This window comes from Edaphovirga cremea (genome assembly GCF_003332275.1).
Taxonomy (GTDB): domain Bacteria; phylum Pseudomonadota; class Gammaproteobacteria; order Enterobacterales; family Enterobacteriaceae; genus Edaphovirga; species Edaphovirga cremea.
Genome location: NZ_QOVA01000002.1, coordinates 346,029 through 403,699, shown reverse-complemented (window position 1 = coordinate 403,699; position 57,671 = coordinate 346,029). Strand labels below are relative to the sequence as shown.

Annotated in this window: 44 protein-coding genes and 2 pseudogenes (1 of these 46 only partly in view); 15 read left to right on the top strand and 31 right to left on the bottom strand. The window is 49.7% G+C overall.

All coding sequences use genetic code 11. The features are described from left to right. The 14 genes from DRI82_RS04730 to DRI82_RS04660 all read right to left on the bottom strand — a co-directional run. Positions 1 to 433: the 5' portion of a tetratricopeptide repeat protein gene (locus DRI82_RS04730; RefSeq protein ID WP_114192331.1), read on the bottom strand. It extends 944 nt beyond the left edge of the window; the window shows 433 of its 1,377 coding nt (coding positions 1-433); the start codon lies at positions 431 to 433; its stop codon lies off the left edge, out of view. Beyond that, positions 424 to 1,266 (bottom strand): type II secretion system F family protein, encoded by an 843-nt coding sequence (locus DRI82_RS04725; protein WP_114192330.1) that lies wholly within the window; start codon positions 1,264 to 1,266, stop codon positions 424 to 426. The genes DRI82_RS04730 and DRI82_RS04725 overlap by 10 nt, the downstream gene beginning before the upstream one ends. A gap of 15 nt (positions 1,267 to 1,281) precedes the next feature. Then, positions 1,282 to 2,190, bottom strand: a complete 909-nt coding sequence (locus tag DRI82_RS04720) for a type II secretion system F family protein (protein ID WP_114192329.1) — start codon at positions 2,188 to 2,190, stop codon at positions 1,282 to 1,284. Continuing rightward, complete coding sequence (locus tag DRI82_RS04715) at positions 2,187 to 3,476, bottom strand: TadA family conjugal transfer-associated ATPase (protein ID WP_114192328.1); 1,290 nt, start codon at positions 3,474 to 3,476, stop codon at positions 2,187 to 2,189. Before DRI82_RS04715 ends, DRI82_RS04720 begins: the two co-directional genes overlap by 4 nt. A 138-nt stretch (positions 3,477 to 3,614) precedes the next feature. Next, a complete protein-coding gene (locus DRI82_RS04710; protein ID WP_114192327.1) occupies positions 3,615 to 4,757 on the bottom strand; it encodes a P-loop NTPase family protein in 1,143 nt (380 codons plus the stop codon). A gap of 96 nt (positions 4,758 to 4,853) precedes the next feature. Beyond that, the gene (locus DRI82_RS04705) at positions 4,854 to 6,260 is read right to left on the bottom strand and encodes a type II and III secretion system protein family protein (RefSeq protein WP_114192326.1); all 1,407 of its coding nucleotides are present in this window, start codon (positions 6,258 to 6,260) and stop codon (positions 4,854 to 4,856) included. An 84-nt stretch (positions 6,261 to 6,344) separates the two neighbouring features. Next, positions 6,345 to 7,199, bottom strand: a complete 855-nt coding sequence (locus tag DRI82_RS04700; RefSeq protein ID WP_114192325.1) for an RcpC/CpaB family pilus assembly protein — start codon at positions 7,197 to 7,199, stop codon at positions 6,345 to 6,347. A 272-nt stretch (positions 7,200 to 7,471) separates the two neighbouring features. Next, on the bottom strand, positions 7,472 to 7,711 hold the full coding sequence (locus tag DRI82_RS04695; RefSeq protein WP_114192324.1) for a Flp family type IVb pilin: 240 nt from the start codon (positions 7,709 to 7,711) through the stop codon (positions 7,472 to 7,474). A gap of 1,188 nt (positions 7,712 to 8,899) precedes the next feature. Beyond that, positions 8,900 to 9,433, bottom strand: a complete 534-nt coding sequence (locus DRI82_RS04690; RefSeq protein WP_157968013.1) for a hypothetical protein — start codon at positions 9,431 to 9,433, stop codon at positions 8,900 to 8,902. 463 nt (positions 9,434 to 9,896) lie between these two features. Continuing rightward, positions 9,897 to 12,047 (bottom strand): carbon starvation CstA family protein, encoded by a 2,151-nt coding sequence (locus DRI82_RS04680; protein WP_411706012.1) that lies wholly within the window; start codon positions 12,045 to 12,047, stop codon positions 9,897 to 9,899. 208 nt (positions 12,048 to 12,255) lie between these two features. Then, complete coding sequence (locus DRI82_RS04675) at positions 12,256 to 15,333, bottom strand: efflux RND transporter permease subunit (RefSeq protein ID WP_114192321.1); 3,078 nt, start codon at positions 15,331 to 15,333, stop codon at positions 12,256 to 12,258. Beyond that, a complete protein-coding gene (locus DRI82_RS04670) occupies positions 15,333 to 16,421 on the bottom strand; it encodes an efflux RND transporter periplasmic adaptor subunit (RefSeq protein ID WP_114192320.1) in 1,089 nt (362 codons plus the stop codon). Before DRI82_RS04670 ends, DRI82_RS04675 begins: the two co-directional genes overlap by 1 nt. 205 nt (positions 16,422 to 16,626) lie before the next feature. After that, positions 16,627 to 17,898 carry an arginine deiminase gene (gene arcA, locus DRI82_RS04665; RefSeq protein ID WP_114192319.1) on the bottom strand — a complete coding sequence of 424 codons (1,272 nt, stop codon included), beginning with the start codon at positions 17,896 to 17,898 and terminating at the stop codon, positions 16,627 to 16,629. 16 nt (positions 17,899 to 17,914) lie between these two features. Next, complete coding sequence (locus DRI82_RS04660) at positions 17,915 to 19,432, bottom strand: amino acid permease (RefSeq protein WP_114192318.1); 1,518 nt, start codon at positions 19,430 to 19,432, stop codon at positions 17,915 to 17,917. A gap of 548 nt (positions 19,433 to 19,980) precedes the next feature. Here DRI82_RS04660 and DRI82_RS04655 point away from each other — a divergent pair. Beyond that, complete coding sequence (locus DRI82_RS04655; RefSeq protein WP_342768533.1) at positions 19,981 to 20,949, top strand: acyltransferase family protein; 969 nt, start codon at positions 19,981 to 19,983, stop codon at positions 20,947 to 20,949. 33 nt (positions 20,950 to 20,982) lie between these two features. On the opposite strand, the pseudogene DRI82_RS04650 reads toward DRI82_RS04655, so the two are convergent. Beyond that, a pseudogene (locus DRI82_RS04650) lies at positions 20,983 to 21,354 on the bottom strand (LysR substrate-binding domain-containing protein); the annotation flags it as partial. 73 nt (positions 21,355 to 21,427) lie between these two features. After that, positions 21,428 to 21,565: a diguanylate cyclase domain-containing protein gene (locus tag DRI82_RS24695; protein WP_114192315.1), complete on the bottom strand. Its 138-nt coding sequence runs from the start codon at positions 21,563 to 21,565 to the stop codon at positions 21,428 to 21,430. A gap of 486 nt (positions 21,566 to 22,051) precedes the next feature. Here DRI82_RS24695 and aegA point away from each other — a divergent pair, with 486 nt between their 5' ends. The 5 genes from aegA to DRI82_RS04620 all read left to right on the top strand — a co-directional run bounded on the left by aegA (position 22,052) and on the right by DRI82_RS04620 (position 31,049). Further along, entirely contained in the window at positions 22,052 to 24,064 is a 2,013-nt protein-coding gene (gene aegA / locus DRI82_RS04640; RefSeq protein ID WP_114192314.1) for a formate-dependent uric acid utilization protein AegA, read from the top strand. Positions 24,065 to 24,081: 17 nt separating this feature from the next. Continuing rightward, positions 24,082 to 24,600 carry a 4Fe-4S dicluster domain-containing protein gene (locus tag DRI82_RS04635; protein ID WP_114192313.1) on the top strand — a complete coding sequence of 173 codons (519 nt, stop codon included), beginning with the start codon at positions 24,082 to 24,084 and terminating at the stop codon, positions 24,598 to 24,600. 12 nt (positions 24,601 to 24,612) lie between these two features. After that, the gene (gene fdhF, locus DRI82_RS04630; RefSeq protein ID WP_114192312.1) at positions 24,613 to 26,763 is read left to right on the top strand and encodes a formate dehydrogenase subunit alpha; all 2,151 of its coding nucleotides are present in this window, start codon (positions 24,613 to 24,615) and stop codon (positions 26,761 to 26,763) included. Positions 26,764 to 26,945: 182 nt separating this feature from the next. Beyond that, on the top strand, positions 26,946 to 27,794 hold the full coding sequence (locus tag DRI82_RS04625; protein ID WP_114192311.1) for a PA4780 family RIO1-like protein kinase: 849 nt from the start codon (positions 26,946 to 26,948) through the stop codon (positions 27,792 to 27,794). A gap of 261 nt (positions 27,795 to 28,055) precedes the next feature. Continuing rightward, a complete protein-coding gene (locus DRI82_RS04620) occupies positions 28,056 to 31,049 on the top strand; it encodes an RHS repeat-associated core domain-containing protein (RefSeq protein ID WP_114192310.1) in 2,994 nt (997 codons plus the stop codon). A gap of 216 nt (positions 31,050 to 31,265) precedes the next feature. Here DRI82_RS04620 and DRI82_RS04615 read toward each other — a convergent pair whose 3' ends face one another. Next, positions 31,266 to 31,745, bottom strand: coding sequence for a cold-shock protein (locus DRI82_RS04615; protein ID WP_114192309.1), 480 nt, complete (start codon positions 31,743 to 31,745; stop codon positions 31,266 to 31,268). Between the two features lie 257 nt (positions 31,746 to 32,002). Between DRI82_RS04615 and DRI82_RS04610 the strand changes: the two genes are divergently transcribed. After that, entirely contained in the window at positions 32,003 to 32,821 is an 819-nt protein-coding gene (locus DRI82_RS04610) for a shikimate 5-dehydrogenase (RefSeq protein WP_114192308.1), read from the top strand. Positions 32,822 to 32,899: 78 nt separating this feature from the next. On the opposite strand, the gene exbD is transcribed toward DRI82_RS04610, so the two are convergent. Both exbD and exbB read right to left on the bottom strand, forming a co-directional pair. After that, a complete protein-coding gene (gene exbD, locus DRI82_RS04605; RefSeq protein ID WP_114192307.1) occupies positions 32,900 to 33,328 on the bottom strand; it encodes a TonB system transport protein ExbD in 429 nt (142 codons plus the stop codon). Positions 33,329 to 33,335: 7 nt separating this feature from the next. Continuing rightward, entirely contained in the window at positions 33,336 to 34,349 is a 1,014-nt protein-coding gene (gene exbB / locus DRI82_RS04600; protein WP_245956775.1) for a tol-pal system-associated acyl-CoA thioesterase, read from the bottom strand. Between the two features lie 388 nt (positions 34,350 to 34,737). Between exbB and metC the strand changes: the two genes are divergently transcribed. The 3 genes from metC to DRI82_RS04585 all read left to right on the top strand — a co-directional run bounded on the left by metC (position 34,738) and on the right by DRI82_RS04585 (position 38,329). Continuing rightward, a complete protein-coding gene (gene metC / locus DRI82_RS04595; RefSeq protein WP_114192306.1) occupies positions 34,738 to 35,931 on the top strand; it encodes a cystathionine beta-lyase in 1,194 nt (397 codons plus the stop codon). 163 nt (positions 35,932 to 36,094) lie between these two features. Then, complete coding sequence (locus tag DRI82_RS04590; protein WP_114192305.1) at positions 36,095 to 36,766, top strand: DedA family protein; 672 nt, start codon at positions 36,095 to 36,097, stop codon at positions 36,764 to 36,766. Between the two features lie 333 nt (positions 36,767 to 37,099). Then, positions 37,100 to 38,329, top strand: coding sequence for a porin (locus tag DRI82_RS04585; RefSeq protein ID WP_114192304.1), 1,230 nt, complete (start codon positions 37,100 to 37,102; stop codon positions 38,327 to 38,329). An 84-nt stretch (positions 38,330 to 38,413) separates the two neighbouring features. On the opposite strand, the gene DRI82_RS04580 is transcribed toward DRI82_RS04585, so the two are convergent. Next, positions 38,414 to 39,328 carry an AraC family transcriptional regulator gene (locus DRI82_RS04580; protein WP_114192303.1) on the bottom strand — a complete coding sequence of 305 codons (915 nt, stop codon included), beginning with the start codon at positions 39,326 to 39,328 and terminating at the stop codon, positions 38,414 to 38,416. Positions 39,329 to 39,541: 213 nt separating this feature from the next. Here DRI82_RS04580 and yqhD point away from each other — a divergent pair, with 213 nt between their 5' ends. Further along, positions 39,542 to 40,699, top strand: a complete 1,158-nt coding sequence (gene yqhD / locus DRI82_RS04575) for an alcohol dehydrogenase (RefSeq protein ID WP_114192302.1) — start codon at positions 39,542 to 39,544, stop codon at positions 40,697 to 40,699. A 106-nt stretch (positions 40,700 to 40,805) separates the two neighbouring features. After that, complete coding sequence (gene dkgA / locus DRI82_RS04570) at positions 40,806 to 41,627, top strand: 2,5-didehydrogluconate reductase DkgA (RefSeq protein WP_114192301.1); 822 nt, start codon at positions 40,806 to 40,808, stop codon at positions 41,625 to 41,627. A gap of 47 nt (positions 41,628 to 41,674) precedes the next feature. Here the strand turns inward: dkgA and DRI82_RS04565 are convergent. Both DRI82_RS04565 and DRI82_RS04560 read right to left on the bottom strand, forming a co-directional pair. Further along, positions 41,675 to 43,910: pseudogene (locus DRI82_RS04565) on the bottom strand (YgiQ family radical SAM protein). A gap of 164 nt (positions 43,911 to 44,074) precedes the next feature. Beyond that, entirely contained in the window at positions 44,075 to 44,818 is a 744-nt protein-coding gene (locus DRI82_RS04560; protein ID WP_245956774.1) for a GntR family transcriptional regulator, read from the bottom strand. A gap of 240 nt (positions 44,819 to 45,058) precedes the next feature. Here DRI82_RS04560 and DRI82_RS04555 point away from each other — a divergent pair, with 240 nt between their 5' ends. Beyond that, positions 45,059 to 46,048: an ADP-ribosylglycohydrolase family protein gene (locus DRI82_RS04555; protein ID WP_114192300.1), complete on the top strand. Its 990-nt coding sequence runs from the start codon at positions 45,059 to 45,061 to the stop codon at positions 46,046 to 46,048. 38 nt (positions 46,049 to 46,086) lie between these two features. Here the strand turns inward: DRI82_RS04555 and ftsP are convergent, their stop codons facing one another. From ftsP to parC, 3 genes are all read right to left on the bottom strand, one after another. Then, positions 46,087 to 47,514 (bottom strand): cell division protein FtsP, encoded by a 1,428-nt coding sequence (gene ftsP, locus DRI82_RS04550; RefSeq protein ID WP_114192299.1) that lies wholly within the window; start codon positions 47,512 to 47,514, stop codon positions 46,087 to 46,089. A gap of 97 nt (positions 47,515 to 47,611) precedes the next feature. Further along, positions 47,612 to 48,346, bottom strand: a complete 735-nt coding sequence (locus DRI82_RS04545) for a 1-acylglycerol-3-phosphate O-acyltransferase (protein ID WP_114192298.1) — start codon at positions 48,344 to 48,346, stop codon at positions 47,612 to 47,614. A 291-nt stretch (positions 48,347 to 48,637) separates the two neighbouring features. Then, positions 48,638 to 50,911 carry a DNA topoisomerase IV subunit A gene (gene parC / locus DRI82_RS04540; protein ID WP_114192297.1) on the bottom strand — a complete coding sequence of 758 codons (2,274 nt, stop codon included), beginning with the start codon at positions 50,909 to 50,911 and terminating at the stop codon, positions 48,638 to 48,640. Positions 50,912 to 51,203: 292 nt separating this feature from the next. Between parC and DRI82_RS04535 the strand changes: the two genes are divergently transcribed. Continuing rightward, entirely contained in the window at positions 51,204 to 51,785 is a 582-nt protein-coding gene (locus tag DRI82_RS04535) for an NAD(P)H-dependent oxidoreductase (RefSeq protein ID WP_114192296.1), read from the top strand. 23 nt (positions 51,786 to 51,808) lie between these two features. Beyond that, positions 51,809 to 52,114, top strand: a complete 306-nt coding sequence (locus tag DRI82_RS04530) for a putative quinol monooxygenase (RefSeq protein WP_114192295.1) — start codon at positions 51,809 to 51,811, stop codon at positions 52,112 to 52,114. Between the two features lie 46 nt (positions 52,115 to 52,160). On the opposite strand, the gene DRI82_RS04525 is transcribed toward DRI82_RS04530, so the two are convergent. From DRI82_RS04525 to nudF, 6 genes are all read right to left on the bottom strand, one after another. Next, the gene (locus DRI82_RS04525; RefSeq protein WP_114192294.1) at positions 52,161 to 53,057 is read right to left on the bottom strand and encodes a LysR substrate-binding domain-containing protein; all 897 of its coding nucleotides are present in this window, start codon (positions 53,055 to 53,057) and stop codon (positions 52,161 to 52,163) included. A 92-nt stretch (positions 53,058 to 53,149) separates the two neighbouring features. Then, a complete protein-coding gene (gene parE / locus DRI82_RS04520; protein ID WP_114192293.1) occupies positions 53,150 to 55,045 on the bottom strand; it encodes a DNA topoisomerase IV subunit B in 1,896 nt (631 codons plus the stop codon). Between the two features lie 103 nt (positions 55,046 to 55,148). Beyond that, the gene (gene yqiA, locus DRI82_RS04515; RefSeq protein ID WP_114192292.1) at positions 55,149 to 55,730 is read right to left on the bottom strand and encodes an esterase YqiA; all 582 of its coding nucleotides are present in this window, start codon (positions 55,728 to 55,730) and stop codon (positions 55,149 to 55,151) included. Beyond that, positions 55,730 to 56,557, bottom strand: coding sequence for a 3',5'-cyclic-AMP phosphodiesterase (cpdA, locus tag DRI82_RS04510; RefSeq protein WP_114192291.1), 828 nt, complete (start codon positions 56,555 to 56,557; stop codon positions 55,730 to 55,732). The genes yqiA and cpdA overlap by 1 nt, the downstream gene beginning before the upstream one ends. 27 nt (positions 56,558 to 56,584) lie before the next feature. Continuing rightward, positions 56,585 to 57,010 (bottom strand): DUF1249 family protein, encoded by a 426-nt coding sequence (locus DRI82_RS04505; protein WP_114192290.1) that lies wholly within the window; start codon positions 57,008 to 57,010, stop codon positions 56,585 to 56,587. After that, positions 57,010 to 57,642, bottom strand: coding sequence for an ADP-ribose diphosphatase (gene nudF / locus DRI82_RS04500; protein WP_114192289.1), 633 nt, complete (start codon positions 57,640 to 57,642; stop codon positions 57,010 to 57,012). Before nudF ends, DRI82_RS04505 begins: the two co-directional genes overlap by 1 nt. Between the last annotated feature and the right edge of the window lie 29 nt (positions 57,643 to 57,671).

Here is a 57,671-nt window from a genome sequence, read left to right as displayed (position 1 = left end):
AATCCCCCTTTTCCGCCAGGATAGTTCCTTTTATATTCCAGGCATCGCCGTTTTTGGCGTTTTGGGTCAGTACCTTATCTACCCATATCAGCGCATTATCTGTTTTCCCTAACTCTGCCGACGTTTTACTTTCCAACAAATTAACGGCTTCAGATGAACGTCCACTTTCCAACAAGGGCTGCAAATAGTGGTGGGCAGATTCATAATCACCCTGCAGATAATGGTATTCGGCCAGTTTTAAACGTGTATCAGGATCATCTTTCCGGTTCAATTTCTCACGGTAGAGTTTTATTAAACCTGGGTAATTATTTACTTTTGAAAGTATGTACTCTTGTTGCTTCTCATCCAGTTCAGCACCATCCTGGAAACTGCGCTGACACCCAGAAATAGAAAGAACAAGAACGATCGCTAAGCATTTGGTTATTATTTCCATAATTCCATCATTCCCAAGAAACCCGGTCCAGCAACAAGTACCAATAAGGGAAAAACAATAAATACGATCATAGGTACTGTCATTTTGGCTGATAAACTCGCCACTTTCTCTTCGGTACTCAATAGCTGCATCTGGCGCATCTCCTGGGAGAGCTCTATCAATACCTGATAGACAGATGAGCCGTACTTGATACTTTGCTGTAAGGTTGAGCAAAACATTCTGATTTCTTCACAGGGGACATCTTCATATAGCTGATCGAGTGCTGCACCAATACCGCTGACATCCGTACGAAGCATGGTTCTGTCAAGCAGTGACGCTATATCTGGGTTGATGTCGATAATATTATCACCAATATAGCGCAACGCTTTTTCTATGGTCATTCCCGACTGCACGGAAACAGCCACCATGTCTATTACGAAAGGCAGGTCTGTTGATATTCTTTTCATTTTTTTGTTTATCGTCGAGTTTTTAATTTTACTCGGAAGCAAAATCACAACGATAATTATGCCGATGAATGCCAGTAACATCATTGACGTTGACATTTCATAGACGGTTACATTCAACAAAAAAAGGATAGCCACCAACGTTGATACAATTACGGCTTTTGCGATGACATTTTTATCCAGCATCGACGAAATGAAAACCAACCGACTGGTTCTGGTGAGAATTTTTTCTACCGGGGTCGTGTCATCGGAAGCCTGGGACCTTGAAAAACCGTCATTACTGTTCATCTCCAGTAAACGGCGGACTTTGCGCCGTCGAGCGGTACGGAGAAATGTCGATATTATTCCTCCGGCTCCGATCATAAATATGATCAACAACAAATAAGCCATATGACACCTGCGCTATTAAATTTTATTCATCATCAGCCAGATTATAAGCAATCCAAACAGTATGCTGCCTATCGCATAAAAAAGCATATACTGACCCACTGGATTATATAAAAGAATATTAAAACTGTCTGGTGATTGATATTTCAGGAAAAACAAAAAACCAACAGGAATAACTGTCAATATTTTAATGGACATTCTGACTTCTGACGTCATGGCCAACTTTTTACGTTGCATAACCCGCCCATTCGAGATCAACATTCCCAGTCGTGACATGACCTCTTTAATTTGCCCGCCACCTTTCTGATTGATCAGTACAGTAATAATGAAAAAGAAATATTCTCTGTACGGTTGCCTACGATACGAATCCATAAACACATTTTCCGTATCCTCACCTATTTCTATACGCTTGGCAACCTCGCGGAATTCCTTTCCGACCAAGCCATCCAACTTATAGCCACACTGCTCTATTCCCTGTAAAACAGAGTTTCCCGAACGGATTGAGCTATTGATAATATTGAGGGCTTCAGCAAATCCCGATTCAAATTCCTGTCGCATTTTATTCTTACTTCGCAAGTAGAGTGCATATAAAGTAAAAACCAATAGTGCAGGCAAAACAAAATGCAGTGAAAATTGTAAATACTCGTTATTAATATAGGTTCCACAGCCCATGGCAACAACAATAATTATCCCATGTTTAATGCGCAACTCACCTTCGGGACCCAACAAATGGAATCTCGCATCATTAATAATCTGGCCTATTTTTCGCCCTGCTGAATTCATTTGCAAACGCTGAGTCATGGTCTGGGTGTGGATTTTTTCCCCGGCGAAAGTCAGTTCAAGATGTTGGGTCCTCTTTCTTTGACGAACCCACAACAATAGCTGCACAAAGCCCAAGACCATTAATAATGAGAAGACGATAATCATGACATATTGCTCCCAAATAGGCGCTTCAAGGGTTCCAATAATCCGTGCATCATGGCTTGTCGGTATACGGCTGAACGTTGGAGCAAACCAAAAGAGGTGAAAGTTCCCTGAATTCTTCCCTGCTCATTTCGCTCATGGCTGGCGTCAAAGGTGAATATATCCTGCAGGATAATATTATCGCCCTCCATCCCCATCACTTCGGTGATATTCATGACCTTACGTGAGCCATCGGGTAAGCGTGAAACCTGCACGATGATATTGACTGCCGCCGCAATGTTGCGGCGTATTGCTGATAAGGGCAGTGCTGCGCTGGACATCATTACCATACTTTCCAGACGCGCAAGTGCATCCCGTGGGGAGTTGGCGTGCAAAGTGGACATGGAGCCATCATGGCCCGTGTTCATCGCCTGCAACATTTCAAACGCTTCCTCACCGCGACACTCACCCACGATGATTCGGTCAGGCCGCATACGCAGCGCATTCACTACCAGCCTGCGCATGTCCACCATGCCCTGATTTTCGACGCCGGCCATGCGCGTTTCCAACCTGACCACATGAGGCTGCTGTAAACGTAACTCCGCAGCATCTTCCAGGGTGAGCACGCGCTCGTCCTCACCGATATACTGCGACATGGCATTAAGCAGTGTTGTTTTACCCGAACCTGTCCCTCCGGAAACAATAATATTTACCCGGCAGCGACTGGCGATAACCAAATAATTGGCCATCATTTCATTCATACTTCCGAACTCAATCAGATTGGCGAGCGTTTTTTTCCCTTTACCGAACTTACGGATTGATATCGATGCACCATCCAGCGCCACAGGGGGTATGACCACATTGAGACGACTGCCGTCTGGCAGGCGCGCATCCACCAAAGGTTGTGAGTCATCAATGCGCCGACCTACTTTTGCGACCAGTCGCCGGGCGATATCCACTAATTGTTCATTATTGATAAAGTGTTTATCCACAGCCTCTAACTTGCCAAAGCGCTCAACAAAAATACTGTTAGGTCCATTGACTAAAATATCACTGACGGTATCGTCATCCATCAATTCACGTAAGGGGCCATATCCATTGATCTCATCCGTGATTTGTTCGCAAAGATGACTGCTTACCCGATTGGCGATATATTGCCCATTACTATTGGCGATATGCTGAATCACATCATTGACTTCACGTAATAGAGCATCGCGGTTATTTCTTAAAGCATCGACACGTTCCAGATCCAGAGTTTTCAGCACTTGTTCACGATAATACAAAAGTAATTCAGACTCTTCAGATCCCATGTAACTCACTCCCAGTACTACAAGTCGAATTATTTATGGCATTACCCGTCATACTTCAAGTTGCAGGTGCGTTGACTATGCCTGCCTGCAACTCGAATTATTTAGGGTATATACAGCGCTATTTTCCTTCGTATACCGCTATAATTTTCTGCGAAACAAATTGGAAAATGATAGAGATTTTTTACCTGCAGGCTCCGCAACATTTTTCCCCACTAAATTCGCCGCCAGTTGATAGAGTGAATCTGCTGAAGATATCTTCTTATTATCGGGTCGATAGCTACTCACTGCGTCTATTTTTCGTTCTAAGTACTCCGCGATATCTTCATCCCTTAATTCATCGGATCTCTTAGGATGATTCTCATTAAGACAGATAACAATACGTATCGCCTGTTCGGGATTGGCCAGATGAACCCTGACGTTCTCATCCAGTATTTTTTTAGCCGCCCGCACTGCTGATAATTCTCGGGTAATAACCAGCAGGAGTGTATGTGATTGAGAAATGATCATCTCCAGACGTTCAAGAGTCAGCGCCGAGTACAAGCCATGATCAAAGAAAATGAGATTGAATTTATTGTAATTGGGATCGTTGTAGGACCAGGCGCTGTCAAAGATTTCTACACAGATGGACTGCGTATTGTTTATGGGATAAATGGATCCATCCTTGGGAATCGCTTGCTCCATTAACAGATCCAGGTCATTACTGCCACTGGCGCCTTGCACCAATAAAGAAGGTATTGATGTCAACTCTCCCGCAGTCTGGAATAATTGAAAGGCAATAGACGATGCACCAACGCCGCCTTTACATCCGATCACGCTAAACTTGAGCATGCTGCGTGAAGGTAAAGATGACGAAGGCGTGCTTTGCCCCTGCACACAGGTCGCCAGTTGTACAAGTTGGGAAGAAAGATTCAAATAGATTAAGCCCTTGCTCAATAGCGATTGTGCAAAAGCGATAGAGTCACTATCCCCCACAAAAACCTGCCGGGTAAAGGTAGGTAGAATGAGAGTGGCCGTTTCTATAATAAATTCGATATCCGTTTCTGTACCGATATCGATAATAACGGCGCTTGCCTCATTGAGCATTGACTCATCTTTCAAGTCAAAAAAGCTATCCTGTTGCTCATAGATATTTTTCATATTGTGCATTTTCAGGTGACTGCTTAATTCCTGAAGAACACTTTTGCGGGGAGATATAATGACGATATGTTGACCGGTGTTTTTTTTCAGCGGCTTTGGTTTTTCTTCTGTCGCAGATGTTTTGGTTTCAGTAAAAAGTTTCATTTCTCAATATTCTCCAGTGACTAAACCCTAAATATTTCACGTTGCAGGGCATAAAATGCCCTGCAACGTGAAGGATGAGGGAATAAACAATCGTCGTTATTTTGCAAAACCGCCTTGTGCCATAAAACTACTGGCATCACTGGATAAACGGCCTTCACGAACCTCTTTGTTGACACCTACATTGAAAAATAGCCGTTCAGTTGACGTACGTTTATAGAGCGGAATCTGAATCTGTCGCGCTGAGGAAGTCGGTTTCACCAAATTGACGGTTGCAAAAACCACTAACTCACTTTTACTCCGTTCTGTTGAGGAGCTTCGCGCCAGCGCGCCAAGAATAGGCAGATCACCAATAAAGGGAACTTTAGTTAATGATTCTTTATCCTCTTCACTCAGCAGACCACCAAGAACAAAGCTATCACCATCACCAAGTTCGATGGTTGAAGATGACTTGCGGGTACGCATAGTCGGAACCTGATAATCGTTATAGGCATAGGAACCGGTCACACTACTGAGTTCATTGGAGACAAACAGTTTAATCTTTTGTCTCTTTTCAACTTTGGCGGCAATATTCAACCGGATACCAAACTCTTTATATTGTACTGTCACAGAGTCCGCGTCTTTCACCATGATGGGGATCTCACCGCCGACCAGAAAACTGGCCGTTTCGCCGGATAAAACGGTTAAATTAGGTTGGGCCAGGACTCTCGCGATGTTGTCATTTTTAACCGCATTAATAATATTGCTGATATTTGATGCGTCGAATCCCCGTTTGAATCCCAAGAGACTGAAGGTTCCCGGAGGATTAGCCACACTATCGCCATTAATGATGCTATCAAGCGTGAGACTGCTCCATTCAACCCCCAAGCTCTCCTTGAACTCTTTGGTGACCTCTACCACGGTCAATCGTACATTGACCTGATTGGAGGAAGGAAGCTGAATCCGGTTGATCACGTTGTCATACGTTTTATTCGTCATGAAAGTGATATTATCGCTTTTAATCCCCTCCCCATCATAGGAGAGCTTGTTTTCCTTCCCCTCACCACCAACCAAACTCCCGACGACCTGATAAATCGCATCACGGTCCGATTCTTCAATCACTGTTCCTGAAAGGATATAGGTCACTTTGTCATCACTGACAAATCGGTTTATCTCTACCTGACTCCCAGGAAACTGCTTTGCAACACGCTGAGTGATATCTCCAAGAAACGGATCCACACCGATGCTGGTATTAAGCAATATGCGTGAGTTTTTCCCATAGACGGTTAACTCGGAAATACCCATTTTTTTAGCATACAGAACCACACTCTTGTCATTAAGAATTTTGTAATCCGCCACAGCGGGATTGGAGATAAAAACGGTATCGATTTTCTCTTTGACACTGTAGGTCTTTGATTGGCCCACTTTCAGAAAAGTTTGCGATGCCCAAGTTTGAGCAGAAAAAAACAGGGCAAAAAGTAACGGTAGTAAAGATAACGGCCTGGTGCGAATGAAAAGTCGTATCATGATAAGGAATTCCTTTAGAAAACATGTTCCCAGTCTTGTTCAGCGTGGGTTACACCGGTGACAAAACGATCCCGGAAAATGGCGTTACTGTCCGCGCAACTCATTGACTTCGGCCGTCATCAATTTCTGCGGAGGTATTTTGAAAATGGCATCATCACTGATTAGCCAACTTTCGTCCGCGCTGACGGCAGCACTGCCCGGTTCTGTGGGCGTGCCCTTTTCTGAGGGGAACAAAACAACTTTTGATTTTCCTTCAAGACCCTTGAGCATTTTGACATCGTAGTCTTTCAGTTCGACTACCAGTTGACTTCCCTTTTCAACGACCTCCACGCCATTTTTATCCACAATTTTTGCCCTACGAATCGATAGGATACGTTTGTTGCGCATAAGCGGTTTAAGACGGCTTTCGCGTATTGCATGTGGCGGAGAAATAAGGGTAGTGCTGCCGTCGTCTTCGGTCTTAAGGCTATAGGAGAGATAGATATCGATTGCATTGCCTGCTTTCAAATTACTCAATAAATAGTTGTCTGCAGCATCCAGCTCGAAGGCATAAACCACATTTCCAGGCTTTAGGAACATCGCTAAATACTCATCGCTGCCAGGCTCAACCAGGTCACCGTTGAAAATCCAGTCCTCTGCTGCAACAGGCTGCTTTAATGCCCAATCGATCAATACCTTGCCGCTCACATCGAACCTTTTATCTGCACTTCCCTCAGGCACAGAAATTCTTTTTATCTGATAATCCTCTGCCTTGATGACAGAATTCACCTCAAGATTATGGTTTGCAACGGCAACAGAAATTGTCTCTGTGCGAGCTTCGACGACAGGTTGGGTGACACTTTGGGGTGGGGGAGTTCCTGACTTGTTGGTGTAGATAAAAAGACCGATTAAACCGACAACAATCATTGCTATATAAATAATCAACGCGCTTTTTTTCATTTTTAAATCATCCGTTAGACCCTGTATTCCCCCAGAGATGTGGAGTCAGAACATATTTATTATCGAAGCGGGTGTAATAATTCAAAGACATAGCTACCGCACGAGAATGGCATAACCTTCTCGATTTTTAAAAAAACAATTTTTTTAGGCACTTTCCCTGATGCCAAAAATAGAATTAAGAGATCTAAAAAACCCAACAAACAACAGCAGGAATTTTCTTGAAAATAAACACCACAAGGCCAAGTTATGTTTGGCCTTGTGGATTTTTAAAACTATTGCCCCATGCTGTTGCTAACCTTGGCGGTAACATCAGAGAAAATGTTATTCAACATGGTTGCTACTGTACCGTCCTTACCGAAAATAACCGCGACAAATGCGGCAACGCCAGCAATAACGATCGCATACTCAACGGCCGTAACACCCTTTTCATCTTTTTTGAAATTACGTACAGCTTCAGTAGCGGATACATAACCTTTCAATGTCAAATGCTGAATCTTGTCTGTAAATGCCATAAATCCAAATCCTTTTTGGTTAGTAAACTACAACATTAATAAATTCCAACTATCCTGAAAATTCCATTGTTTTAAAATGGAATAACTTTGAGTTTGGGTGTTTGGAACACGCTCTTTTTAACGCTTTCACCTTTTAGGTTACAAATACTTATCGCCGATCGATATCCGTCATTTAATAGTCAAAACCTATCACTTAACATCTATCGATCACTCATATCGATTGAAGGTGAATAAATAGGCAAAATTTATAATTATCCTAATCATCGATATTTGTTTTTTATCATTTAAAAACAATGAGTTAAACGCAAGTTTATTTGCATTTAAGATTACTACCACCTAAAAATAGGGAAATATCTTAAAGGCTAAAAATTCTAATATGAGCCTGGTAAAAAAAGTTAATTTTAAAAAAACAACAACAAAGCGAGCACAATAGACGCACAAACAAAATATTATTCTCATGATGATTTTATATTGGCGATAAATTACCAAAAAGAAACCAAAGGTCATCGTTTGCGACTCGTTTGCAACTCTTTTGCTCTTTTTCATATGCCAGGAATGAACACTTACAAATATGCATGTTTAATAACGGTGTAAATAATTCCTATTTTTTATAAAAAACATGAAAATTGGCATGGGATCAATTTTTGATAAAATATGAATTTCGAGGGATTGAGAAGAGTTCAATGCAGAACAAAAACGCACATAATGCTCATAACATCGCGAAGTCCGTCACAAAACTTTTGACAACAAATATCGGTGAAATGCAGTCGCTCGCCTAAAAATTCCATTCTGAAGCGCTGAAATCGGTCTTGACATTAAGAATGTCTTGATAGGATAACTCTTACATAAACACATAAAAGGGAATTAAGTAAGTAAAGAAATTGAATTACTCTCATTACGAAACTCTATGCTTTCGCCGCGACAATAACTGGAATTGTCAGCATCATGGACGGGCGCACGTACAGCTTCATTATAAAGAGATATTAATCATGGAAAGATTCTCAAGGGGGTAAACCGGGTATCTACAGCAATGTCAGGAGGGTTGATTCAGGATTGGGGAAAGGTAGAGGGCCAGAAACGAACTATAGCGCACGGCGTCCCTCTTCAACCGCTAAAATGCAAAACGCCCGATAACGTTCATCGGGCGTTGTCAGGGTTGGTAAAACCAACCCTGGATTGTACTAGTGACTATTTATTAATTTTCACCGAAAGAAGAGACTCGCGCCCCACTTCCAGCCACTCTGACGCTTGTTCTTTGGTGGTGTTGAACGTGGTGAGCAGCAGACGCCCGTCAACCGAGGTAGCCAGCATAAGATTATGGATCTCGGTATCCGCCGCTGGAGTGACGAAGTCAAACAGGATGGCTTTACGACCGTCTACCTTCACTTTACTGATCTTAGGGTTTACATTCGCCAGCATGGTTTTCATTTGCTGTGCAAACGCGTCCAGTTGAGATTCCGCAATCTTGTTAGCCGTAAAGTTAAAGGCGAAGTTGACCGTAGTTTCTTTGTTGGTGTAAACCTGTGTAGGACGGCTATTCAATGGATATTTTACTTTCATCACATCTTCGCTCATCTCAGTAAATTCCGCAGGCATACTGAGCGTAACACGCTTATCCAGTACATCAACGTTTTCCATTTTTACTTTTTCAGCCAAAACGGAACCAGAGAAAAGCATAACTACGGCACTGAACACAATCGCTAAAGTATTCCCTTTCATCATTAATCCTTTTAAATCATCCAATAATGTAAATATTTAATATATCGATAACAAATAAAACTCAAAACCCACCAAAATAATTAAAGTAGGTTGCCTGTTATTTTATATTTCCCACTCTCCATGTCCACAAAAAAAGCATTCTTAGGATTTTATCAAGCAAGGAATAAACAATCATTTTACATGCAGCTTACGTTCTTCTTAAGAATATTCTTACAAGGTAATTGCCTGAGTAATTGATGATGGGAGGCAGGTACCGCTCATGCGCAGCGTTTGCGGGAAAGTTTACAATCGAAAAAATATCATTTTATATCAATAGCATGACGCATTTTATGGTGCCTGTGGAAAGACAACTCGTGAATGATGGCGGGGTTATAGGAATTGAATTTTCCAAAACGAAAAACCCCCACATCAATATAATTGTGATGCAGGGGTTTTCGCTTAATACAATTTTCCCTTGAAATACAACTTAATGATGAGCCGAGATTTCCACTCCTCCCTCAGGAACAGGAACATAATCTGTTTCTGTATCCGTGCGCTCAGGGTTCTTATGTACTTTGAGTGCAGTCTTGATACCGTAGAAAATAATGCTGTAAACCACAACCAGGAACAGAATGCTCAGGCCAGCATTGGTGTAGTTATTAATAACGATATGCTGCATATTACTGACTTGCTGGGCTGTCAGATCAGCACCACCCTCAGCAATTTTGCGTTTGTATTCTTTCGCCAGGAACATGAAACCTTCCAGTTGTGGATTATCACTGAACAGTTTCAGACCCAATGCCCAAGTAGTACAAATCAATAACCAGATCGCCGGTAACAAGGTGACCCAAATATATTGCGCACGCTTCATTTTGATTAGAACCACTGTCGCGAGAATCAACGCAACCGCTGCCAGCATTTGGTTCGAAATACCAAACAGAGGCCACAGGCTCTTCACGCCGCCCAACGGATCCACAACGCCTTGATAGAGTAGATATCCCCACAATCCAACGCACCCGGCGGTTCCGACAATACCTGCGACCAACGAGTCTGTTTTCTTGAGGAAAGGAACAAAGTTACCTAACAGGTCCTGTAGCATGAAGCGACCAGAACGCGTCCCTGCATCCAGAGCGGTGAGGATGAATAAGGCTTCGAACAGGATACCAAAGTGATACCAGAAGCCCATATTCGCGCCAGGTATAATTTGGTGGAATACGTGTGCAATGCCCACTGCCAATGTTGGCGCGCCACCCGCACGGTTAAGTACCGAAGGTTCCCCAATGTCTTTGGCGGTTTGCAGAATCTGTTCTGGCGAAATAACAAATCCCCAGGAGCTGACGGTTGCTGCGGCCTGAACCGTTGCCTCTCTCAGAGAAGCCATGATGGCCGGTGCATCGGCGGTGCCCAAATCGTGCAGATTAGGCATGACGATACCTAATCCCACCGGTGGAGTATTCATGGCAAAGTACAATCCAGGCTCAATAATTGATGCTGCAACCAGCGCCATTATCGCCACAAAGGATTCCATCAGCATGGCACCGTAACCAATAAAACGGGCATCCGATTCATTGGCCAGCAGTTTAGGCGTTGTACCCGAGGCAATCAGGGCATGGAAACCCGAGACTGCACCACAGGCGATGGTAATAAACAGGAATGGGAACAGGGTTCCTTTCCATACCGGGCCGGTACCATCGACGAATTGGGTCAATGCCGGCATTTTCAAATCAGGGTTGAGAATAACGATGCCGATAGCCAGACCGACAATGACCCCGATTTTCAAGAAAGTAGCCAGATAGTCACGCGGTGCCAGAATCAGCCAGACCGGCAGCAGCGCCGAGACAAAGGCATAACCAACCAATGTGAAGGTAATGGTGGTGTCTTTGAACGTTAATGCCGGGCCCCAGTAAGGGTCGCTGGCAATAACGCCACCAAAATAGATCGCCAGTACCAACGCGATAATACCGATAACCGACACTTCCCCAACCCGCCCTGGGCGAAGGAAGCGCATGTAAATACCCATGAATAGCGCAATAGGTACGGTTGAACAGACAGTAAAGACGCCCCACGGACTTTCGGCCAGGGCTTTGACGACGATAAGCGCCAGCACAGCCAGAATGATAATCATGATCAAGAAACAGCCGAACAGCGCGATGGTGCCGGGTACTGGCCCCATTTCTTCCTTGATGATTTCCCCCAACGAGGCACCATTACGGCGTGAGGAGATGAACAGCACCATGAAGTCCTGTACGGCCCCGGCCAAAACGACCCCGGCCAGTAGCCATAAGGTTCCCGGTAAATACCCGACTTGCGCAGCCAATACCGGTCCAACCAACGGGCCTGCACCCGCGATGGCGGCAAAATGATGGCCGAACAAGACGTTTTTGTTCGTTGGTACATAGTTCAATCCATCGTTATTCACTACCGCAGGTGTTGCTCTTGTGACATCCAACTGCATGACTTTCTGGGCAATATAGAGGCTGTAGTACCGATACGCGACCAGATAAACGGCAACGGACGAGACCACGATCCATAAGGCACTGACGTGTTCACCGCGGCGGAGCGCCACGACAGCCAGACAGCATGCACCTATCAACCCTATAATTATCCAGGGGACATGTTTAAGAATTTTTTCCTTCATTATACATCCTCCATTGATCCAAAGATGCGCGACTCTATTCACTCCACACGGTGAAAAAAAGTGAAATTTCGCTGAGCGGTCGCATAGGCGGATGAACGGTTGAAAAGAAGGTTTAAGCGGTAGTTCAGGGGGCTTTCTTTTAAAAAATATAAAAAAACGCAGCGTGGTAATAACGCTGCGCTTTGGGCTCTACATGAAGAAATGAAAACTAGGCGTCAACAGTTTCTACGACTTTCGGCTCCCGGTTCATGCAGCTGTAAATAACCGGCAGAACCAGCAGGGTCAAGACGGTCGCAAAGCCCAGACCGAACATGATAACCACAGCCATACTCTGGAAAAATGCATCACTTAATAATGGTGCCAGTCCCAGAACCGTCGTAAACGCCGTCAACATAATCGGACGTAAACGGGAAGTCGACGCATCAATGATGGCATCCACCAGCGGCTTCTCTTTCCGCTGTAGATTGATCTCCTCGACCAGCACGATGCCGTTACGGATCAGCATGCCGCTCAAACTCAGCAGACCAATCAGCGCCATAAATCCAAATGGAATACCGGTCAGCAGGAAGCCTACCGTGACACCAATAAGCGCCAGCGGCACGGTAAACCAGATAGCCAGAGCATTGCTGACCGAACTGAACATCAGCACCGTAATAATGAACATCACTACGAATGCGATCGGCAACGTTGTGAACAGCCCGGCCTGCGCTTCACGGGTACTTTCAAAATCGCCGCCCCACTCCAGTTCATACCCCAAAGGCAGTTTTATCGCCTCGATACCAGGTTTGATCCTTTGCAGCAGTTCGGCTGAGGTTTCGCCGCCTGACGACGCCGGGTCGGTTTGCACCGTCAATGTCCGTTTACGATCCAAACGCATGATCAGGGGATCTTCCCATTCGGTATTGAAATTGGTCACCACGTTATCGATCGGAATAAAGGCCTGACGCGTTTGGCTCCACACCATGACATCATTAAGGCTCTCGGCATTCAGCCTCTCGGCGTCAGGGGTCCGCACCACGATCGGCATCATCCGGGTGCCATCGCGATAAAGTCCGACCGTCGCACCACCAAAACTCATCCGCAAGGTGCCATCGACTTCGCGTTTGTCCACGCCCAATTCCCGACCAAGATATTCTGAGAATTGTGGGCGGATCACTTTGCTGCGTTCCTGCCAGTCATGTCTCACGCCGTCTGCACCGGGATCGGCCAGAACGACATTTTCGGCTTCCGACGCCAGAGATCGCAACACATCAGGATCCGGTCCGATAAAACGTGCTTCGATCGAACTGTTGTTGGACGGGCCAAACATAATACGTTTCGCCTGAACAGTTACCTGCGGATAGTTGGCACGAATATAACTTTCGATCTGCCCCACGAGCTGCGGGATCTGGTTCAACTGTTCCGTACGCACCATGACCTGGGCATAGTTGGCATACTGACGCTGGGCGTTATACGTCAGCATGAAACGCATCGCACCCTGACCGATGGTGGTAATGGTGTCGCTGACGCCAGCCTGCTCTTTGATATGTTGCTCAACCTTGGCGGCAATCTGTTCGGTATAGGCAATGTCGGTGCCGTAGGGTAGCCACAAATCGACGAAGAAAATGGGCGTATTGGACGGAGGGAAGAAACTCTGCCGCACGCTGCCAAAACCATAGATAGCCAAGACCAACATCGCCGCCAGAATGGACAGGGTGATGGTACGCTGGCGCAACAGTTTACCGAGGATGTTACGGTAGATTCGGAAAAACCAGCCGTCGTAAGGTTTTTTCGCCTCCTCGTTTTCTTTCGGCACCGGCACTTTCATGTTCTTGAACACCCACTTGATAAAGACCGGGGTCAAGGTCAGCGCGGTGAACCAACTGAGCATCAGTGAAATTAACAGCACCTGGAACAGCGACTTACAATATTCGCCAGTCGCATCATTCGACAGACCGATCGGTGCAAAGGCCAGAATGGCGATGATCGTCGCCCCCAGTAGCGGGAACATGGTGCGTTTCACCACGTTACTGATGGCTTTCAGCGTGCTTTCGCCCTGTTGTCGGCCAATCAACACCCCCTCAACAATCACGATGGCGTTATCGACCAACATACTGAGTGCAATGACCAGCGCCCCCAACGAAATCCGCTGTAATTCAATGCCAAACAGAAACATAATCAGCAGCGTGCCGAATACGTTCAGCGCCAGGGAAGCGGCGATCACCAACCCACTGCGCACGCCCATAAAGATCAGCAGCGTACCCACCACGATCAGCAGGGCGAGCAGGAAGTTGGTAATGAACCCGTTGACTGCGCCTTCCACCTCATGGGATTGATCATAAAAGACGCTGATATCCATGCCGGCTGGGCGATCGGCTTCCAACTGCGCAAGCCGTGCCTTGACCGCGTTCCCGACCACGATCACGTTCACATTCGGCGCGTAAGAAACGCCGATGGAGAGTGCCGGTTGACCGTTGGCCCGGTAGATATTATTGGGCGAATGGGTCACTCCCTGCGTTATGGTTGCCACATCGCGCAGATAAACGCTCTTCGGACTCCCCGGCTGACTGATCAATAAGTTGCCCAGTTCCTGGACGCTTTCAAACTCCCCGGTAGGATGCAGCCGGATTGACTCACTCCCTACCAGCAGTTGACCCGCATTTGACACCACATTCTGGCGACTCAACAGATCGTACAGACGCTGAGGGGTGATCCCGGCGGCAGTCATCTGCGCACGGGAGATCTCAATTTGCACCTCTTCCGGCAGAATACCGACGATGGCGACTTTCCCGACACCCGACACCAATACCAGTTCACGGCGTAGTTGTTCCGCAAAATTGCGCAGTTCCTGATTGTTATAACCGGAACCGTGCAAAGAGAAGAAGAAGCCATACACATCACCAAAGTCGTCATTGACCATGGGTGGGCTGGCACCCGGCGGCAGGCGCACCGCGGTATCATTGATCCGGCGGCGCAGCTCATCCCAGATCTGCGGCAATTCGTTCGGGCCATATTCCGCCCGGATATTGATGGTGATCTGCGACAGGCCAACGCTGGAAATCGACGTTACGTTATCGATGTAGGGGAGCTGCTGGATCGCATTCTCCAGCGGTAATGTGACCTCTTCTTCAACTTGTTGGGCGGAGGCACCGTCGTATCGCGTGACCACCACCGCTGTTTTGATGGTAAACGCCGGATCTTCGAGCCGACCTATATTAAGGAAGGCGATAACACCGCCGATACCCAGCAGCAGGATCGCCAGCCAGATCCGGGTGTTATTATTGATAAAATTGTCGGTGAGCTTCATTACAGACCTCGCTCACGGGTCCAAACGCGCACAACTTGTTGTGGACGCAATTCCCCGGTACCCGCAGCAACGATCCGATCCCCATCTTTTAATCCGGAGGTGATCTGAATTCCGGTAGCAGTCAGTTGACCGACCTGAACTTCGCGGTCTTCAATGTGCAGGTTGCCGTCGCTCTCTTTAATGACCCAGACGTGAGCCTTATTCAGTTGGCTGGTATCCGGATTAAATACGGCTTCGACCGGCACAATGATCAGCGATTGCTGGCCTGCATTGGCAGAAAGATTGCCGATGTTGATTTGTACCGATCCACTCATCCCTGACACCATGGGTAAATCCGCTGGGCGCGGCATGGTGAAGGTCATTTGATAGGTCAGTGAACCGCCACTGGTATTGGTGGTGTGTTCTTTATAGATGGCAGTGAATTCTCTATTAGGCAAATTATTCAAACGGACGATAGGCTGGTACTTACGATTACTGATATCAATATTGCTGAACAGACTTTCCGGAATGCTGAATACCACATCCAGCGTATCCAATGAACTTAACGTGGCGACGGCCTGACCGGGGGCAACCACCTGAAAGTTCCGCATGTGCACCTGGGCAATAATCCCGTCAAAAGGTGCGGTAAGGCTCAGATAGGACATCTCTTCCTGGGCAATTTTCAGCGCGGCCTGGGCGGAATCACGCGCTGCACGCTGCACGTCCAGTTCCGCGCGGGGAATCACGTTGCGCTGGCTCAGGGTGGCAAAGCGTTGGAATTGGGTTTGTGCCAGATTGAATGTCGCCTGCCGATCGCGCACGCGCAAACGGGCATCCGTGTTATTCAATTCAGCGATCAATTGCCCCTTTTTTACCTGTTCCCCCTCCCGAACGAGCAATTGTTGCAACTGCCCCGGACGCTTGAACGACAACTCGGTTTCATCCCCGGCAACCAGCCGCGCAGGGAAAATACGGGCCCCTTGCTGTGCATTGTCCTGCACGTTGAAGACTCTCACCGGCCGGACATTATCCGTTGCTACTGGCTCGGGTTTATCACAAGCAGTCAGAAAAAGCACAATGAGCAGAGTTACTACTTTTTTTATGTTCACTTTGATATCTCTTTTAATCAAATTTTTTGGAGGTGAAACGTTGTCGGTCTTACGGGCCGCCTTGGCACTAAACCTCTTGGTGGTGATTTCAGATAGCTGCGAATGATGAATGTCAAAAGTAAACCGGAGTTACAGTTCAAAGTGTCTGTATGTGGTTGTAATGACAGGGGAGCTTTCACTCCCCTGATGCGAGGTGAAGAATGACTTAAAAGTCGACGGCATCACGAATAAGTGGGCAAGTCATACAGTGACCGCCCCCACGTCCGCGACCTAATTCACTGCCGACAATTTCAATAACTTCCACCCCTTCTTTGCGCAACTGGGTATTGGTTTTGGTATTACGGTCATACGCCAATACCACGCCCGGAGAGAGTGCAACCATGTTGTTGCCGCTGTCCCACTGCTGACGTTCGGTGTCGTAGTCGTTCCCTTCGGTTTCAACAACCCGCAGTTTATCCAGATTAAGGGCACCGGCGATCGCCTCAACAAAGGTTCCGTTATCGCGGCTCAGTTTCATGCCGGTCGGGCCATCATCCGGGCGCAGCGAGAACGTCTTGATCTGATCCACAATGGCCGGATACAGCGTCACGACATCGCGGTCACAGAAGGTGAATACGGTGTCAAGATGCATGGCTGCGCGCAGTTTTGGCATTGCTGCAATCATCACGCGCTCTACGCCTGAATCCGGTTTGGAGAACAGAGAGGCCGCCAGTTGTGTGATCGCCTGGTGCGACGTTCTCTCGCTCATCCCAATCAGAACGGTCTTGTTGCCGATAGGCATCACATCGCCGCCTTCCAGCGTCGCAGTACCGTGGTGCTGAGTTGGATCCCCCCACCAGACATTGATGTTGGCGTTGGCAAAATCCGGGTGGAATTTATAGATAGCCGTGGTCAGAATGGTTTCTTCATGACGGGCTGGCCAGTACAGGGGATTGAGGGTGACGCCGCCATAAATCCAGCAGGTGGTATCACGGGTATACAGCGTGTTTGGCAACGGGGGCAGCAGATATTCAGTGATGCCTACCGCTTCGCGGATCAGCTTCAGCTCTTCATTATCGCAATGCCCTTCCTTGGCCAATTCTGTGGTAGACAGACCACCAATCAGAATTTCAGCCAGTATGCGCGGTGGCAATCCGTCGAGGAAGCTACGGGTTTCATTGAGAATACCCAGCGAGACTTCATTGGGCACAATTTGCTGATCCAGGATCCATTTTTTCGCTGCCGGATTTTCGAGGGTCACCGCCAGCAAGTTATGCATTTCAACCACGTCAACGCCGCGTTCACGCATTTTTGTCATGAAATCAAAATGGTCGCGTTTGGCGCGTTCAACCCACAGCACATCATCAAACAGTAACTCATCACAATTGCTGGGGGTGAGGCGGTTATGGGCTTTGCCCGGCGCGCACACCATCACTTTATGCAGTTTACCCACTTCAGAATGAACGCCATACACGGCGGCGGATTTCTTGGTAGTCATAATAGCTCCGAATTAATTAAATAGTGATAACACCGGTGGCAATGCTGTAGATCGCAACAATTGCAGCGACCATAACGATGGCAAACAGAATTCTTTCCGCGGAATTAAACAACTTCGCATTCTGTTCACGCTTCGCCATGATGTACAAAATTGTGCCAGGACCGTAAATAATGGCCGAGAGCAGCAAATATTTCAGTCCGCCGGCATAGAGCATCAGCAGCGAATAGAACGTGGCAATGATGGCGAATATCAGGTCTTTCCTGTGACCTGTCTTATCGGTCTCATAGGTTTCGCCCGTCCATGCCAATTTCAGTCCATAAGCACCAACCAACAGATACGGGATCAGCGTTAGTGAACTGGTTAACTCAAGCGCCAGTTGGAATGCGTAGTCACTGAACAGCGTCAGCACCAGGAATACCTGGATCGTGACGTTCGTCAGCCATACCGCGGCAGATGGCACTGCTTTACTGTTTTCTGTTGCAAAGACTTTCGGCATGCTCTGGCTTTTTGCGGCAGAGAACAGCACTTCCGCTGCCAGCAATGACCAGGACAAATACGCGCCCAGAACAGAGATGATTAACCCGACGCTGATAAAGATCGCCCCCCAGCGCCCCACAATGGCCTCAAGTACACCGGCCATGGAAGGCTGGCGCAGCGCAGCGAGGTCAGGACGTAACATGACACCGTAAGACAGCATGGTGACCAGGATCAGCAGGCACAGCACACCGATGAAACCCAGCACCGTGGCGATACCGACGTGGCTGCGTTCCTTGGCATAACGGGAGTACACGCTGGCACCCTCAATCCCCAGGAACACAAACACCGTGACCAGCATGGTGCTGCGAACTTGCGAGAACAGGGATTCAGGTTCGGCAACCGGGGCAATGGCTGCCGCCGCATGGCCGACATAGCCGTAATCATTCAGATGCGATAAATCCCCGGCACCGGCCAGTGCCACCGCATCTGGCGACCCCCAGAAATTCAGCATGAAGACGTCGCCCTTGAAGGCGAAGATCAGGACGATCACGAAACAGAAGATAGGAATTATTTTTGCAAACGTAGCGATGGTATTGATAGAAGCTGCGCCTTTAACCCCACGTAAGAGCAGGATGTGAAACCCCCAGAGAATAACGGATGCAACAAGTACGGCAGGGATGGTATTGCCATCACCAAATACCGGGAAAAATGCTCCCAATGTTGATTTGATCAGCACAAAATAGGAGACGTTACCAATACAGGTACCCGCCCAGAATCCCAATGCTGAAGCAAACCCCAGATAATCACCGAATCCTTCCTTGGCGTAAATGAATACACCTGAATCAAGGTTAGGTTTACGCTGTGCCAATGTTTGGAATACAAAAGCCAGCATTAACATACCACCGCCGGCAATACACCAAGCGATTAGCGCCCCGAATCCCCCCGTTGCACGACCAAACGTGGCTGGTAAAGAAAATATACCGGCACCGATCATTGAACCGACAACTAATGCCGTCAATGACCATAGGGAGAGTTTATTACCATTTGAAGTTGCCATGACATCCCTCGATAACAGTAGCGAGTTTGTAAGTCACATCGTTTTTTAGCGTAAGAAATGGCCATAACTGGTTTGAATTACAGACACATTTCAAGCATAGCCACATTTGGACATTTTTCCTGCTAAGGTAATAAATATGATAGAAAAAAATCATCTAGCCCTACGAGGAAAGCCGTTTCCCTGTAATAATTATAAAAACGAAATGCGACCTCAGAATTAATACCCGCAGTAGATTAGTCCCACAGAGCAATCTACTTCGACAAGATAATAACGCCCTTGAAAATATCGAAGCTTAAACGAAAGGTATATGCGCTAAATATAAGGATAAATTCAACGCAGGCGAGGCAAGGCTCTATTGAGTTTTCAAGAAAGTTATCCTATAAATTTGAAGATGATAAGAACGTAAACTGGAAGGATTCAACCGTAAGGAAGGGTATGCGCAATCAAAATTATGGGTCAGGGCATTCAGTGTGTTTAACGTCAGCCCAGACGGTGATTGTGTTTTATATCAAGGTGTTGCATGGGATTTTTTCACCGGCGATAGCATTATGATGCACAACGTAAACCAACAAGCGTTAAAAAGTCTGAGCTGTTTCTTCGCTGTCACTTTTTTTTCAACCAGTCGCATGTGCACCGATGTTTGCTTCCTGCATGCTAATGCCATGAGTGTTTTCTATTTTTTATCTTTGGTTTCAAAACCTCTTTTCTTTATGATTATCGGTTATATGGATGAGGTGGACAAAGTTACAAAGCAAGAAGCGCGCCTAAAGATAAAGTCCCTGCTAATTATGCTTGTATTTTGGAATTTGATTTTTCTGTTTCTTAATTTGGATATGATTAAGAAAGGTTACTTATTGCAGAATGGCATTCTGTTCAGCGTCGTCATTATCTATCTGCTTTATCCGTTGGTATTGAAAGGCATGTCGCATATTAAGTGGACAATCCTGACCTTCGTCGCGATTATTGCAGTCTCACTGCTGGTCGATGTAGTTAATATCGTCACCCATGAGCACAGTAATATTTTCCTACCTGATTATTACAGTCTGTGGATTTGGCCTGCCTACTACATTTTTGGCCGATTGCTGGGTACCGAACGCGGTGGGAAAGTCACGAAGGAGCAGAGAGTAGCACTATGGGCAAAAGTCATTCTGGTGCCAGCGGCGGTGTCGATGTACTTTTATGAGCAATACTTGTCCACGCATGCGCCAAAAGAGACCACCCCATGGTTTTTGCTTGAACATGCGCATCTGGTACTGCTCAGCCTTTGTCTGTTTATCTGGTTTGATAATCTGGTGATAAGAAATAATCTGGTCAGACACATTGTCGCCTTTATCAGTCCGGCGATGGTTGGTGTCTATATTGTTCATTACAGCGTGTTCTATTTTATTACTACACTTTACGATTTTAATTACGCCACACTGAAATTCACCCTGCTGATCCTGGTTTTCCTTTCGTCGGTGATTATCTCCCGGCTATTGCTAATGAATAAATTCACCTCAAAATTCATCACGTTCTAGGCATACCGATACGGGTTTCAAGAGCGGTTTCGATCATTCAAAAGAGAACCGTTTGAAGTAATGGGTGAAGAACTCCACGCAGACACGCAGCTTTGCCGAAGAGTAAAGCGGGGTTTGGTAAACAGCCCAGATGTTTGCTCTCTGCGCGTACTCTGGCAATACCCTGACCAGCGCGCCGTTTTCCAAAAAAGGAGCCACATCCCACAGCGAACGCAGCATAATTCCCTTCCCCTCCAGCGCCCACTGCAAAACGATTTCCCCGCTGTTGGATGAAAGGTGACCCGATATTTTTACCGATTTTTTCCCCTCCTCACTCTCCAGTTCCCACACCCCTGCCGTTTGGTCGCGCTCCTTGGTGTAGATACAGTCGTGTTGTTGTAACTCGCAGAGGGTGCTCGGCGTTCCCTGTCGCGATAGATAGAGGATGTAAAAACTCCATTTATCTACAAAAAATCCCATCCATCAAAAGCGCTTACTTTCACTCTGCCACGAGGATCCTGTTCCTCCCTTCACGCTTCGCCTGATAAAGCGCACTGTCCGCCGTCGCAATCATCTGTGAAGGAGAGTCTTTTCCAGCAATGGACTGACAGACGTGAACACCCGCGCTGATCGTCATGTTCTAAATACAACGTCTCCAATACCACACCGGAAAAAGAGCCATCGGGATTATTTATTCTGATGGATATCGGGACAATCAGATCGTCTGAAATACGGCTTTCTGCAAACGCTGCATATAAGTATTTATGCTAGATCATTTGCCGTCAACCGCATCACCAAAGGTGCTAAAAATGAGCTGTCAGGTTCGCGACACCCTTGCCCTTTTCATGGTAACGCCTCGCCGAGTTACGGCTGTCAGGGGCAGTGTTTTATCATGTGCAAACGCGCTTATTAGGGCACTTTCCCAAAAAGAAGCGGCTTTTCCCCACGTTATGCCCAAACCTTCGAATCAACCCTTGTTTTAGGCAGAATTTGTTTGCTTTAGCAACACAATAGCCACTATAACGGTAGGGTTACACTGGTCTATTTATGTATGCGCCCAATCGAAAATAATAATAATTATCATTGGCGTGGAGTCTCTACACACCGTAGCGGAAAAGATGTCATGAATCGATTTATTGTTGCAGAAGCCGAAAGCTGTATTGGTTGCCGCAGTTGCGAAGTAGCCTGTGTCGTGAGTCATCATGGAGGAGAGTTTCCCAGTAAGCGTGAGTATTTCACACCGCGTTTGACGGTTATTAAAGGGAATAAAGCCAATACCGTCGTTTCCTGCCATCAATGTGAAGATGCGCCTTGTGCCAGCGCCTGTCCGAATGGTGCGATCGTTCGCGCCAATGACAGTCTGCAAGTCATCCAGGAAAAATGTATCGGGTGCAAAACCTGCATGGTCGCCTGCCCGTTTGGCATGATGACCATCGTGAAGGAAACCGTGCTGCCGCCGAGTCATTTATTGGCTGAAGCCTATGAAAAAATCGAGGCGCAGAAGTGCGATCTGTGCGCCGACCAGAATTATGATCCTGCCTGCGTACGGGCGTGTCCAACGCAGGCATTGAGCCTCACCACCCAACAGCAGTTGGTCGATCAACAACGGGAAAAACGTCTGCGGGCGGCGATGAAAGATCATGCCAGCATGCAGTATGGCGCGCCGCCAAGTACCGCACCGTCACAACGTGCCTATCTTCCCAAAAAACGTACGACCCCCAATCTGCTGGATATTCCGCGTGTTCCGCGTCTCGAACCCGCAAAAATTGCGCTGTGTGAACGTAAAACCACCTTTGCGGAAATTTATCAGCCATTCACTGAAGAACAGATTCAGGAACAGACTGAGCGCTGCCTTAAATGTGGCGATCAGACTATCTGCCAATGGACCTGTCCTTTACATAACGAGATCCCAAATTGGATCGCCCTGGCAAGTCAGGGCCGCATTATTGAGGCGGCCGAATTGAGTCACAAAACCAGCAGCCTGCCAGAAGTCTGTGGCCGGGTCTGCCCGCAGGATCGGTTGTGCGAACAATCCTGTACCCTCAACGATCGCCATGGTGCGGTGACTATCGGCAATATTGAACGCTATATCACCGATACTGCATTTTCGATGGGATGGCGACCAGATATGTCGCAGGTCAAACCTACCGGTAAACGCGTTGCCATCATCGGCGCAGGCCCGGCTGGATTGGGCTGCGCAGATATTCTGGTTCGTCAGGGGATCACGCCAGTGGTCTTCGATCGCTATCCAGAAATCGGTGGACTGCTGACGTTTGGTATTCCTGCATTCAAACTGGAAAAAAGCGTGATGTCACGCCGACGTGAAGTGTTCACTGACATGGGCGTTGAGTTCCGCCTGAATACTGAAATCGGTAAAGACGTCACCATGGAAGGCTTGCTGAGCGAGTTCGATGCCCTGTTCCTCGGCGTCGGTACCTATCAGACCATGCGCTCCGGGTTGCAGAATGAGGATGCAAAGGGCGTATTCGATGCGCTGCCTTTCCTGATTGCCAATACCCGTAATCTGATGGGATACCCTGAAGTTGAGCGTCAGCCTTACGTCAATATGGCGGGCAAAACGGTAGTGGTTTTGGGCGGCGGTGATACGGCGATGGACTGTGTGCGCACTTCGCTGCGCCAAGGCGCCTTGCAGGTTACCTGCGCATATCGTCGCGATGAAAAAAATATGCCTGGCTCGAAAAAAGAGGTGAAAAACGCCCGTGAGGAAGGGGCGGAATTCATGTTCAACCTGCAACCACAAAGCATTGAAATCAACAATGAAGGAAAGGTGACGGGTATCCGCATGATCCGCACCGAGATGGGTGAACCGGATGCGCAGGGACGCCGACAGGCCGTGCCCGTTGCCGGATCTGAACACGTTGTTCCTGCCGATGCGGTGGTGATGGCATTTGGTTTCCGTCCACACCGGATGAACTGGCTCGCCGACCACAACGTACTGCTCGACAAACAGGGGCGCGTCGTGGCACCGGGGATCTCGGCTTATCCGTTCCAGACCAGTAATCCGAAAATTTTCGCGGGTGGCGATATCGTTCGCGGTGCCGATCTGATCGTGACGGCCATCGCCGAAGGGCGTCAGGCAGCCGAAAGCATCTGTTGCTATCTGAACGTTCACTGAGGCAGAAGGAGACTGCAATGAATCGATTTGTTATTGCCGATATCGACCAGTGCATCGGATGTCGCACCTGTGAAATAGCCTGTGTGATTGCGCACAGCGAGAACGGCAAGATCTCGCCAGCGAATTTTTTCCCGCGCCTGCAGGTGATGAAAACCCCGCAAATCACCACGCCGATCCTGTGTCGTCAGTGTGAGAATGCCCCTTGTGCCAATGCGTGCCCGAATGACGCCATCAGTTACCAGAATGAAAGCGTGCTGGTGACTCAATCCCGCTGTATCGGTTGCAAAACCTGCATGGTGGCCTGCCCTTACGGTGCCATGTCGGTCAAAACCAGCGTTGAGCTGCTGGCAAGCCGCCCTTACCAGACACAAGCCAATAAATGCGATCTTTGCAACGGCCGGGCGCAGGGCCCCGCCTGTGTGGAAGTTTGCCCAACCGGAGCACTGAAATTGATGTTGCCTGCGGATATGCACCACTTGCAGCAAGAGAAAAAACGGCGGGCCGCCATCGGTAGTTCGCCCGACTTGATGCGATAACAGGAGCTGCACATGGAAAAAATTATTACGGTATGCCCCTACTGCGGTTCCGGCTGTAAGATCAATTTGCTGGTGGAAAACGGGGAAATTGTCGGTGCCCAACCTGCCGATGGCGTAACCAATCAGGGGGAGTTGTGCCTGAAGGGCTACTATGGCTGGGATTTCCTGAATGATACCCGTCTACTGACCCCGCGCCTGACGTCGCCATTGATCCGCTACCAGCGTGGCGGGGAGTTCGTTGCGGTGAGTTGGCAGGAAGCCATCGCCTATGTCAGCGAAAAGTTGCAGGCGATCAAACAAGAGCATGGACCTGATGCGATTATGCTGACGGGGTCATCACGCGGTCCGGGCAACGAAGCCAACTATGTGATGCAGAAATTTGCCAGGGCCGTGATTGGCACCAATAACATCGACTGCTGTGCCCGTCTTTGTCATGGGCCTTCCGTCGCTGGTTTGCAGCAGACGCTGGGCAACGGTGCGATGAGCAATTCCATTGGTGAAATCGAGAATACTGACTGCATTCTGGTTTTCGGTTATAACGCCGCAGATTCGCACCCGATCGTTGCCCGCCGCGTGCTGAAAGCGAAAGCCAAAGGCGCAAAAATTATCGTCTGCGATCCGCGCTTTATTGAAACAGCCAGAATTGCCGATCAATGGCTATCCTTGCGCAATGGCAGCAACATGGCGCTGGTGAATGCGCTGCTTCACGTATTGATCGAAGAAAATCTCTACAACCAGGATTACGTTAACGCCCATACCGTGGGCTTCAGCGAGTTGCAGCAAACCGTCGCGTCCTATAGTCCGGAATCTGTTGCTGAAATTACCGGCCTGACGCCGCAAGCGATCCGCACCGCAGCGCGCACCTATGCCGCAGCCCCGAACGCCACTATTCTTTGGGGTATGGGCGTTACCCAGTGGGGACAGGCAGTTGATGTGGTGAAAGGGCTTTCTTCACTGGCTCTGCTGACCGGTAATCTGGGCAGGCCGAATGTCGGTGTCGGGCCCGTGCGCGGTCAGAATAATGTGCAAGGCGCCTGTGACATGGGTGTACTGCCCAATACCTTCCCTGGCTACGAAAGTGTCACCGATCCGCTGGCGCGGAAAAAATTCGCCACCGCCTGGGGCGTTGAATCCCTGCCGGAATGCATCGGGGATGCCATTACCGACGTTCCCCATCGGGTAGCGCAAGGCAAACTCAAAGCCTATTACGTATTCGGTGAAGATCCGATCCAGACGGAACCTGATCTAGCCGGGATGCGTGCCGCATTTGAGAAACTGGAACTGGTCATCGTGCAGGATATTTTCATGACCAAAACGGCCTATCTCGCGGACGTGATCCTGCCCGCGACGTCCTGGGGAGAGCATGAAGGCGTGTACTCCAGCGCCGACCGCGGCTTCCAGCGCTTCAACAAAGCCATCGAACCCAAAGGTGATGTAAAGCCTGATTGGCAGATTATCAGCTTGATCGCCACCGCGATGGGCTACCCGATGGAATATCGCAATACCCAGCAAATCTGGGACGAACTACGCGAACTATGCCCTAATTTCTACGGTGCGACCTATGAAAAAATGGCCGGATTGGGCTATGTCCAGTGGCCTTGCCCTACGCTCGATCATCCCGGAACGCCTTATCTGTACGAGAACAATAAGTTCAGCAAACCTGATGGCAAAGGGGTGCTCTGTTCCGCCGAGTGGATCCCGCCTAATGAGCAGACCAGCAAACGGTACCCGCTGGTGTTGTGTACCGTGCGTGAAGTGGGTCATTACAGTTGTCGATCAATGACCGGCAACTGCTCTGCTTTGCAAACGCTGGCGGATGAACCGGGTTATGTACAAATTAACCCTGAAGATGCCGCAAAACTGGGGATTGTTGACCAGGCACTGATGTGGGTTGCTTCGCGTCGTGGTAAAGTTATTGCCCGGGCTAGCGTAACGGAACGCGCTAATGTCGGTGCAATTTATATGACGTATCAGTGGTGGATAGGCGCCTGTAATGAGCTGACGCTGGATCATGTCGATCCGGTCTCCAAAACCCCTGAGTTTAAGCATTGTGCCGTTTGCGCTGAAGCCATAGAAGATCAGCGCTGGGCGGAAAACTATGTCGAACAGCAATATCACGATCTGAAAACGCGTTTGCTTCAGGCGGTTCCTGCTACGTTATAAACCCTAAATAATTCGAGTTGCAGGATTGAATCTGCAACTCGAGGTATGACGGGTATAAATAAACAGCATCCCATGAGTCAATTCAAAGCAGTTTTTGCTGCTTTGAGTTCACCTCGTTCGCATACCCCGGTAAACTTCAGCCAAATGATTCCATCGAGAGCTTAAATAGGGTACAAGGCTCCATGAAAATTCCAAATCGAATACAACCGCTGGTTGATGACGGGCTAATTGATGACGTTATCAGTCGTTTAAAAAGCGGCAAAGAGGCTGACGTTTACACTGTGCGCTGTGGCGATGAGATCCGCTGCGCCAAAGTTTACAAAGAAGCCACCAAACGCAGTTTTAAGCAGGCCGTGCATTATCAGGAAGGTCGTAAGGTACGCAATAGCCGCAGCGCCCGTGCGATGGGCAAAGGTTCACGCTTTGGCCGCCAGCAGCAGGAAGAGAGCTGGCAGAACGCGGAAGTCGATGCGCTTTTCAAATTGGCAAATGCCGGGGTGCGTGTTCCACAGCCCTATATTTGCCTTGATGGGGTGCTGTTGATGGAACTCATCACTGATGCGGATGGCAATGTCGCGCCGCGCCTCAGTGACGTCACCTTTACTTCGGAAGAGGCCATCAGGGATCACGCCGTCATGATGCAATACATCGTGCGGATGCTCTGCGTGGGTCTGATTCATGGCGACCTATCCGAGTTCAACGTGCTCATGGACGAACAGGGTCCCATTATCATTGATTTGCCGCAGGCCGTTGACGCCTCAGCCAATAATCTGGCACCGGGAATGTTTGCCCGCGACGTGAATAACATCACGCATTTTTACGGTCAATTTGCCCCGTCACTGCTTAAAACCCGTTATGCCAAAGAGATCTGGGCGCTTTACCAGGAAGGTAAACTGACGCCAGAAACCGTGCTGACAGGAAAATTTGAGGAGAGCAATCAGGCCGCTGATGTGGGCGCAATCCTTGAAGAGATTAAAGCAGCAGAAGAAGAACAGGAGCGCCGTCGCGAAGGCCGGGAAGAAGAACAGTAATGCCGGAGTGACACAAAGGCCCGGATTTACGCCGGGCCTTTAAAGAAAGTTGAGTATTATTAATGCAATGTTGTGAGTTGCTCCCCAGAAAAATCGACTTCCACGCTGAATAAGCATCTAGACAAGTTTACAGCAGAGGCGAAGCGCCTGAACTGAATCCTATGTAAAAACTACCCATCAGTGGCGCAGAAAATATCCCCCCAGCTCTCCTTCCAATCCGTAGAATCAACAGACAAATACTGATCCTTTCTAGAGAATACAATGGCAACCCCCCTTTACACCCAGACCCCAACCATTTCAGTCATAGATAACCGTGGAATAGCAGTGCGCACCCTGACCTACTGTAGTCAATTGGCCGGCGACGGTGCAAATTCCCGTGTTACCCACACCCTGATATCCAACAATTCCCTGACCGCCCAGCACCGTGACCCTCGTCTTTTTGACGCCTGGCAAGTCGATACCTCGAAACCCGCTAACCTGTCCACGTTCGCTTCCCTGAACGGTAAGCCGCTCCGTCGCAATAGTAGCGACAGTGGCAGCAACGTGTTGCTTTATGATAGTGAAAACCGTCCAGTGTGGGCCATAGATGGACGTGATACAGCCACTCAGTGGTCCTACGATGTGTTGGGCCGTCCGTTGAAGTGCAGTATTCTGGCTAGCGACGAGAGCACAACCCGCAACGCTGAGTCATGGATCTACGGCGATACCGATGAGCAGACCCTATCGCCGCAGGACAACAATCTGCGCGGTGTGTGTGTAAGAAAATATGATGATGGTGGGCGTCAGGCTATTGATAGCATTGCGCTTTCCGGGGCGGTTCTGACCCAGTCTCAAACCTTTTTACTTAGTGCTGAGGTGTTGCCTGATTGGCAGGGTGCTGAGAGCGACTGGATAGCACAGCTTGAGAGCGGCAGCGATGCCGATTACATCACCATTACCTCCGCCAATGCCCTCGGCCAGCCAATCGCCCAGACCGATGCAGCCGGTCACACCCTGACCTGGGGCGTTGATGTGTATGGAGCACCTGACCAGCAAGGGCTGATATTGTCAGATAAGACGGCATTGATGCTACTGAATGGGCTGAGCTATAGCGCGGCAGGCCAGCCGCTCACTGAGAATGCAGGTAATGGCGTAGTGACCAGCTACGGTTACGCCCCCCAGACCCAGCGTATAACGTCCATAACCGTGGGGCGCAGCAGCGACCAGTCGACGCTTCAGGCGCTGAGCTATACCTATGATCCTGTGGGAAATATCACCACAGTGACAGACAGTACAGTAAACCGCAGTTACTTCCGTAATCAGACAACCAACGGCACCCGGACATTTGGTTACGATACACTTTACCAATTGCAGAGCGCGACAGGGCGGGAGAGTGCCACACACGGTACGCAGTCTGCGGCTCTGCCGTCTGTATTACCGCTATCTTCTGGGGATTCTGCGTATAGCAATTACACACGTAATTATAACTATGATCGCAGTGGGAATTTAAGTTCTCTCAGCCACACGGGAATCAGCAGCTATAAACAGATAATGGTGACTGATACGCAATCCAACCGCAGCGTGATACAAAACAGTGCGGAGGTTACCCCCGATACGGTGACAGATTATTTTGACGTGAGCGGTAACCTGCAAAACCTTCAGATGGTCTCCACGTCCGCGGCGGATACGGCCAACATGCTGATTTGGAACACCGATAATCAACTGCAAACGGTGGTGCTGGTCGACCGGGATAGTGTGATCAATAACAGCGATCGTGAGGTCTACCAGTATCGGGATGGAAACCGGATACGTAAGCAGACACGCAGCCTGACCAACAGCGGCAGCGCGCTGTGGACGGTGAATGAAGTGAGATACCTGCCGGGGTTGGAGCTGAGAAAAACCTACCAGGAGACAGTGTCTGCCAGCGGAACCAGTCCAGGCACCACGAGCGAAGCGCTAGAGGTAGTGACAACGCAAGCGGGACGCAGTCATGTACGGGTGCTGCACTGGACGGTGGGGATACCAGACGGGCTCACAAACAATCAGCCCCGTTATGGTGTGGATGACAATATTGGGTCACTTACGCTGGAACTTGATGGCTCCGGGCAACTTATTAGCCGGGAGGAATATTATCCCTATGGGGGAACGGCGGTGTGGCTGGCTGACAATCAAGTGGAGGCTAATTATAAAACGTTGCGCTATTCAGGCAAAGAACGTGATCAGACAGGATTGTGTTATTACGGTTACCGATATTATGCACCGTGGCTGTGCAGGTGGTTGAATGCAGATCCGGGGCGCGAGGTGGATGGGCTCAATCTATTCAGGATGGTTCACAATAATCCGGTAAATTATAGTGATCGCAGGGGTCTTAATGATTGGAATAGCAATAAAGAGATGCGCGATCTATTCACTGATTTTGCAAAGCATATAGTTAGAGCTCTATATAATGCAAACTCTGTCAATCCTACATCAAAACTAGCTAAGTATCATAGCGAGCTAAATAATATTGGCGCTCTTTTTTTTCAAGATCTGCAAAAAGGAAATGATGAAACTATCGAATTAGTCAAGACATACCACAAACAGCAAGGACATGGAGACATTGGTTCAAAGACTACTCCTGAGGCGACCAGGCTATTTTTGATAAGAAGCATGGGTATTCTTGAGGCAATGCATAAACAAGATCCAGATACAGCGAAGCATTTCTTCGGAACCTCAGCAGAGGATAAGGGTAGAGGGAAGATGCTTATAAAAGATGTCACCGAGGCCAGAAAAAAACTTGAATTACTCTCTTTAAATGATGACATGTTTTTTTCAATAGTTAATAAAACCAAATACTCAGTTACAGGAAAGAATATTTTTTTGGGAGTATTAAGTGTAGAAGGAAATATTAAGCAACCTGCTATATTCTCAATATCTGGAGAACAAGGAGCGACACCAAAACCGCTAAAGTATGAAGGTATGAGCGTAATGATGGTTACTGACGCCCATAAACCTTCGCATAAAACGCCTGTTTATCCTTTTACAATTAATGGTTCTCAAAGCACCAGGGTAAGTGATACAGAAATAAAAACAATTTATAAACTACTCTCAGCATTGCCAGGACTCGGAGCAGGGTCAAGAGAAGATAAGAAACAAGTGGTTCTTAACGCAACTTCATATCTTCCAGTATGCGCTTCCTGCTCGGTAGCTCTAGCGACGACTTCAATTCAACACCCTATAGATTTTAACATTTTATCAGTACCGAATAAGGCAAACACTGTTAGAGGAAGGCGATGAACACAGAAACAGATAAGATTTTGCCAGTTGAGAAGCGATATGAATTTCGGATGGCGCAATGTGTGAACGAATTGGCCACATCGCATTTTCAGCAAGGCCAGAAATTCTGGTTACACCAATAACCAGCCGTTCAATGCAGAAGGAATCAATAACATGATGTGTTGACGGAAAATCGCATTCAAGGCCAGCTAAAAATAACTGGCCTGTTAGCGATTTTTACAGGCTTTTCAGCGCTTTGACGGTTTCATCAATATCGACTTCGAGTTCAGAAAAAGTATAGGTCACATTCTGGAACGTGATGACATCCAGCATATTCAGGGATTTGGTCTCCCCTTTTTCAGCCTCTTCTTTAGGCCGGATACGGTTCATCAACAGCCCAACGGAAAGTACCGTATTCTCTTTATCAATCGCATCGTCGGCAGGAACGTCTTTGGTATAGGTTTTGAACGTTTTGATGCTGGTGATTTTGATTCTTTCACCCGCAATGTTGATGTATTTGCTTTCCGGCTCGACTTTCACCGCATAGGCCGAAAGACCTTTGCTGTTGGTCGTGGGTTCAAACGTCACTGAGGCATTTTTTTTCAGCAGCTCAGGGTTCTCCACCTTGATGACGTGAAAATAACGATTTTCTCCGTTTTCATCTTTGATAAACCCGAAGCCTTTCTCTTCAAAATAGGTCGTTATTGTTCCGTACATTATGTTTGCCGCCTAACCATTCAACGTAAACCTCTATTTTAATGCACCAGCCTGCAGAAGTCGCCTGATTTGCGGGAAATGGGGGTCTTTAGGCGCTGAAAACGCCCGCTTGCTGGAGAACGGTAACTGGTACAACCGGCTGGAGATGCATGCTTGAAACGATGCAACAGTATGCTTGCGTGATTTCATTATGCTTTAATGGTCGTAATATAACGACTGACGTTACGTCATCGACTCCCGAGGAGAATGCACCGATCATGAGCAGAGAAATCAATAAAGATACCCGCCTGTGTATGTCACTGGCTGGACGGCCAGGAAATTTCGGTACCCGTTTCCACAACTACCTCTATCAGGCTCTCGATCTGAACTATGTCTATAAAGCCTTTACGACTCAGGATATTGAAGCTGCCGTAGGCGGCGTCCGAGCGTTGGGTATCCGTGGTTGCGCAGTGTCGATGCCTTTCAAAGAAGCCTGTATTCCCTTTCTCGATGAGCTTGATGCCTCAGCAACCGCTATTCAGTCAGTCAATACGATCGTGAATGACGAGGGTTTCCTGCGCGCGTATAACACCGATTATATCGCTATCGCAAAATTGCTTGAGCAGTATCAGGTGCCAAAAGACAGCACCTTTGCACTGAGGGGCAATGGCGGCATGGCGAAAGCGGTCACTGCTGCACTGCGTGATGGCGGTTACAGCAAAGGCTATATCATTGCGCGCAACCAACAGGCGGGGGAAGCACTGGCGCAAGCGTATGGCTACAAGTGGCATCCTGAAGTGGGTGAACTGGCAGTGGACATGGTCATTAACGTCACACCGATCGGTATGGCCGGAGGGCCCGATGTCAATGCGCTGGCCTTCGCACCAGACGTCATCGATCGCGCTAAAATCGTTTTTGACGTTGTGGCGCTGCCGGTAGAAACACCGCTCATCATCTATGGTCGTGAACACGGTAAGCAAGTGATTACTGGTGCTGAAGTCGCCGCCCTGCAAGCGGTGGAACAGTTTATTCTTTACACCGGCGTCAGGCCGAGCGATCAACAGGTCGCTGACGCTGCGGCCCATGCCCGCAGCTAATGGTTTCGGATCATTTCTGCCATAAAAAAACGGCCCACCATACGATGAGCCGTTTTTTCAATATTGACTGCACGTTCTTTAGTGGGCACTGCCTGCCTGTTCCATGCCGACCAGCCCAATTTTGAGATAGCCTGATTTACGCAACGTATCCATTACGCTCATCAACGTCTCATAATCCACCGACTTATCCGCCTGGAAGAAAATAGTAGTCTGTTTATCGGCCTGGGTCGTTTGATCGAGCACCGATGTCAGATTCTCAGGCGTAACATGCTGCTCGCCCACATACAGTTGCTTGTCCGCCTTCACCGTCAGAAAAACCGGCTTTTCGGGGCGCGGCTGCGGTTTGGATGACGATGCTGGCAAATCAACACGCACATCAACAGTAGCAAGCGGCGCGGCAACCATGAAGATGATCAACAGAACCAGCATCACGTCGATAAAAGGCGTGACGTTGATGTCATGCATTTCACCGCTATCGTCCAGATCTTCATTCAAGCGCATAGCCATAATTCACTTACCCCACGCGCAGTTGATGATTGGGCTGCGAACGACGGGCATCGGCACTCGCCGCAAGATCCAGATCGCGTCCCTGTAACAGCAGGATTTGGGCGGCCACATCCCCAACCTGATGGCGGTAAGTGGCGATCAGACGGGCGAAAATATTGTAGATGACCACGGCAGGGATTGCGGCAACCAGACCGATAGCCGTTGCCAGGAGTGCTTCTGCGATACCCGGTGCAACGACGGCCAAATTGGTGGTCTGAGTTTGGGCGATGCCGATAAAGCTGTTCATAATGCCCCAAACGGTACCAAACAACCCGACGAAGGGCGAAATGGCCCCAATCGTGGCCAAATAACCGTTGCCCCGTCCCATATGCCGGCTGGCGGCGGCAACACGACGTTCAAGTCGGAAACCGGTTCGATCTTTAATGCCCGCGTTATCCATCGACTCAGACGAGAGATCGAGCTCGTTCTGGGCATCACGCAGTAACAGGCTGCTGATGCTGCTTTCATGGAAACTCTCGGCGACATTTGACGCTTCATCCAGCGTAGTCACCGGGACAAGGGCATCCAGTTCACGACGTAAACGACGTTTGGCAACAAAGAGTTCACTGCTCTTGGCAAACAGAATCGCCCAGGTAACAACGGATGCCAGCATCAAACCAATCATTACCGTTTTAACGACAATGTCAGCATTCTGATACATACCGAGTACGGAAAGATCCTTGGGCAAAACAGGCTGTTCACTGGTGGACAATGGCTGACTGAACGTAGGCGCGGTGGCCTCGGCAGTAATCGGTGCTGTACCTGGATTTTGTGCCGCTGGCGCACTTTGCGCAGCAGAGCCGTTGGCATTGGCAACCGCTGATGCAGGGGCTGCCACCGCATTGCCTGTTATGCCAGCACCCAAACCGACGACCAGCAACAGCGATGCCAGAATCGTTCTCCAGGTAGCCGTTTTCCCTCGTTGCAGGCGCTGCCCACACCCCACCGTCTCTTGTATCATGTTCATGCGAGCCGTTTTCACGCTACGCCTCCACCCAAAATCAGCAATTGTAAAGGAAGAAATCAGCGTCGGATCATATCAAAAGTGGCGCGGATTGATAGTGGTTCTCATTATTATTTACATAGTTGGCCGGGCGTGACATCAAAGAAAAGGGCATAAATTGCGCATTGTGACGGTGAGTTGTGCTTTATCAATATGAATCTTGGGCCGTTATATCGATTAACCCGGATTTTTTCGCGTAGTCTGGGGTTTTTCCTTCTCATGGCCGACATTCCTCCTTATTTGGACGTCCAGAAGGTAAAAGCATCCCCACCCTGACAATCATCATGATAACGTAAGGTAAAGACAGCATTTGGCCACGCCCCCCGGATGAGGGACGGCAACATAGCAAACAAGGTGAAAAGGCATCATGTCCGGAAAGAAAATCGACACAGCATTGGTTAGCGCAGGCCGCAGGAAAAAATTCACTCAGGGATCGGTAAATGCTGTGATTCAGCGGGCTTCATCATTGGTCTTCGACACCGTGGCAGATAAAAAGCATGCAACGGCCAATCGGGCAAAAGGTGAACTGTTTTATGGCCGTCGCGGTACGCTGACCCATTTTTCTTTTCAGGAAGCCATGGTCGAGCTCGAAGGTGGCGCGGGCTGTGCGCTTTATCCTTGCGGTGCTGCCGCAGTGAGCAATGCAATTCTCTCTTTCGTTGCAGCGGGCGACCATATTTTGATGATTGGTTCAGCCTATGAACCTACCCAGGATTTTTGCGAGAAAATACTCGCCAAGCTGAACGTCAGTACCACCTATTTCCCACCGATGATAGGTGAGCGCATCGCTGATTTAGTGCGACCCAATACCAAAGTGTTATTCCTCGAGTCGCCGAGCTCGATCACCATGGAGGTGCCCGATATTCCTGGCATTGTAAATGCCGCGCGCGCTATTTCGCCGGATTTGGTGGTGATGATCGACAATACCTGGGCATCCGGCATTCTGTTTAAAGCCCTTGATTTTGGTATAGATATCTCAATTCAGGCCGCAACCAAATACATTATTGGTCACTCCGATGCCATGATTGGCACTGCGGTTTCCAACGAACGTTGTTGGGATCAATTGCGGGAACACTCCTATCTGATGGGGCAAATGGTTGACGCAGACACTGCCTATATTGCCAGCCGTGGTTTGCGTACGCTCGGCGTACGCCTTAAACAGCATGAAACCAGCAGCATCGCCGTGGCACGCTGGTTGGCAGAACGCCCAGAGGTGGCGGCAGTTCACCACCCTGCACTACCCGGATGTCCTGGTCATGAGTTCTACCAACGCGATTTTACCGGCAGTTGCGGGCTGTTTTCCTTTATTCTCCACCAGCGGTTGAGCGATCGACAGTTGTCTGAATATCTCGATCACTTTACCCATTTCAGCATGGCCTACTCCTGGGGCGGCTTTGAATCCCTGATTCTGGCCAATCAGCCTGAAGAGTTACAGGCCATCAGACCAGCAGAAGAAATAGCCTTCACCGGGACGCTAATCCGCTTGCATATCGGTTTGGAAAACTGCGAAGACCTGATAGAAGATTTGGATGCGGGTTTTACCCGGTTGGCTCTATTGTAAGATTCCCCCCAGATTCACTTCGTTGAGCAACAGGCGACTACAGCGCCTGTTTCGCTAAACCTCAATAAATATAAAATATCTGTGGGGTCTTTGATCAATGTGAATCAGCCTGCTTCAGAGTACACTGATACAAAAGAAGAACATTATAGCGACGGGATGAGATATGGCTGTAATAAAAGAAATTCTCCATGCGCTTTGGCAACAGGATTTCAGTGCGCTGGCGCAGCCAGGCATGATTTGGGTAATTTATGGCGTGCTCTTTACCACGTTGTTTTTGGAAAATGGTCTGTTGCCCGCCTCATTCCTGCCGGGCGACAGTCTTCTGCTGCTGACGGGGGCGTTGATCGCCAAAGGGGTGATGAGCTTTATTCCAACGTTGATCATTCTGACGGTGGCGGCCAGTCTGGGCTGTTGGTTCAGCTATCTGCAGGGGCGTTGGCTTGGGGAAACCAAAATAGTCAGGGGTTGGTTGCTGCAACTCCCCGCTCACTACCATCAACGCGCTTACTATCTTTTTAATCGTCATGGGTTGATGGCGCTGTTAGCGGGGCGTTTTCTGGCATTTGTCCGTACACTCTTGCCAACCATTGCGGGTATTTCAGGGCTCGATAATACCCGTTTCCAGATATTCAACTGGCTAAGCGGCTTGCTGTGGGTCGGTGTGGTAATCACCCTGGGTTATGCATTCAGCCATATTCCTTTGGTGAAACGCCATGAGGATCAGGTGATGGCCGCGCTTATGATTCTTCCGGTATTGCTGCTGGTAATTGGGCTGACGGGAGCGTGCATTATGGTCTGGCGCAGAAAATATTGCCCGGCCGACGATCAGCAATAATATCCGCATGCTGTGGAGGTTTTCACTTTGTAAGCCTGTTAATAATGAACATTCCATTAGCAGGCATATCTTATTAATTACAGGGAAAATTAACACCATAATTTTCATTCAATCAATATATGATAAGAATATTATTATTTACCAATACATTACTATAGCTCACATTGCCTTAAAACTAACCATAACTTATTTAACCAACAATAAACCCCACCTTAAATTATTATAAATTGTAAAAAAACACCGTTAACGATTAGATGTCCACGTAAATTTTTACGGTCAATTATTCCGCTCTAATTTTACTATTCTGAATATTACTAAGAATAAGGACGTCTTATGTTTAACAAGAAAATCATGGCAATAATACTTCCGGTGCTTTTCATTTCCTCAACAGCAAACTCCGCGACCCTTTATAATAATGATGGGACGAAGATTGATTTCACCGGTTCATTACGTCTGTGGCTGGAAAATTCGGATTCACGTAAACAATACTCTCCGGGAAAAGATAACCTGCAATTGCAGGATCAGAGTTCTCGATTTGGTTTTGGTATTGATCACGCCTCTAATGGTGGTAGCGCACATGGGATTGGATACATTGAATTCGGCAATGATACCCAGTCGGGCGAAGGCGATTTTCAAATGGATAATCGTCAGGGTTGGGTGGGTTTTCGCGTGGACGATCTCGGTGACCTGACGTTTGGCCGTATTACCTCGCCTTTTGATGACATGCCAACCTCTGACTTCACCTATGAATATGGTGGCACACTCGACTTTGGTGCCTATAACGGCGGTTTTATCGGGCGCACCAGCGGCTCCGATGGCGGTGACAACAACTTCATTGGCCGGGTATCCAACTCAATTCGCGTGATGAGTGCCGATTTCAACGGTTTCAGTGTCGGCGGCTCCTACACGTTGCAAACAGATGATGACGGCGATAGCTGGGGCAACGGCGTTGATCACGCCTACACACTCGCGGCGTTCTACCATAACGGCGGCTGGAATCTGGGGGCTGGTTATGGCTATGCCAAAGTGGAAAATTCGGGAGGTGCCTATACGTCGTCAGACGCCACCGTACTTCATGATGCCAACGGGCAGGATGGGGAAGAATCGATCTGGGGAGCCTCGGTCAAATACACCTTTGACGATGTCGGCGTGTCGCTTTCCGCTGATGTCGGTCAGTTATTCATGAACAACGTCTGGTCTGGCGATGTAGGCTATGACAACGATCGCAGTGATTATGCCCAGCGTGAAGCGGTATTCTTTGTGGATAATAAAGCCAGGGTCAATCTGCTTGGATTGGGTGCCAACTGGAAATATGGCGATGGCAATATTTATGGTGGCTATTATCTGAAAGACGGTGACGAGAATATCGCCAATTGGAAGGAACAAAAAGTGGTCATCGGGGCCGATTATAATTTCACAAAGAATATCGTGGTGTGGAGCGAATATGCCTACATCGAAACTGAAGCTGACAAATGGACCGATATCACAACGCAAACTCAATATGATTATGCCAGCGTAGGAGATGATAATCGTATCGCTGTAGGGATGCGGATCTATTTCTGACGCTATTATTCCCTGTACCCCGCATTTTTCTTTTTCCTTGAAATAGTTGTTTTTATTTTTCCGGTGTCGCTCGCACCGGTTTTTTTATCGCATCGACGACGTTGCACTATTATCCCGCAACCGGGTGACTTCATCGGTGGGCGTTAAACCGAAATAGCGTTTAAATTCGCGACTGAATTGCGAGGCACTTTCATAACCGACACTGATGGCCGCTGAGCCCGCGTTGAGGCCATCGTGAATCATCAACATTCGCGCCTTATGCAGACGGTAGGTTTTTAGATACTGTAACGGAGACGTGCTGGTGACGGCTTTAAAATTATGGTGGAAAGCCGAGACACTCATGTTCACTTCGTTTGCCAATAGCTCAACGCTGAGATTATCTGAATACTGGCTCTCGATGCGCCGCAGCGATTTGGCGATTTGGCTGAAATGGGTATGCCGATTGACCAATGCATGTAGTGCGCCGCCGTTATCACTGGTCAGCACATAAAAGAGTATCTCCCGCACAATCTGTGGCCCAAGCACCCGGCCATCCAACGGTTTGCTCATGACGTCCAGCAACCGCTCGGTGGCACATAATATTTCATCACCCAACGGGGATGGGGTAATGCCTGATGCCGGTGTTTTATGATTGGATGGCACATCATCACCGATATCAATCAGTAAATCCTGCAGCATTATTGTATCAACACCGATCGAGATCCCCGCCAATGGCTGTTCCGGACTGGCAAAGGTTTCACACTCAAAGGGCAACGGCACGGTGAGCAACAGGTAGTTATGGGGATCGTAAGAAAATGTCGTTCTGCCCAGATAACCGACCTTCTTTCCCTGAAAGATAATCACGATGCTCGGGCTGTACATGACCGGTTGGCGCGGCTGATGACAGGTGGTATAGAGAAGTTTCACCTGAGGTACGGGTGACTGCGTAAATGCATTATCGCCTGCCAATTTTGCTACCTGCGCAGCCATTCTGGCGCTCAGGTTCTCGATGCCCGCCATATCAGAAGTTCTCCAAGCAGAAATTATTCAGCATCCATAGTGCCTCAAACGAACCATTTTCTACAGAAGTTTGTAGGAATAGGCTAACCACTCGCAGGAATGTGCATTGTGCTCATCGCTGTTCTTATCGACAATAGCAGCCTGCTTTCGTCGTTACGACGAGAAAAAATCTCTCTGTAACTACCATTAAACAGCGTTAAGGATCGATAGACCATGCAAAACTTCATTCTCCACACCCCGACAAAAATCCTCTTTGGCGAAGGACAAATTGCCCAACTGCGCAACGAGATCCCTGCTGGTGCCCGCGTGTTGATCACCTACGGTGGCGGCAGTATCAAAAAAAATGGCGTGCTGGATCAGGTTTATACCGCGCTGCATGATTTCGATGTGCAGGAGTTCTCCGGCATTGAACCCAATCCGGCTTACGAAACATTGATGAAGGCGGTCGAACAAGTCCACAAAGAAAAAATCACCTTCCTGCTGGCCGTTGGCGGTGGTTCTGTATTGGATGGCACCAAATTTATCGCTGCAGCCGCAAATTATGCGAAAGAACCGTGGCATATCATCGAGACCGTGGGCAGCGAAATTACCTCGGCAGTTCCTATGGGAGCCGTGCTGACACTGCCTGCAACCGGTTCAGAGTCCAACAGCGGTGGCGTGATTACCCGCCGCAGCACCGGCGACAAACAGCACTTTTTCTCACCACACGTTTTCCCTGAATTTGCCGTGCTTGATCCCGTTGTGACTTATAGCCTGCCTGCGCGTCAAATTGCCAATGGCGTTGTCGACGCCTTTGTGCATACCGTTGAGCAATACCTGACCTATCCGGTCGATGCCAAAGTGCAGGATCGTTTTGCCGAAGGTCTGCTGTTGACGCTGATCGAAGAAGGCCCACGCGCCTTGAAAGAACCGGAAAACTACAACGTGCGCGCCAATGTTATGTGGAGCGCCACCATGGCTCTTAACGGCCTGATTGGCGCTGGCGTACCGCAAGACTGGGCAACCCATATGTTGGGTCACGAGCTGACAGCGATGCACGGTATGGATCATGCCCAAACGCTGGCGGTGGTTTTACCTGCACTGTTGAATGAAAAACGGTCACAGAAACATGCCAAGCTACTGCAATACGCTGAGCGCGTATGGGGTCTGCGTACGGGCAGCGACGATCAGCGCATTGATGCCGCCATTGCCGCAACTCGCCACTTTTTCGAGCAGATGGGCGTTCCTACCCGTCTGGCGGATTACGATCTGGATGGAAGCACTATCCCGGCTCTGTTGGCCAAGTTGGAAGAGCATGGCATGACGACATTGGGCGAGCACCAGGACATTCGACTGGCAGACAGCCAGCGCATTTATGAAGCGGCACGCTGATTCGTTTACTGCCGGAATCGGCAGCGTTCTCCGGCAAACTCGGCAAAGCATGACGCCTTCAACTAAACTTACCAGTTACCACGCATAAGCTAACGAGGGGATACTCATGGCAACGCAACCCATCATCAAACTCCACGATGGCAATCTGATGCCGCAGTTGGGTCTGGGCGTATGGCAGGCAAGCAACGAGGACGTTGTTACTGCTATCGAAAAAGCGCTGGAAACGGGCTATCGCCATATTGATACGGCGGCTATCTACCAGAATGAAGTCGGCGTCGGTAACGCGCTGGCGGCTACGCCGGTACCGCGCGACGAGCTGTTTATCACGACCAAGCTCTGGAACGATGATCAAGATAATCCCCAGCAAGCTCTTGAAGAGAGCCTGAAAAAACTCAAGCTCGATTATGTCGATCTCTACCTTATCCATTGGCCAGAACCCAGGCAGAATAAGTTTGTTGAGGCATGGAGGAAATTGCTCAAGTTAAAAGAGCAGGGTTTGGCCAAAAGCGTTGGCGTGTGTAATTTCCACATTCCGCATCTGCAACGTCTGCTTGATGAAACCGGTTCAGCACCGGTTGTTAACCAGATCGAACTTCATCCATTGCTACAACAGCGCCAGTTACACGCCTGGAATGCCACACACAATATCGCCACAGAATCCTGGAGCCCGCTGGCTCAGGGTGGCGAAGGGGTTTTCGAACAGGATGTGATTAGTAAACTGGCCGCGAAGTACGAAAAAACGCCTGCGCAAATCGTCATTCGCTGGCATCTCGACTGCGGCTTAATTGCTATCCCTAAATCCGTAACGCCAAAACGTATCGTCGAAAACTTCAACGTTTTTGATTTCCGTCTGGATAAAGATGAGCTGAGTCAGATTGCCAAACTGGATGCCGGTAAACGTCTGGGGCCGGATCCGGACACGAAATAAACCATGTAAAAAACCCTGCGCAAGCGGGGTTTTTTGTCTGCAACGCGTTACCGGCATAGTCTTATCAACATAGACTTATCAACACTGTCTTCTCGACATAGCCTTTTAGCGGCTTTTGGTCGGCGTGCGGACTTTACGCTTCAGTGCCTTCGCCACTGGCGCTGTCGCAGGACGCGGCGACGGTTGTCCCGTATGCTTGGTCATCGCGGGTTGGCTATTACGCACCATGCGCTTCGCTGCCCGGCTCTCCTCAATCGACGGTGCCGGGATCAGGCACTCCCTGCGGCTACCGATCAAATGCTTCAGACCCATCTCTTCCAACGCATTGCGGATCAATGGCCAGTTCGCCGGATCGTGATAGCGCAGCAGAGCTTTATGCAGACGCCGCTGACGATCACCGCGCGGTACCACCACATCCTCACTTTTGTAATCCACCTTGCCCAGCGGGTTTTTTCCGGTGTAATACATCGTCGTTGAGGTCGCCATCGGCGAAGGATAGAAGTTTTGTACCTGATCGAGGCGGAAACGATTCTTTTTCAGCCACAGCGCCAGATTCACCATATCTTCGTCCTGCGTTCCGGGATGGGCAGCGATGAAATAGGGGATCAGATACTGCTCTTTGCCCGCCTGACGGGAATAGGTATCAAACAGCTCCTTGAAACGCTGGTAGCTTCCCATCCCCGGCTTCAACATTTTTGATAACGGCCCCTGCTCGGTGTGCTCCGGCGCAATCTTCAAATACCCACCCACGTGGTGCGTTGCCAATTCCTTGATATAACGGGGATCTTCAACGGCCAGATCGTAACGCACGCCAGACGCAATCAGGATTTTTTTCACCCCGTCCAAGGCCCGCGCACGACGGTATAGTTTGATCGTTGGCTCGTGGTTGGTGTCCATATGGGTACAGATTTCCGGGTAAACGCACGACGCACGACGACAGGTCTGTTCAGCCTTGGGTGATTGGCAGCGCAGCATATACATGTTGGCAGTTGGCCCACCCAAATCGGAGATCACCCCGGTAAAACCCGGCACTTTGTCGCGAATCTCTTCGATTTCACGAATGATCGACGATTCAGAACGGCTCTGGATAATACGCCCTTCGTGTTCGGTGATGGAACAGAATGAACAACCACCGTAGCAGCCACGCATGATATTGATTGAAAAACGGATCATGTCGTAGGCCGGGATCCGCGAGGTACCATAAGCCGGATGCGGGATACGTTGGTATGGCAGCGCAAATACGCTGTCCATCTCATCGGTACTCAGCGGAATAGCCGGTGGGTTGACCCAAAGATAACGATCGCCATGTTTTTGCATCAGCGCCCGGGCGCACCCCGGATTGGTTTCATGATGCAAAATACGTGAGGTATGGGCATACAACACTTTGTCAGCTTTCACTTTTTCATAGGAAGGCAGCAAAACATAGGTCTTTTCCCACGGCTTGGGTTTAGCCGCCCTCACCGTGATCGGTTTGGCCTCGGTGTCGCCCGTTGCCTCCGCACACGGCAGATCGTCGCCATAGGGATTCAGGATTGGCTCAATGCGGCCCGGTTTATCCAGGCGGGTAGAGTCAACTCCGCTCCATCCTGGCAACGCCTCTTTTCGCATAATCGCCGTGTTGCGCACATCAGTAATGGTCGCGATCTTTTCCCCTGCCGCCAGGCGATGAGCCAGTTCAACCAAAGGCCGCTCGCCATTTCCGTACACCAGCATATCCGCTTTGGAATCGACCAGCACTGAGCGGCGCACCGTATCAGACCAGTAATCATAATGGGCAATGCGCCTTAGGCTGGCCTCAATCCCACCCAGCACAACCGGGATCTCTTTGTAGGCTTCTTTACAGCGCTGGCTGTAGACCACCGTTGCGCGATCGGGGCGCTTACCGCTGAGATTGTCTGGCGTATAGGCATCGTCATGACGCATTTTACGATCGGCGGTATAGCGATTGATCATCGAGTCCATATTCCCGGCAGTGACGCCGAAGAAAAGGTTCGGCCTGCCTAACCGCATGAAATCCTGCTTATTGGTCCAATCCGGCTGGGCAATAATGCCCACACGAAACCCCTGCGCTTCCAGCATGCGCCCTACGATAGCCATGCCAAAACTGGGATGATCGACATACGCGTCGCCGGTGACCACTATGATGTCGCAACTGTCCCAGCCAAGCAGATCCATCTCTTCGCGGCTCATTGGCAGGAAAGGCGCAGTGCCAAAACACTCGGCCCAGTAGGGCTTATAGGAGAAGAGATCGCGTTCTGGCTGGATCAGGCTGATTGGGGTCATCGGTAACTCGTCGGTATCCAAGGGCTGGCGGCAGGAATGCGCAACATTCCGCCAATAAACAGGGGCGGGATTATACGCATTTAGCAGCACTAAGAAGAGGGTTATCTGTCAAATAATTTTGCAGGATCAATTTTTGCCAGAAAATCGGCGCAAAGGCTGAAAGCTCATCCCCACACTTCCAACTCATAAATATCGCTGCGGCACAGCGTCTCGCTAAACTCCAGAATGTTTCCCTGAGCATCGCGGCTTATCTGTTGAATTCGCAGCAGTGGTGTTCCGGGTTCAATATTAAGCAATTCAGCCACGTCCGCGCTGCACGCCAATGCTTTCAAATTAAACTGTTTTTTATCTGGATTAATGCCCTTGGATTGCCAAAGCGCGTACAGCGATTCATCCACTTTCTCGGGCTCTGGCAGGAAATCCGTCGGAATGTAAGTGGTTTCCAGAGAGACGGGTTCACCGTTCATCAAGCGTAAACGGCGGAGTTTGGCGACTTGCGTATCCACCGCAAGCCCGAGAAACTTGGCTATCCTGGCGCAAGCGGGTATAAGACAACGCAGCAACCACTGATTACTGACACTGCCACCGTGGCGGATGACGTGAGCAGTAAAACCCGCTTCATTGATGAGCGAATAATGGATCTGCGGATTAATCCGCGTGCCGATCCCCTGCAGGCGCGAAATCAGTTGTTTCTCTTCCAGCACGGCGAGGGCTTTACTGATAGTCACCCGTGAGAGTTGCAAAGCCTCGGCCATCACCCGTTCCGGTGGCAAGAAGTCACCGGCGCTTAATCCACCCGAGCTGATCACCTCTTCAATACCCGTGGCCAACTGAATGTATCTTGGCGCTAACGCACTGTGTTCAAAAGCCATCTTCACCTGATGAAGAAAGCCATGCGGTTCATGCATAGATTTACCCTGACAGAATTCAACGCGTTTCCTCAAGATTAGCTGTAATTAAGATTTATGGCTTTCATTGGATATCGATACACATCACATTCTGATCAATTGGATCTATATTGGACTCGTTCGGAACATTTTTTCGTCTATTCTGAAAAGGCTGGCAATAGAAATACTCACTCCAGCATCAGGGAGCTTGCAGTGAAAATTATAAAAAAGAATCCAAAAACAGCGCCATATGGAGCAATTATGGGCGCACTCTTTGGACAGGCGGCAGGGGATGCCATGGGCATGCCTTCTGAGCTTTGGCCGCAGTCGAGAGTGCGCCAGCATTTTGGTTGGATAGATCGTTTTCTGCCGGGACAAGAAGAGAACATTTCAGCTAATGAGTACATTGCAGGAGAGTTCACGGACGATACACAACAGGCCATTACTCTCGCCGAATCACTGATTGAAGCCCATGGACGCGTCGATCCTGAGTTGATCGCGATTAAAATCCTGGAGTGGGCAGAGAGTGTTGACGCCTTCGAAAAAAACATCCTCGGTCCCACATCCAAAGCTGCGCTTATCACAGTTCGCGCCGGAATAGCGGTTAAAAATATCCCGGCCAACGGGATAACCAACGGTGCGGCAATGCGTATTTCCCCCCTGGGCTGTGCGTTCAGCACGGCTGATTTACCCGCCTTCATTAACGTTGTTCGCCAATCCTGTAGCCCCACCCATAAATCTGATATCGCCGTGGCGGGTGCATTCGCAATCGCCTGGTCAGTGAGTCAGGCGATTGAGGGGGGTTCCTGGCAGGAGATAAAACAGGCGCTGCCCGAGCTGACCGATCGGGTACAAAACGAGCTAATCACGACCTGTAGCCCATCGCTGGGGCGACGAATCACCCGCGCACTCTCATTGGCAGAATCGCTGCATGCGCTGCCCGACGATCAGATGCTGTATGAGTTGTACCAAACGCTTGGTGCAGGAATGGACAGCATTGAATCCATCCCCATGGCGTTGGCAATCGTGGAATGTGCCAATACGGACCCGGTACGTTGCGCCATTTTGTCGGCAAATTTAGGGGGCGATACTGACACCATCGGCGCAATGGCGACTGCCATTTGCGGGGCAATTCATGGCATTGACGCGTTCCCTGCCGATTGGATCGAACTCATCAGCCAGGTCAACACCGTCAATTTACCGTATTACGCGTCCTCACTTCTTCAACTGAGAGAAAAGGCCAACGCGTAGCGTCTGGTTTAAATGACTTTCCAATTTCAGCAGAAGCGTTATTGGGATAACAGCACAGCGGGTTGAACCAACAATTGACCCGCTGAACCCCGATCGGCCATCTCCAGCGTTTGGCTGTAGTAGAGGAAGGGGAAGTGCTCGAACGAAGGCTGATTGAAATAGACCAGCAGATCGACATCACCATCCACCCAAACGGTGTCCTTGAAGCCAGAATCCTCCACCAATGGCGCTGCGCCATTGACGTTCTTCACCAGGAAAGAGACCCCCTGAATGTGAAAAGACTGCGGCATATCTGCGTGGATCTTCCAGCGTTCCCAGGTACCTTGCAGCGCCTGCACATCGATACGGTTCATATCCCAGATAGCACCGTTGATGCCCGGCAGACTGTCTCCCAGGCGGAATTCGCGGGTACGCACGACGTTACCGCTGAGGATTTGATCCGGCAGCAAACGCATGGGCAGATTATCGGTGACCAGAGGCAACAGGCCGGTGGGTTTCAAGGTCAGAACCAGCGTTGAAATCAAAATGCTTGAGGGTTCGAACAGACCGCGCAAACGATCCATAATCCCCGCTGACTCACCCGCGGTAATCGACACCTCGTCACCCTGTGACATATCAATGACCACCTCGCGACGTTCACCCGGCGCAAGGGACAATCGCTGAACACTAACCGGTGCAGGCAAGAAGCCCAAATCGGAGGCAACGACGTTGAAGGGACGGCCATCGCTGAGCTGCAGCAAATAACGACGGGAGTTGGAGGCATTCAATAACCGCAAACGCACCCATCCGCGTGAGACTTCGACAAAAGGACTCTGTACACCGTTGACCAGCAACGTATCACCGACAAAACCGCCTTGCCCCGGTGAGTCATATTGCGGCACGCCGAAGTTATCCAGACGCTTGTCTTGCAGGATCACCGGAAAATCATCAACGCCATAGTGATTGGGCAACGGCAAGGACTTGCTGACGCTGTCCTCAACCAGCCACATTCCCGCCAGACCGTTATAGATATGGGGAGCCATGCGGTTTGGCGTGTTGGCATGATACCAACAAGTCGCTGCGGGCTGACGAATCGGTAATACCGGCGACCAGTCGACGCCGGGGGAAATCATTCTCGCCGCCCCACCCACCAGGGAGCCCGGTACCTGTAAGCCACTGACCGTCATCGACACCGGCTCAGCCAGTCGGTTGCTGTAAATCAGTTTTACGTCATCGCCACTGTAAACACGCACGGTCGGGCCAAGGTACATACCATTCAGCCCCCAGACATTGGCTTTATTGCCGCCAATAAAAGACCAATGCGCATTTTGCATGGTTAGAAATACGGGCTGACCACGGCGCGACTCCAATAAGGGTGGAACAGGTAATGCCGCTTGCGGTCCACTCGCCTGTGCCCTCAGCGGCATGGCTCCTGCAACCATCGCCATGCCCGATGCCTGTATAAACTGACGTCGACTGAGTGACATATTTTCTCCGTGAAAAGCAATCTCAAAACTGTTTATGCAACCCGCCTGATAACGTACCCATCGGGCGAAAATAAAAAAGTAGATTCGACGTTATTATTTATTTCTTCGCCGCTTCGCGCTGCGCTACCTCAGCATCAAGCTGAGCGATCTTTTCCTGCATGATCCGTTGGCAATACTCCGACAGGTCACGTACCCGCTCTTTACTATATTGCGAGGTGTCGACAGGCGGCAGCATTTCAATAAGAACCAGACCATTCGACCAGCGATTCATCTTCACTTTGCCGTGGGTATTGGACACACAAATCGGCACGATCGGTACACCGGCTGTAATGGCCGCATGAAAAGCCCCCGTTTTGAAAGGCATCAGCCCGCGCCCACGACTGCGGGTTCCTTCAGGAAACATCCAGATCGAGATATCTTTCTTCTGAAACTGCTCGGCAATTTGCGCAATGGTGCCATGCGCTTTGGCACGGTTTTCCCGGTCAATCAGCAAATTACCGGTCAGCCAGTAAAGTTGCCCAAAGAAGGGGATCCACGCCAGACTTTTCTTGCCAACGGTCACCGTGCGCGGCTGTAAGGCGTTGGAAACCGTCACCATATCGTAATTATTCTGATGGTTGGCAATATAGATACAGTTACCGTACTCACTGACGTCAGGAGGAATGCGGGTTTCCACCGTTAAACCGAAAATCGGAGCCAGACGGCCAAACATATGGCCAAACGTCGCCACATGGCGTGGGTTTCGCGGACTGAAAATGCAATAGACAGAACCGACAATACAAATAAGGGTACAGAGTAAGGTGACAATAATGACACGCAAAATACCTAGCATAACAACCTCTTTAGCCTGCAACCGTCGTCGGTATTGCGGCAAAACCGCAAAAAACCGCACGGATCCCTTGCTTAATCATCTAGGGGAATTCTTATATAAGAAGGCGCCCTGCTCACCTGACATTTAATCACCGCTATTTTCAAGCCTCAGCCTGAGCGATACAACGGTTATATTAATGCAAAAAGTGAATAATGGCTGAATTTTCCACTTGAACAGAACGACTTGCCTGACGCGTGATAATAAAACCGTCAGAGTATGCGGGCACACTCTGACGGACATTGCGTCGGGAATTTACTCTTCGCTGTCGCCCGAAGGTGGCCGTGCCGGAGCATCGACTTCAACACGATCAATCTTCTGGAGGCCCCGCGGCAACAACGTGCCTTTACGGCCACGCTCGGCACGGAACTTCTGCAAGTCTTCCGGACGCAGCGTCAACTTGCGTTTGCCCACGTACAACGTCACCGACGTCTGCGGTGGCAGCACAAACAACCACGCCAACCGATCTTCGCCAGACACCACTTGCGCTGAAGGGATCGAGACAATTTTGTTGCCCTTACCCTTTGAAAGCTGTGGTAAATCAGCGACCGGGAACATCAGCATGCGGCCAGCCAGCGTAATTGACAGCAACATGTCGTCCGGCCCATAAATCTCAAGCGGAGCCAGCGCGTTGGCATTTTCAGGCAGGGTAAGCATTGCCTTGCCTGCACGGTTGCGGGCAACCAGATCGTTGAAGGTACAGACGAATCCATAACCGGCATCTGACGCCATCAACAGTTTCTGATCGTCTGGTGCCATCAACACCTGCGCAATTGTTGCGCCCGGTGGCGGCGTCAATTTACCGGTCAGAGGTTCGCCCTGCCCGCGTGCCGATGGCAGCGTTAACGGATCCAACGCATAACTGCGCCCGGTCGAGTCAATGAACACCACCGGCTGGTTGGATTTACCGCGAGCGGCGGCACGGAAGCTGTCACCCGCCTTGTAGTTCAGGCCGGATGGATCGATATCATGCCCCTTGGCACTGCGCACCCAGCCCATTTCTGACAGAACGATGGTGACCGGCTCTGACGGCACAAAATCATGCTCGCTCATCGCCTTTGCCTCTTCACGCTCTTTCAGTGGAGACCGACGATCATCGCCATAGGCTTCTGCATCTGCCTGGATCTCTTTTTTAATCAAGTTGCTCAGTTTACGTTCTGACGCCAGCAACGCCTGCAACTGATCGCGTTCTTTTGCCAGTTCTTCCTGCTCACCGCGGATTTTCACTTCTTCCAGCTTGGCCAGGTGCCGTAATTTCAGTTCCAGAATCGCTTCGGCTTGCGTGTCGCTTAAGGCAAAGCGCTCCATCAATACGGGCTTCGGCTCATCTTCACTGCGAATAATATGGATCACTTCATCGATATTCAGGAATGCCGTCAGCAAACCCTCAAGGATGTGCAAACGTTTTAATACTTTTTCGAGACGATGGTTCAAGCGGCGACGAACCGTGCTTCGACGGTATGCCAACCACTCAGTCAGGATCTCCACCAGCCCTTTTACCGTCGGGCGGTGATCCAGACCGATCATGTTCATGTTGATGCGGTAACTTCTCTCCAGATCGGTAGTGGCAAACAGGTGGTTCATCACCTGATCCAGATCTATCCGGTTGGAGCGGGGAACGATCACCAAACGCGTCGGATTTTCGTGATCCGATTCATCACGCAGATCTTCCACCATTGGCAGCTTTTTCGCCCGCATCTGGTTGGCGATCTGCTCCAGCACTTTTGCACCGGAGACCTGATGCGGCAGCGCGGTAATAACGGCAGCGCCCTCCTCTTTACTCCATACAGCGCGCATACGCACCGAACCACGACCACCCTGGTAAATTTTTCGGATCTCATCGCGCGGGGTAATGATTTCCGCTTCCGTCGGATAATCGGGGCCCTGGACAAATTCCAGTAATTCATCAAGCGTCGTGTCGGGTTTTTCCAGCAGCATAACTGCCGCTTTGGCGATTTCCCGCAGGTTATGCGGCGGAATATCGGTAGCCATCCCTACTGCAATACCGGTGGTGCCATTCAACAGGATATTTGGCAGACGTGCAGGCAGCATTTTCGGCTCCTCCATCGTTCCGTCAAAGTTTGGCACCCAATCTACCGTTCCCTGGCCCAGCTCACGCAGCAGTATTTCTGCGTATTTGGACAGGCGCGATTCGGTATAACGCATGGCGGCGAAGGACTTCGGATCATCCGGCGCACCCCAGTTCCCCTGCCCGTCAACCAGCGTGTAGCGATAGGAGAAAGGCTGTGCCATCAGTACCATGGCTTCATAGCAGGCGCTGTCGCCGTGCGGATGATATTTACCCAGTACGTCACCGACGGTACGGGCCGACTTCTTGAACTTCGCGCTGGAGTTCAGCCCCAGTTCAGACATGGCATAGACAATGCGCCGTTGAACGGGCTTCAGGCCATCGCCAATAAAAGGTAACGCCCGATCCATGATGACGTACATGGAATAGTTCAGGTAGGCGTTCTCTGTAAACTTGTGCAGTGCAAGGCGCTCTGCACCGTCATGAGTCAATTCACTCATTAATTATTCATCCTCAGACCCGTGGCGTTGCCATTCGCAAAAATGTTAACCAACACCCGCAGTAGGTGGCAGGTTCTGTGCGCGATAGTACATCATCTGCTGTATCACTGTCACAGATGCTGGTGCTGCAAGCCCACATGACAACGCTTTGCCGGGGGATTTATCGTCCCGAAGAGCAAAACCCAACCATTTATTGCTTAACAGTCAATAGTGTTGTGCGCCATCGCACATTTTCATTCGAGCCCCAGATCGTTAAACTGTAGCCAATGTTTTCATAACGAGATGAACTAAAATGAGCAAGATACTGATAATCAATGGTGGCAAAGCTTTTGCTCACTCAAAAGGTGAGTTGAACAGCACGCTGACGGATATCGCCGCCAGTTTTTTGCGTGACAATGGGCATGAGATTCGTGAGACCCAGGTAGATCAGGGTTATGACATTGCCGCCGAAGTGGAGAGTTTTCTGTGGGCCGATACCGTTATTTACCAAATGCCAGGTTGGTGGATGGGCGCGCCATGGATCGTGAAAAAATATATTGATGACGTCTTTACCGAGGGTCACGGCAAACTCTACGCTAGCGATGGTCGCACGCGTTCCGATGCCTCTAAAAAATACGGCTCCGGCGGCCTGATCCAGGGCAAAACCTACATGCTGTCAGTGACCTGGAATGCCCCTGTAGAAGCTTTCATCGACCGTGATGATTTCTTCCACGGCGTGGGGGTTGATGGTGTTTACCTGCCATTCCATAAGGCCAATCAATTCCTCGGGATGGAGGCACTGCCAACATTTATGTGCAATGATGTTATCAAGCAGCCTGATATTACCGGTGATATTGCCCGCTATCGCGAACATCTGGGTAATATTTTCAACTGACAGAATGTAACAAGGGGTGGGGCATGATCACCGTTATTGCTGAAATCAAAGTCAAACCAGGACGCCGCGAGGCCGTAATGCGAGAGATTGAAAAATTGCTCCCTACCGTGCTCGCTGAACATGGTTGCGTCAGCTACGTGCCGATGGTGGATTTCAATGCTCAGGTTCCATGGCGTAAAACGGCGCCAGATTCCATTTTTATGCTGGAAGAGTGGGAAAGCCTCAGCCATCTGGAACAACATCAACAGATGGATCATATGGACCAGCATCGTGCAACCATCAAACAGGATGTTCTGGATGTGGTCATCCATATTCTTGAAAAAGCCTGAGTGATTTCTTTTAAAAATATGGCCGCTTATGCGGCCTTTTTCATATTCAGAGACGTTGGCCGCTGATTCGCTCGCCAACGTAATCAAGGAAACAGGTGATACGCGCCGCCAATTGCGTATTGCGGTAATACACCGCATTGATCGGTTGGCTCTCATCCAGGATCAACGGATCCAACAGAGAGATCAAACGTCCCTGCAGTTGATCTTCACGCGTCATATAATCGGCCAGTTGTACAATCCCTTCACCCTGCAGCGCCAGATTACGCAACGTTTCACCACTCGACGCCGTGATTGTTGGCTTGATCTGCAGGCGCTCACCTTTATCCGTCAGCAAGGGCCAGCGGTTCAACGATTCTGGCAGGGTAAAACCCAACAAACAGTGATCTTGCAAATCCTCAGCCCATTCTGGCGTACCATGCCGTTGTAAATATTCAGGACTGGCCAGAATTCTCAGTCGGCTCGCCCCCAGCAACCGGGCATGAATGGTCGAATCCCGCAGTGGTCCGATGCGGATAGCGATATCCGTGCGTTTCTCCAGCAGATCGATCACCAGGTTATCGGTGTTCAGCTCCAACTCAATTTGTGGATACAAACGACGAAAGCCGGCAATGAGCGGTACAATGACGTGTTCCATGAAGGGTGCAGCCGCGTTCACCCGCAGCAAACCGCTCGGATGTTGACGCCGCCGAACGATCTGCTCTTCGGCCTGCTCAACCGATTGAATGATTTGGCGTGCATGAACCAAAAAAAGCGAGCCCTCTTCGGTCAGTTCAAGCCGACGCGTCGTGCGACGCAAGAACGTCGTGTCCAGTTTCTTCTCCAAGCGACTGATAGCACGACTAATGCCAGAAGTGGTCTGATTGAGTTGCTCTGCTGCTGCGGTGATAGAACCGGTGTCGATAACGGAAGTTAAGGCCAGTAATTCTTCAAGGCTGATTTTCATAATCTGCTGCCCGAGATAAAAAACCGATATGTAAAACTGGGGGGCGAATTATCTAGGGTATAATCCAGCCCCCAATTAACCGTTCCGGCTGATTATACCGACAACTCAGCCATATCCCCTTTATCCTGCAGCCAGTTACGGCGATCTTCAGAACGCTTCTTGGCCAGCAACATATCCATCATTGCCAGAGTTTGATCGACGTCTTCTTCATCCACCGTTAACTGCACCAGGCGACGGGTATTAGGATCAAGCGTCGTTTCACGCAGTTGCAAAGGATTCATCTCACCCAGCCCTTTGAAGCGCTGAACGTTTGGTTTACCCCGCTTGCGTTTCAGTTGTTCCAGAACGCCCGCTTTTTCCTCTTCATCAAGAGCATAGAATACTTCTTTGCCTAAATCGATTCGATAGAGGGGCGGCATCGCGACATAAACATGACCATTTTTGACTAAAGTACGGAAATGGCGCACAAACAATGCACACAACAGCGTCGCGATATGCAGTCCGTCAGAATCCGCATCCGCAAGTATACAAATTTTACCGTAACGCAGTTGTCTGAGATCTTCGCTGTCAGGGTCAATGCCGATCGCAACGGAAATATCATGGACTTCCTGCGAGGCCAACACTTCGTCCGAGGAAACTTCCCAGGTATTCAGGATCTTGCCTTTCAGCGGCATGATGGCCTGATATTCACGATCGCGCGCCTGTTTGGCTGACCCGCCAGCGGAATCCCCTTCGACCAGAAACAGCTCGGTCATGTTCAGATCCTGCGACGTACAGTCTGCCAGTTTTCCAGGTAAAGCGGGTCCGCTGGTCAGTTTCTTGCGAACAACCTTTTTGGCTGCGCGCATGCGCCGTTGCGCACTGGAAATCGCCAGTTCCGCCAACTGCTCAGCTGCCTGAACGTTCTGGTTCAGCCACAGGCTGAAAGCATCTTTCACCACCCCAGAAACGAATGCCGCACATTGGCGCGACGACAGGCGTTCTTTGGTCTGCCCGGCAAATTGCGGATCCTGCATTTTTACTGACAACACATAAGCGCATCGTTCCCAGATATCTTCTGCCGACAGTTTTACACCGCGTGGCAAAATATTCCGGTATTCGCAAAAGTCGCGCATGGCGTCCAGCAGGCCCTGACGCAGACCATTAACGTGCGTACCGCCTTGTGGCGTGGGGATCAGGTTGACATAGCTTTCTGTCAGTAGTTCGCCACCTTCCGGTAACCACAGCAGTGCCCAGTCCACGGCCTCGGTATCACCCGCGAAAGAACCAACAAAGGCGGCTTCCGGTAAAGTGATCAAGCCATTGACTGCTTCCATCAGGTAATCAGTCAAGCCATCTTCATAACACCAGCGTTGCTCCGTGTTATTGACCTCATCTTTGAAGACGATCTCGACTCCAGGACAAAGTACCGCTTTGGCTTTCAACAGATGGCTGAGACGGCTAACGGAAAAACGCGGGCTGTCGAAGAAACTTTCATCCGGCCAGAACTGAACGCGGGTTCCCGTATTGCGTTTGCCGCAGGTGCCGGTTACGGTCAGCTCTTGTACCTTTTCGCCATTCTCGAAGGCGATGTCGTACACTTCGCCACCGCGTCGAACCGTGACTTCAACACGCCGGGACAAGGCGTTGACGACCGAAATACCGACGCCGTGCAAACCACCGGAGAACTGGTAGCTTTTGTTGGAGAATTTACCGCCTGCGTGCAGGCGACACAGAATCAGCTCAACGGCGGGCACGCCTTCTTCGGGATGGATATCAACCGGCATACCGCGTCCGTCATCGGTAACTTCCAATGATTGATCGGCATGCAAAATGACGTCGATGCGGCGGGCATGGCCTGCCAGGGCTTCATCGACGCTGTTATCAATAACTTCCTGACCGAGATGGTTAGGACGTGAGGTATCGGTGTACATGCCTGGCCGGCGACGCACCGGTTCAAGACCACTGAGTACCTCAATGGAATCTGCGTTATAACTTGATTGACTCATCGTATGATTACTATTCGCGGTCAGTTGTTGGTGGGCTAGCGGTGAGGTGCCTTCTGGCGATAACACCAGCCGTATCATCTGCGGGCAGCAACGTCGTGACTTTTCAGCAGGACGTCAGCCCTAAAAATTCCACTATCGGCGAGAAAAAATGCTCAAAACCGACAAAAGCGTGGCTTCCTCCGAATTCAACGGTCTGTCTGCACGACGTGTAATACGCCACTGCCTGCCGGAAATCGAGGATTTCATCCCCCGTCTGCTGAATAAGCCAGAGTAAATCCGGGGACTCCAGAGGATCGATCTGCATGACTTTCAGATCATAAACGTGGCGTGACTCTAACACATATTGCTGCCCGGTGTAGGGGTTCTCATTCTGGCCCAGATAGTCAATCAGCAACTCAAACGGCTTGACTGCCGGGTTTACCACCACCGCCGGGACTGCAAAACATTGCGACAACCAGGTGGCGTAATAGCCCCCCAAAGAGGACCCCACGATACCCAGATCCTCTCCCGCCCGTTCCATCACCAGCGACTCCAGCAGGTCTGCGGCATCGGCTGGATAAGGGGGAAGTTGGGGAATGAGCATGGTGATATGCGGGTGGTGCTCCTCTAACCAGATTTTAAACGCGCTGGCTTTCGCCGAGCGCGGTGAACTGTTGAATCCATGCAGGTACAATAACGTACTCATCAATAACCGTCCGAGTCCATGTCCGGCCGGAATTCCTCGCCCTTCAGGCGACAAACTTCAGTCTCAAGACGGCCATCAGGATAGAGATCCAGATAACGCCAGCCCGGAGAGACCGTATCAATAGTGAAATTGGTGCAATGCGGTTTGAACTGCACACAGGTCGACGGCGAGGCCAGCAAACGTCTGCCATACCAATCGAGATCCAATTCCTGATGAATATGTCCGCAAAGCAGCGTATTCACCCGGGGATAGTCCGCCAGTGCGGCGGCCAGCATATGGGCATTGCGCAAACTGTGTTGATCCAGCCAGGTACAGCCGGACGCCGCAGGATGATGGTGCAGCATCAGCAAGGTGTAGCGTTGCGGGTAGGCATCCAGACAACGCTGCATCCACTCGATCTGATACTCACTCAATTCGCCATGCGGAACGCCAAAAACCTGGGTATCGAGCAGAATGATCTGCCAGTGCTCCCCCACCAGCACATGTTTGGAAGGTGCGATCCCCGCATCGGCCAGCGCATCCACCATGGCTGGCTGGAAATCATGATTTCCAGGTAACCAGACGCAAGGAACCGGGATCCTGTGAATGCCCTCGGCAAAATGCCGATAGGCCGCCAACGAATGATCCTGAGCCAGATCCCCGGTAGCAGCCACCAGGTCGAACTCCCGCCGCTCCGCAATAATCGCATCTAAAACGGCACGATAGCTGAGGTAAGTATTCACCCCCAACAACGTTTCTTCTGCACCCGCAAAAAGATGGGTGTCAGTTATTTGTAAAATCCTGACCTTGGCGTCATTCGCCACAGGCAGTTTAAACAGGCTTTCCAAATGGTGTCCTTTGTTATTTAAGTCTGTCTAACAAACCGGAACTGCCATCGCTCCATGCGCCAAGCAATAGCGCAACCAATCAGCAAGAAACTGGTTAATTTGATGCTTTTCGTCGCGTTGATGCAACTTTTTATTCGGATAATCATAACGTGCTTTAAATCGATAGATCTGCTGACTGGAACACACTTCCGCAACCATCGCGTCGTGATACAGCCGAACCGTCATGGCTGGCAGGCTCCAATAGCTTACCGCCGGCACAATCTGCTGGATCTCAATCAAAGAGGTATACCGCGTCGACTCAATTATAGTCAGCCGATAGGTCGCGCCATTCACCTGATAAGATATAGTTTCACCGACTTCGTCATTGCGCGGCATCAAACGGCGCAATTGCGCGAAATTGGTTTCACACAGCCTCATCATTTCAGGAAAATCAGGGATATAGCGCTTCTTCATTAATTTGACCACTCTTGTTTTAGAGATTCATGGTGCAACGCCAACCATTGCAAGGCAATGACAGACGCAGCATTGTCGATAGCTCCCTCTTCCACCCAACGGTAAGCCTGCTCCCGGCTCACTACGTGCAGGCGGATGTCTTCGTTCTCTTCCTCTAAACCATGCAGGCCCTCAGCCAGGGTAGCATCCACTTCTCCCACCAGAATCGACAAACGCTCACTGGTGCCCCCCGGGCTGGCCAAATAACTTAACACGGGTTTACTGCGACCGACCACCAACCCGGCTTCTTCCATTGTTTCGCGACGCGCCACATCCTCAACGCTCTCCCCCGGTTCAATAATACCGGCGACCATTTCCAACAGCCATGGGCTTTGGCTGGTTTCCAGCGCGGCGATACGTATTTGCTCTATCAATACAACTTCGTCGCGAACTGGGTCATAGGGTAGCAGCACCACCGCATGCCCGCGCTCAAAAATCTCACGGGTAACCTCACCACTCATTTCGCCATTGAATAGACGATGGCGGAAGCGATATAACGTGAGTGAAAAAAAACCACTGTACAGCGACTCTCGTGCAATAATTTCTACATCGTTTTGCGTGAAAGTCACCGGTGAACGATCTGAAGCAGCCATTTTTTTCTCCCTTAACGATCCATGATGAT

Coding starts and splice junctions, on each gene's coding strand:
- DRI82_RS04725 (WP_114192330.1), bottom strand. CDS start 1,266: ATGGCTTATTTGTTGTTGATCATATTTATGATCGGAGCCGGAGGAATA.
- DRI82_RS04720 (WP_114192329.1), bottom strand. CDS start 2,190: ATGATTATCGTCTTCTCATTATTAATGGTCTTGGGCTTTGTGCAGCTA.
- DRI82_RS04715 (WP_114192328.1), bottom strand. CDS start 3,476: ATGGGATCTGAAGAGTCTGAATTACTTTTGTATTATCGTGAACAAGTG.
- DRI82_RS04710 (WP_114192327.1), bottom strand. CDS start 4,757: ATGAAACTTTTTACTGAAACCAAAACATCTGCGACAGAAGAAAAACCA.
- DRI82_RS04705 (WP_114192326.1), bottom strand. CDS start 6,260: ATGATACGACTTTTCATTCGCACCAGGCCGTTATCTTTACTACCGTTA.
- DRI82_RS04700 (WP_114192325.1), bottom strand. CDS start 7,199: ATGAAAAAAAGCGCGTTGATTATTTATATAGCAATGATTGTTGTCGGT.
- DRI82_RS04695 (WP_114192324.1), bottom strand. CDS start 7,711: ATGGCATTTACAGACAAGATTCAGCATTTGACATTGAAAGGTTATGTA.
- DRI82_RS04690 (WP_157968013.1), bottom strand. CDS start 9,433: ATGATGAAAGGGAATACTTTAGCGATTGTGTTCAGTGCCGTAGTTATG.
- DRI82_RS04680 (WP_411706012.1), bottom strand. CDS start 12,047: ATGAAGGAAAAAATTCTTAAACATGTCCCCTGGATAATTATAGGGTTG.
- DRI82_RS04675 (WP_114192321.1), bottom strand. CDS start 15,333: ATGAAGCTCACCGACAATTTTATCAATAATAACACCCGGATCTGGCTG.
- arcA (WP_114192319.1), bottom strand. CDS start 17,898: ATGACTACCAAGAAATCCGCCGCCGTGTATGGCGTTCATTCTGAAGTG.
- DRI82_RS04660 (WP_114192318.1), bottom strand. CDS start 19,432: ATGGCAACTTCAAATGGTAATAAACTCTCCCTATGGTCATTGACGGCA.
- DRI82_RS04655 (WP_342768533.1), top strand. CDS start 19,981: ATGATGCACAACGTAAACCAACAAGCGTTAAAAAGTCTGAGCTGTTTC.
- DRI82_RS24695 (WP_114192315.1), bottom strand. CDS start 21,565: ATGACGATCAGCGCGGGTGTTCACGTCTGTCAGTCCATTGCTGGAAAA.
- aegA (WP_114192314.1), top strand. CDS start 22,052: ATGAATCGATTTATTGTTGCAGAAGCCGAAAGCTGTATTGGTTGCCGC.
- DRI82_RS04635 (WP_114192313.1), top strand. CDS start 24,082: ATGAATCGATTTGTTATTGCCGATATCGACCAGTGCATCGGATGTCGC.
- fdhF (WP_114192312.1), top strand. CDS start 24,613: ATGGAAAAAATTATTACGGTATGCCCCTACTGCGGTTCCGGCTGTAAG.
- DRI82_RS04625 (WP_114192311.1), top strand. CDS start 26,946: ATGAAAATTCCAAATCGAATACAACCGCTGGTTGATGACGGGCTAATT.
- DRI82_RS04620 (WP_114192310.1), top strand. CDS start 28,056: ATGGCAACCCCCCTTTACACCCAGACCCCAACCATTTCAGTCATAGAT.
- DRI82_RS04615 (WP_114192309.1), bottom strand. CDS start 31,745: ATGTACGGAACAATAACGACCTATTTTGAAGAGAAAGGCTTCGGGTTT.
- DRI82_RS04610 (WP_114192308.1), top strand. CDS start 32,003: ATGAGCAGAGAAATCAATAAAGATACCCGCCTGTGTATGTCACTGGCT.
- exbD (WP_114192307.1), bottom strand. CDS start 33,328: ATGGCTATGCGCTTGAATGAAGATCTGGACGATAGCGGTGAAATGCAT.
- metC (WP_114192306.1), top strand. CDS start 34,738: ATGTCCGGAAAGAAAATCGACACAGCATTGGTTAGCGCAGGCCGCAGG.
- DRI82_RS04590 (WP_114192305.1), top strand. CDS start 36,095: ATGGCTGTAATAAAAGAAATTCTCCATGCGCTTTGGCAACAGGATTTC.
- DRI82_RS04585 (WP_114192304.1), top strand. CDS start 37,100: ATGTTTAACAAGAAAATCATGGCAATAATACTTCCGGTGCTTTTCATT.
- DRI82_RS04580 (WP_114192303.1), bottom strand. CDS start 39,328: ATGGCGGGCATCGAGAACCTGAGCGCCAGAATGGCTGCGCAGGTAGCA.
- yqhD (WP_114192302.1), top strand. CDS start 39,542: ATGCAAAACTTCATTCTCCACACCCCGACAAAAATCCTCTTTGGCGAA.
- dkgA (WP_114192301.1), top strand. CDS start 40,806: ATGGCAACGCAACCCATCATCAAACTCCACGATGGCAATCTGATGCCG.
- DRI82_RS04560 (WP_245956774.1), bottom strand. CDS start 44,818: ATGCATGAACCGCATGGCTTTCTTCATCAGGTGAAGATGGCTTTTGAA.
- DRI82_RS04555 (WP_114192300.1), top strand. CDS start 45,059: ATGGGCGCACTCTTTGGACAGGCGGCAGGGGATGCCATGGGCATGCCT.
- ftsP (WP_114192299.1), bottom strand. CDS start 47,514: ATGTCACTCAGTCGACGTCAGTTTATACAGGCATCGGGCATGGCGATG.
- DRI82_RS04545 (WP_114192298.1), bottom strand. CDS start 48,346: ATGCTAGGTATTTTGCGTGTCATTATTGTCACCTTACTCTGTACCCTT.
- parC (WP_114192297.1), bottom strand. CDS start 50,911: ATGAGTGAATTGACTCATGACGGTGCAGAGCGCCTTGCACTGCACAAG.
- DRI82_RS04535 (WP_114192296.1), top strand. CDS start 51,204: ATGAGCAAGATACTGATAATCAATGGTGGCAAAGCTTTTGCTCACTCA.
- DRI82_RS04530 (WP_114192295.1), top strand. CDS start 51,809: ATGATCACCGTTATTGCTGAAATCAAAGTCAAACCAGGACGCCGCGAG.
- DRI82_RS04525 (WP_114192294.1), bottom strand. CDS start 53,057: ATGAAAATCAGCCTTGAAGAATTACTGGCCTTAACTTCCGTTATCGAC.
- parE (WP_114192293.1), bottom strand. CDS start 55,045: ATGAGTCAATCAAGTTATAACGCAGATTCCATTGAGGTACTCAGTGGT.
- yqiA (WP_114192292.1), bottom strand. CDS start 55,730: ATGAGTACGTTATTGTACCTGCATGGATTCAACAGTTCACCGCGCTCG.
- DRI82_RS04505 (WP_114192290.1), bottom strand. CDS start 57,010: ATGAAGAAGCGCTATATCCCTGATTTTCCTGAAATGATGAGGCTGTGT.
- nudF (WP_114192289.1), bottom strand. CDS start 57,642: ATGGCTGCTTCAGATCGTTCACCGGTGACTTTCACGCAAAACGATGTA.